Annotated in this window: 67 protein-coding genes and 1 pseudogene (2 of these 68 cut by a window edge); 27 read left to right on the top strand and 41 right to left on the bottom strand. The window is 33.7% G+C overall.

Translation table 11 applies throughout. The features are described 5' to 3' along the window. The 9 genes from ES676_RS04265 to pckA all read right to left on the bottom strand — a co-directional run. Positions 1-35, bottom strand: partial view of a sensor histidine kinase gene (locus tag ES676_RS04265; RefSeq protein ID WP_148368802.1) — the start only. It extends 1,339 nt beyond the left edge of the window; only the first 35 of its 1,374 coding nucleotides appear in the window; its start codon is at positions 33-35; its stop codon lies off the left edge, out of view. Next, entirely contained in the window at positions 32-700 is a 669-nt protein-coding gene (locus ES676_RS04260) for a response regulator transcription factor (RefSeq protein WP_148368801.1), read from the bottom strand. The genes ES676_RS04265 and ES676_RS04260 overlap by 4 nt, the downstream gene beginning before the upstream one ends. A 603-nt stretch (positions 701-1,303) precedes the next feature. Continuing rightward, positions 1,304-2,011 (bottom strand): VIT1/CCC1 transporter family protein, encoded by a 708-nt coding sequence (locus tag ES676_RS04255; RefSeq protein ID WP_148368800.1) that lies wholly within the window; start codon positions 2,009-2,011, stop codon positions 1,304-1,306. A gap of 939 nt (positions 2,012-2,950) precedes the next feature. Then, positions 2,951-4,198: a beta-ketoacyl-ACP synthase II gene (fabF, locus tag ES676_RS04250; RefSeq protein ID WP_148368799.1), complete on the bottom strand. Its 1,248-nt coding sequence runs from the start codon at positions 4,196-4,198 to the stop codon at positions 2,951-2,953. Between the two features lie 24 nt (positions 4,199-4,222). Next, the gene (locus ES676_RS04245) at positions 4,223-5,464 is read right to left on the bottom strand and encodes an aminotransferase class I/II-fold pyridoxal phosphate-dependent enzyme (RefSeq protein WP_148368798.1); all 1,242 of its coding nucleotides are present in this window, start codon (positions 5,462-5,464) and stop codon (positions 4,223-4,225) included. Between the two features lie 40 nt (positions 5,465-5,504). Continuing rightward, on the bottom strand, positions 5,505-5,765 hold the full coding sequence (locus ES676_RS04240; RefSeq protein WP_148368797.1) for a hypothetical protein: 261 nt from the start codon (positions 5,763-5,765) through the stop codon (positions 5,505-5,507). Next, positions 5,747-6,343 (bottom strand): class I SAM-dependent methyltransferase, encoded by a 597-nt coding sequence (locus ES676_RS04235; protein WP_148368796.1) that lies wholly within the window; start codon positions 6,341-6,343, stop codon positions 5,747-5,749. The genes ES676_RS04240 and ES676_RS04235 overlap by 19 nt, the downstream gene beginning before the upstream one ends. Then, positions 6,340-6,714 (bottom strand): glycine cleavage system protein H, encoded by a 375-nt coding sequence (locus ES676_RS04230; protein WP_246124295.1) that lies wholly within the window; start codon positions 6,712-6,714, stop codon positions 6,340-6,342. Before ES676_RS04230 ends, ES676_RS04235 begins: the two co-directional genes overlap by 4 nt. 513 nt (positions 6,715-7,227) lie before the next feature. Further along, positions 7,228-8,832 (bottom strand): phosphoenolpyruvate carboxykinase (ATP), encoded by a 1,605-nt coding sequence (gene pckA / locus ES676_RS04225; RefSeq protein WP_148368794.1) that lies wholly within the window; start codon positions 8,830-8,832, stop codon positions 7,228-7,230. A 137-nt stretch (positions 8,833-8,969) separates the two neighbouring features. On the opposite strand from pckA, the gene ES676_RS04220 reads away from it, so the two are divergent. Together ES676_RS04220 and ES676_RS04215 are read left to right on the top strand one after the other, a co-directional pair. Beyond that, positions 8,970-9,650, top strand: coding sequence for a Crp/Fnr family transcriptional regulator (locus ES676_RS04220; protein WP_148368793.1), 681 nt, complete (start codon positions 8,970-8,972; stop codon positions 9,648-9,650). Positions 9,651-10,315: 665 nt separating this feature from the next. Next, positions 10,316-10,744: an FKBP-type peptidyl-prolyl cis-trans isomerase gene (locus ES676_RS04215; protein WP_148368792.1), complete on the top strand. Its 429-nt coding sequence runs from the start codon at positions 10,316-10,318 to the stop codon at positions 10,742-10,744. A 69-nt stretch (positions 10,745-10,813) separates the two neighbouring features. Here the strand turns inward: ES676_RS04215 and ES676_RS14660 are convergent, their stop codons facing one another. Together ES676_RS14660 and ES676_RS04210 are read right to left on the bottom strand one after the other, a co-directional pair. After that, complete coding sequence (locus ES676_RS14660; RefSeq protein ID WP_170234422.1) at positions 10,814-10,966, bottom strand: hypothetical protein; 153 nt, start codon at positions 10,964-10,966, stop codon at positions 10,814-10,816. A gap of 20 nt (positions 10,967-10,986) precedes the next feature. Next, positions 10,987-12,351: an NAD-dependent succinate-semialdehyde dehydrogenase gene (locus ES676_RS04210; protein ID WP_148368791.1), complete on the bottom strand. Its 1,365-nt coding sequence runs from the start codon at positions 12,349-12,351 to the stop codon at positions 10,987-10,989. Between the two features lie 200 nt (positions 12,352-12,551). Between ES676_RS04210 and ES676_RS04205 the strand changes: the two genes are divergently transcribed. The 3 genes from ES676_RS04205 to ES676_RS04195 are packed head-to-tail and all read left to right on the top strand — an operon-like array spanning position 12,552 to position 13,440. Next, positions 12,552-12,884 carry a YtxH domain-containing protein gene (locus ES676_RS04205; protein ID WP_148368790.1) on the top strand — a complete coding sequence of 111 codons (333 nt, stop codon included), beginning with the start codon at positions 12,552-12,554 and terminating at the stop codon, positions 12,882-12,884. Positions 12,885-12,887: 3 nt separating this feature from the next. Beyond that, complete coding sequence (locus tag ES676_RS04200) at positions 12,888-13,235, top strand: phage holin family protein (protein WP_148368789.1); 348 nt, start codon at positions 12,888-12,890, stop codon at positions 13,233-13,235. A 1-nt stretch (position 13,236) separates the two neighbouring features. Continuing rightward, entirely contained in the window at positions 13,237-13,440 is a 204-nt protein-coding gene (locus ES676_RS04195) for a hypothetical protein (RefSeq protein ID WP_148368788.1), read from the top strand. Positions 13,441-13,516: 76 nt separating this feature from the next. Here the strand turns inward: ES676_RS04195 and ES676_RS04190 are convergent, their stop codons facing one another. Beyond that, entirely contained in the window at positions 13,517-13,933 is a 417-nt protein-coding gene (locus ES676_RS04190) for an arsenate reductase family protein (RefSeq protein ID WP_148368787.1), read from the bottom strand. Positions 13,934-14,126: 193 nt separating this feature from the next. On the opposite strand from ES676_RS04190, the gene trxB reads away from it, so the two are divergent. Continuing rightward, positions 14,127-15,107, top strand: coding sequence for a thioredoxin-disulfide reductase (gene trxB / locus ES676_RS04185; RefSeq protein WP_148368786.1), 981 nt, complete (start codon positions 14,127-14,129; stop codon positions 15,105-15,107). A gap of 84 nt (positions 15,108-15,191) precedes the next feature. Here trxB and ES676_RS04180 read toward each other — a convergent pair whose 3' ends face one another. The 4 genes from ES676_RS04180 to ES676_RS04165 all read right to left on the bottom strand — a co-directional run bounded on the left by ES676_RS04180 (position 15,192) and on the right by ES676_RS04165 (position 18,863). Continuing rightward, positions 15,192-16,022, bottom strand: coding sequence for a GIN domain-containing protein (locus tag ES676_RS04180; protein ID WP_148368785.1), 831 nt, complete (start codon positions 16,020-16,022; stop codon positions 15,192-15,194). A gap of 200 nt (positions 16,023-16,222) precedes the next feature. Then, positions 16,223-18,004: a PspC domain-containing protein gene (locus ES676_RS04175; protein WP_148368784.1), complete on the bottom strand. Its 1,782-nt coding sequence runs from the start codon at positions 18,002-18,004 to the stop codon at positions 16,223-16,225. After that, on the bottom strand, positions 17,997-18,341 hold the full coding sequence (locus ES676_RS04170; protein ID WP_148368783.1) for a PadR family transcriptional regulator: 345 nt from the start codon (positions 18,339-18,341) through the stop codon (positions 17,997-17,999). The genes ES676_RS04175 and ES676_RS04170 overlap by 8 nt, the downstream gene beginning before the upstream one ends. Positions 18,342-18,404: 63 nt before the next feature. Beyond that, a complete protein-coding gene (locus ES676_RS04165; protein ID WP_246130296.1) occupies positions 18,405-18,863 on the bottom strand; it encodes a DUF4870 domain-containing protein in 459 nt (152 codons plus the stop codon). A gap of 132 nt (positions 18,864-18,995) precedes the next feature. Here ES676_RS04165 and ES676_RS04160 point away from each other — a divergent pair, with 132 nt between their 5' ends. The 7 genes and pseudogenes from ES676_RS04160 (at position 18,996) to ES676_RS14925 (ending at position 22,511) form a co-directional block, all read left to right on the top strand. Continuing rightward, complete coding sequence (locus tag ES676_RS04160) at positions 18,996-19,451, top strand: DUF4442 domain-containing protein (RefSeq protein ID WP_148368782.1); 456 nt, start codon at positions 18,996-18,998, stop codon at positions 19,449-19,451. Between the two features lie 67 nt (positions 19,452-19,518). After that, positions 19,519-20,315, top strand: a pseudogene (locus ES676_RS04155) (TIGR00266 family protein). A 141-nt stretch (positions 20,316-20,456) separates the two neighbouring features. Continuing rightward, the gene (locus ES676_RS04150) at positions 20,457-20,654 is read left to right on the top strand and encodes a hypothetical protein (RefSeq protein ID WP_148368781.1); all 198 of its coding nucleotides are present in this window, start codon (positions 20,457-20,459) and stop codon (positions 20,652-20,654) included. 140 nt (positions 20,655-20,794) lie between these two features. Beyond that, complete coding sequence (locus ES676_RS04145) at positions 20,795-21,052, top strand: hypothetical protein (RefSeq protein ID WP_148368780.1); 258 nt, start codon at positions 20,795-20,797, stop codon at positions 21,050-21,052. Between the two features lie 448 nt (positions 21,053-21,500). After that, positions 21,501-21,734, top strand: a complete 234-nt coding sequence (locus tag ES676_RS14935) for a hypothetical protein (RefSeq protein ID WP_215731636.1) — start codon at positions 21,501-21,503, stop codon at positions 21,732-21,734. 28 nt (positions 21,735-21,762) lie between these two features. Further along, entirely contained in the window at positions 21,763-21,996 is a 234-nt protein-coding gene (locus ES676_RS14930) for a hypothetical protein (RefSeq protein WP_215731635.1), read from the top strand. Positions 21,997-22,034: 38 nt separating this feature from the next. Next, complete coding sequence (locus tag ES676_RS14925) at positions 22,035-22,511, top strand: hypothetical protein (RefSeq protein WP_215731634.1); 477 nt, start codon at positions 22,035-22,037, stop codon at positions 22,509-22,511. Positions 22,512-22,562: 51 nt separating this feature from the next. Here ES676_RS14925 and ES676_RS04135 read toward each other — a convergent pair whose 3' ends face one another. After that, on the bottom strand, positions 22,563-23,501 hold the full coding sequence (locus ES676_RS04135) for a LysR family transcriptional regulator (RefSeq protein ID WP_148368779.1): 939 nt from the start codon (positions 23,499-23,501) through the stop codon (positions 22,563-22,565). A 117-nt stretch (positions 23,502-23,618) separates the two neighbouring features. On the opposite strand from ES676_RS04135, the gene ES676_RS04130 reads away from it, so the two are divergent. Continuing rightward, positions 23,619-24,098: a Dps family protein gene (locus ES676_RS04130; RefSeq protein WP_148368778.1), complete on the top strand. Its 480-nt coding sequence runs from the start codon at positions 23,619-23,621 to the stop codon at positions 24,096-24,098. Between the two features lie 55 nt (positions 24,099-24,153). Here ES676_RS04130 and ES676_RS04125 read toward each other — a convergent pair whose 3' ends face one another. The 8 genes from ES676_RS04125 to ES676_RS04090 all read right to left on the bottom strand — a co-directional run bounded on the left by ES676_RS04125 (position 24,154) and on the right by ES676_RS04090 (position 32,295). After that, entirely contained in the window at positions 24,154-24,567 is a 414-nt protein-coding gene (locus ES676_RS04125; protein WP_148368777.1) for a DUF2141 domain-containing protein, read from the bottom strand. A 103-nt stretch (positions 24,568-24,670) separates the two neighbouring features. Next, on the bottom strand, positions 24,671-26,005 hold the full coding sequence (locus ES676_RS04120) for an OmpA family protein (protein WP_148368776.1): 1,335 nt from the start codon (positions 26,003-26,005) through the stop codon (positions 24,671-24,673). Positions 26,006-26,123: 118 nt separating this feature from the next. Further along, the gene (locus ES676_RS04115) at positions 26,124-27,455 is read right to left on the bottom strand and encodes a DUF58 domain-containing protein (RefSeq protein WP_148368775.1); all 1,332 of its coding nucleotides are present in this window, start codon (positions 27,453-27,455) and stop codon (positions 26,124-26,126) included. A 32-nt stretch (positions 27,456-27,487) separates the two neighbouring features. Further along, positions 27,488-28,471, bottom strand: a complete 984-nt coding sequence (locus ES676_RS04110; RefSeq protein WP_148368774.1) for an AAA family ATPase — start codon at positions 28,469-28,471, stop codon at positions 27,488-27,490. Continuing rightward, positions 28,453-29,685, bottom strand: a complete 1,233-nt coding sequence (locus ES676_RS04105) for a DUF4350 domain-containing protein (RefSeq protein ID WP_148368773.1) — start codon at positions 29,683-29,685, stop codon at positions 28,453-28,455. The genes ES676_RS04110 and ES676_RS04105 overlap by 19 nt, the downstream gene beginning before the upstream one ends. Continuing rightward, positions 29,678-30,418 (bottom strand): DUF4129 domain-containing protein, encoded by a 741-nt coding sequence (locus ES676_RS04100; protein ID WP_246130294.1) that lies wholly within the window; start codon positions 30,416-30,418, stop codon positions 29,678-29,680. Before ES676_RS04100 ends, ES676_RS04105 begins: the two co-directional genes overlap by 8 nt. Before the next feature lie 3 nt (positions 30,419-30,421). Further along, the gene (locus ES676_RS04095) at positions 30,422-31,303 is read right to left on the bottom strand and encodes a hypothetical protein (protein WP_148368772.1); all 882 of its coding nucleotides are present in this window, start codon (positions 31,301-31,303) and stop codon (positions 30,422-30,424) included. A gap of 2 nt (positions 31,304-31,305) precedes the next feature. After that, on the bottom strand, positions 31,306-32,295 hold the full coding sequence (locus tag ES676_RS04090) for a stage II sporulation protein M (RefSeq protein WP_148368771.1): 990 nt from the start codon (positions 32,293-32,295) through the stop codon (positions 31,306-31,308). A gap of 34 nt (positions 32,296-32,329) precedes the next feature. Between ES676_RS04090 and ES676_RS04085 the strand changes: the two genes are divergently transcribed. Next, on the top strand, positions 32,330-33,046 hold the full coding sequence (locus ES676_RS04085) for an RDD family protein (RefSeq protein ID WP_148368770.1): 717 nt from the start codon (positions 32,330-32,332) through the stop codon (positions 33,044-33,046). Continuing rightward, entirely contained in the window at positions 33,046-33,651 is a 606-nt protein-coding gene (locus ES676_RS04080; RefSeq protein ID WP_148368769.1) for a trimeric intracellular cation channel family protein, read from the top strand. The genes ES676_RS04085 and ES676_RS04080 overlap by 1 nt, the downstream gene beginning before the upstream one ends. A 164-nt stretch (positions 33,652-33,815) precedes the next feature. Here ES676_RS04080 and ES676_RS04075 read toward each other — a convergent pair whose 3' ends face one another. Continuing rightward, positions 33,816-35,978, bottom strand: a complete 2,163-nt coding sequence (locus ES676_RS04075; RefSeq protein ID WP_148368768.1) for a M3 family metallopeptidase — start codon at positions 35,976-35,978, stop codon at positions 33,816-33,818. Positions 35,979-36,034: 56 nt separating this feature from the next. Continuing rightward, positions 36,035-36,745: a peptidylprolyl isomerase gene (locus tag ES676_RS04070; protein ID WP_148368767.1), complete on the bottom strand. Its 711-nt coding sequence runs from the start codon at positions 36,743-36,745 to the stop codon at positions 36,035-36,037. A 47-nt stretch (positions 36,746-36,792) separates the two neighbouring features. Between ES676_RS04070 and ES676_RS04065 the strand changes: the two genes are divergently transcribed. Further along, a complete protein-coding gene (locus ES676_RS04065; protein ID WP_148368766.1) occupies positions 36,793-37,434 on the top strand; it encodes an NUDIX hydrolase in 642 nt (213 codons plus the stop codon). A gap of 46 nt (positions 37,435-37,480) precedes the next feature. Next, positions 37,481-38,287, top strand: coding sequence for a lysophospholipid acyltransferase family protein (locus tag ES676_RS04060; RefSeq protein ID WP_148368765.1), 807 nt, complete (start codon positions 37,481-37,483; stop codon positions 38,285-38,287). Between the two features lie 121 nt (positions 38,288-38,408). On the opposite strand, the gene ES676_RS04055 is transcribed toward ES676_RS04060, so the two are convergent. Both ES676_RS04055 and ES676_RS04050 read right to left on the bottom strand, forming a co-directional pair. Beyond that, positions 38,409-39,041 carry a hypothetical protein gene (locus ES676_RS04055; RefSeq protein WP_148368764.1) on the bottom strand — a complete coding sequence of 211 codons (633 nt, stop codon included), beginning with the start codon at positions 39,039-39,041 and terminating at the stop codon, positions 38,409-38,411. 3 nt (positions 39,042-39,044) lie between these two features. Next, entirely contained in the window at positions 39,045-39,539 is a 495-nt protein-coding gene (locus ES676_RS04050; RefSeq protein WP_148368763.1) for an RNA polymerase sigma factor, read from the bottom strand. 131 nt (positions 39,540-39,670) lie between these two features. Here ES676_RS04050 and ES676_RS04045 point away from each other — a divergent pair, with 131 nt between their 5' ends. After that, positions 39,671-40,945, top strand: coding sequence for an NAD(P)/FAD-dependent oxidoreductase (locus tag ES676_RS04045; protein WP_148368762.1), 1,275 nt, complete (start codon positions 39,671-39,673; stop codon positions 40,943-40,945). Between the two features lie 5 nt (positions 40,946-40,950). On the opposite strand, the gene ES676_RS04040 is transcribed toward ES676_RS04045, so the two are convergent. From ES676_RS04040 to ES676_RS04010, 8 genes are all read right to left on the bottom strand, one after another. Continuing rightward, positions 40,951-41,619 carry a lysoplasmalogenase gene (locus tag ES676_RS04040; RefSeq protein ID WP_148368761.1) on the bottom strand — a complete coding sequence of 223 codons (669 nt, stop codon included), beginning with the start codon at positions 41,617-41,619 and terminating at the stop codon, positions 40,951-40,953. A gap of 36 nt (positions 41,620-41,655) precedes the next feature. After that, positions 41,656-41,904 carry a MarC family protein gene (locus tag ES676_RS15210; protein ID WP_317130820.1) on the bottom strand — a complete coding sequence of 83 codons (249 nt, stop codon included), beginning with the start codon at positions 41,902-41,904 and terminating at the stop codon, positions 41,656-41,658. A gap of 62 nt (positions 41,905-41,966) precedes the next feature. Beyond that, positions 41,967-42,077 carry a MarC family protein gene (locus ES676_RS15205; protein WP_317130819.1) on the bottom strand — a complete coding sequence of 37 codons (111 nt, stop codon included), beginning with the start codon at positions 42,075-42,077 and terminating at the stop codon, positions 41,967-41,969. A gap of 355 nt (positions 42,078-42,432) precedes the next feature. Continuing rightward, positions 42,433-42,909, bottom strand: coding sequence for a hypothetical protein (locus ES676_RS04030; RefSeq protein WP_148368760.1), 477 nt, complete (start codon positions 42,907-42,909; stop codon positions 42,433-42,435). 106 nt (positions 42,910-43,015) lie between these two features. Continuing rightward, positions 43,016-43,393: a hypothetical protein gene (locus tag ES676_RS04025; RefSeq protein WP_148368759.1), complete on the bottom strand. Its 378-nt coding sequence runs from the start codon at positions 43,391-43,393 to the stop codon at positions 43,016-43,018. A gap of 186 nt (positions 43,394-43,579) precedes the next feature. Next, positions 43,580-44,086 (bottom strand): DUF3124 domain-containing protein, encoded by a 507-nt coding sequence (locus tag ES676_RS04020; protein ID WP_148368758.1) that lies wholly within the window; start codon positions 44,084-44,086, stop codon positions 43,580-43,582. Between the two features lie 202 nt (positions 44,087-44,288). After that, positions 44,289-44,720: a hypothetical protein gene (locus tag ES676_RS04015; protein WP_148368757.1), complete on the bottom strand. Its 432-nt coding sequence runs from the start codon at positions 44,718-44,720 to the stop codon at positions 44,289-44,291. Between the two features lie 11 nt (positions 44,721-44,731). Continuing rightward, complete coding sequence (locus tag ES676_RS04010) at positions 44,732-45,169, bottom strand: hypothetical protein (RefSeq protein ID WP_148368756.1); 438 nt, start codon at positions 45,167-45,169, stop codon at positions 44,732-44,734. Between the two features lie 119 nt (positions 45,170-45,288). Here ES676_RS04010 and ES676_RS14655 point away from each other — a divergent pair, with 119 nt between their 5' ends. From ES676_RS14655 to ES676_RS03995, 4 genes are all read left to right on the top strand, one after another. Continuing rightward, positions 45,289-45,453, top strand: coding sequence for a hypothetical protein (locus ES676_RS14655; RefSeq protein ID WP_170234421.1), 165 nt, complete (start codon positions 45,289-45,291; stop codon positions 45,451-45,453). Positions 45,454-45,549: 96 nt separating this feature from the next. Then, a complete protein-coding gene (locus tag ES676_RS04005) occupies positions 45,550-46,887 on the top strand; it encodes a 2TM domain-containing protein (RefSeq protein ID WP_148368755.1) in 1,338 nt (445 codons plus the stop codon). A gap of 1 nt (position 46,888) precedes the next feature. Further along, positions 46,889-47,203 carry a 2TM domain-containing protein gene (locus ES676_RS04000; RefSeq protein ID WP_148368754.1) on the top strand — a complete coding sequence of 105 codons (315 nt, stop codon included), beginning with the start codon at positions 46,889-46,891 and terminating at the stop codon, positions 47,201-47,203. Between the two features lie 18 nt (positions 47,204-47,221). Then, complete coding sequence (locus tag ES676_RS03995) at positions 47,222-47,977, top strand: LytR/AlgR family response regulator transcription factor (RefSeq protein WP_148368753.1); 756 nt, start codon at positions 47,222-47,224, stop codon at positions 47,975-47,977. A gap of 6 nt (positions 47,978-47,983) precedes the next feature. Here the strand turns inward: ES676_RS03995 and ES676_RS03990 are convergent, their stop codons facing one another. Next, the gene (locus ES676_RS03990; RefSeq protein ID WP_148368752.1) at positions 47,984-49,210 is read right to left on the bottom strand and encodes an LETM1-related biofilm-associated protein; all 1,227 of its coding nucleotides are present in this window, start codon (positions 49,208-49,210) and stop codon (positions 47,984-47,986) included. Positions 49,211-49,355: 145 nt separating this feature from the next. Between ES676_RS03990 and ES676_RS15165 the strand changes: the two genes are divergently transcribed. The 4 genes from ES676_RS15165 (at position 49,356) to ES676_RS03970 (ending at position 54,223) form a co-directional block, all read left to right on the top strand. Continuing rightward, positions 49,356-50,006, top strand: coding sequence for a DUF4331 family protein (locus ES676_RS15165; protein ID WP_148368751.1), 651 nt, complete (start codon positions 49,356-49,358; stop codon positions 50,004-50,006). Positions 50,007-50,029: 23 nt separating this feature from the next. Then, positions 50,030-50,599 (top strand): DUF4331 family protein, encoded by a 570-nt coding sequence (locus ES676_RS15160; protein WP_148368750.1) that lies wholly within the window; start codon positions 50,030-50,032, stop codon positions 50,597-50,599. Positions 50,600-50,689: 90 nt separating this feature from the next. After that, entirely contained in the window at positions 50,690-51,979 is a 1,290-nt protein-coding gene (locus tag ES676_RS03975) for a tetratricopeptide repeat protein (RefSeq protein WP_148368749.1), read from the top strand. Positions 51,980-51,985: 6 nt separating this feature from the next. Continuing rightward, the gene (locus ES676_RS03970) at positions 51,986-54,223 is read left to right on the top strand and encodes a TonB-dependent receptor (RefSeq protein ID WP_148368748.1); all 2,238 of its coding nucleotides are present in this window, start codon (positions 51,986-51,988) and stop codon (positions 54,221-54,223) included. A gap of 546 nt (positions 54,224-54,769) precedes the next feature. Here the strand turns inward: ES676_RS03970 and ES676_RS03965 are convergent. From ES676_RS03965 to ES676_RS03955, 3 genes are all read right to left on the bottom strand, one after another. Then, positions 54,770-55,579, bottom strand: a complete 810-nt coding sequence (locus ES676_RS03965; protein WP_148368747.1) for an anti-sigma factor — start codon at positions 55,577-55,579, stop codon at positions 54,770-54,772. Continuing rightward, positions 55,580-56,110: an RNA polymerase sigma factor gene (locus ES676_RS03960; protein ID WP_148368746.1), complete on the bottom strand. Its 531-nt coding sequence runs from the start codon at positions 56,108-56,110 to the stop codon at positions 55,580-55,582. Between the two features lie 71 nt (positions 56,111-56,181). Further along, positions 56,182-56,501, bottom strand: partial view of a superoxide dismutase family protein gene (locus ES676_RS03955; protein ID WP_148368745.1) — the 3' portion only. Its footprint extends 262 nt past the window's final position; 320 of the gene's 582 nt are visible here — the last part of the coding sequence; the start codon falls outside the window, past its right edge; its stop codon occupies positions 56,182-56,184.

Raw genomic sequence — 56,501 nt, 5'->3', positions numbered from 1 at the left:
TGTAATGCAATTCTATTTCTAAAAGTTAAACTCATATTTCTTTGGCGATATAGCCTATTCCGCGAACGGTTTGTATATAGTTTTCATTTTCTCCTAATTTTAATTTTTTACGAAGCGCATTAATATATACATCAATAACCCCTGTGTTATATTCAAAGTGAATGTCCCAAACGCTTTCTATGATTCGGGTTCTTCGGCAAACGATACCCTTGTTACGTATTAGGTATTCTAACAGTGCAAATTCTTTTTGCGTGAGGCTAATTTCTTCTTCCGATTTAAAAACTTGATGTGTTGCGGTATTTAGTATTATGTCTCCAAGCTTAAAAACGGAATGTTCTCCAGATTTTGGTCGTAATTGCACTTTAATGCGTTCTAACAGTTCTTCAAAATTAAAAGGTTTTTTAATATAATCGTTTGCGCCAGATTGAAGTCCGAATACGGTTTCATCAACGGTGTCTTTTGCGGTTAAAAAAATGATAGGGGTGTCTTTAAACTCTTTTCTAAACTGACGACATATTTCGATACCGCTCATACCGGGTAACATCCAATCCAAAAGCAATAAATCGTAATCGCCAGAAAGTGCTAATTGAAGTCCTTTTTTACCATCTTCGGCAATATCCACCGCATAAGACTCTTCCTCCAGACCTTGTTTAAGGAAGTTAAATATACCGGGTTCATCTTCTACTATTAAGATCCTCATTGTGCAAATATTACAATTTTTAATTAAGTTAAGATTTGTGTTTTCTTAAGATTGGCTTAAAATTAGTACAACCTTGCCTCAGTGTGTTTTCGCCATAAAGTGATTCATTCTTTATGTTTCATTTTTCAATTATACCCTGAGAAATCAGTCTTTCGTTCTAAGAAAGTGTAATTCTTTAAAATAATGATTAACTATAAATTTTGTCAAAGTAAAAACGTCTACCATATAGCCAATAAAAAGGCGTTTTATGCCGTTAACAAGTAAAACAATTGGGATGATTCTAAGTTTAATAAGATAAGTTAAAACTATTATATTAGTTCAGTATTCTATAAGTTTAAATGTCTATACTTATTTCCATCCACTCACTATTCTAGAAATGACTTCTTTTGGATTTGTTAATTCTGCGGTCCATACAACAACGTCTTAGAGTACAATAAATGCAATTAAATTACAGCAGAAATGAAACCGCTATTGTGTAATGAATCATTCGATATATTTACAATACTTTTTTTCCATACTAGTCACTTTTAGCGTGTTTGTTTTATACGAGCCTATTGAGTTCGCTAATAAAGCACCTTCTTTAACACTCTAAATGGTGGTCTTCTAGTTTAAACTAACGCCAAATGCATAGCCGGCCAATGCTGTTAATCCCATTGCCACAGTTCCCCAGAAAGTGATTCTAATAACTGCTTTTAAAATATTAGAGCCTCCTGTTTTAGCAGCTAAGCTCCCTAAAATAATTAAGAATAAAAGGGCAGAACTGTAGAGGTAATATTCCATAGTATCCAATGGTAAAAACAGGGTTACCAATAGTGGTAGCAGCCCTCCAACGGTAAAGGCTGCCCCAGAAGCAAACGCGGCTTGAATTGGCTTGGCTTGACTCATTTCGTTAATTCCTAACTCATCTCTAATGTGCGCCGCTAAAGCATCTTTTTCTGTTAATTCTTTAGCAACTGTTAATGCTGTTTCTTTTTTTAGGCCTCTCTTTTCATAGATTTCCGCCAACCGTAGTAATTCAATTTCGGGCATTTCTTCTAGTTCCTTCTTTTCTCTCTCGATGTCTGCTTGTTCTATATCTGTTTGAGAACTCACAGAAACATATTCTCCTGCTGCCATTGATAAAGCTCCCGCAACCAATCCTGCTACCGTAGCCAATATTACAGGCGCTCTAAAATCGCTTGCGGCGGCAACACCAATAGCCAAACTAGCTGTTGATAGAATGCCGTCATTTGCTCCAAGTACCGCCGCTCTTAACCAATTACTTCTGTGTATATAGTGATTGTCTAAATAATTATTTTCAAATTCTGACATTTTTTAATTCCTTGTTTCTTATCGCTAATATACGATAGATGTTAGTGTTAAAATGTGACTAATGTCACATATAGTAGCTCGGACTATTAATTTTCTGTGGTCAAGGCCAAATTCTTAACAAAAAACTTACAGCATCAATTCTCTTATAGTATCGCATATGTTAAAACCCTAAATTATCGAATACTAGTTAAAAAATTGGCTTTAGCTATACAACTTACTTAAAAGTCTTTAAAGGCTTAAGAAAATTTTGATAATGCTAATTTTTAACTAAATTTATCTGTTGAAAAAAGATGGATGTGGAGCAAAATATTATAATAAGGTTCTTGACAGGTTATCACTAAAAGCTTTAACTTTAGCCTTGAAAAATTCTGCCTATACACGTGCGCTGAATCAATCCTTAATATGTAGATAAACCACCTTTTATTGTTAATATATAAACAAAATTTGTTGTACTAGACCGCTTTATAGGCTCTTGTTAAGTCTGTAATTAAGTATTTAACATAATACAACGAAAATGGAAATTTCACGAGTCTAAGTTTTATGAAACAATAACGTGATCTAAAAAAGAAGGTGTTTTAGATAAAAAAAAGTAAATTAATATTTAAATAGATACTATTATGGCAAAAAGTAAAGACTCAAGGAAAAACGTAAAAAAAGAATCTGCTAAAACTCCAAAAGAAAAAAAGGCAGAAAAAAAAGAAAAAAAATCTAAGAGAGATTAAAGCATTCGCAACTAAAATCGTGCGCTCTAATTGCAGCAGCATAAAAAATTGGAACCGGTAGCGTATTAACATACCATTAAAAAGCGACACATTACAACACAAAAAAGAGGTGTAAATATGGCGAGAATTAATTGTATCCGTAGTTGTATTCTTGGTCTAAAAGAAAGAAATTAAAAAAGGAGGAGGGCTATGAAATCTAAAGCCTTCCTCCATTTAATTATCCCTTATATTTTTTGAATAATACAGCGGCACAATGGCCTCCAAACCCAAAAGTATTACTTAGTGCGTAATCAACAGTTTTAGATGTTTTTTTACCGAGTGTTATATCCAAATCTGAAGAAATTGCTTTATCAATTACTGTCGTGTTAATTGTTGGTGGAATCCAATTTGTGTGTACCGATAGACAGGTCGCTATCGCTTCAATCGCTCCAGTACCACCCAAAAGATGTCCGGTCATAGATTTTGTACCACTAATACTAATGTTTTTTAAATTGTCATTAAATAGTCTTTTAATGGCTTTGGATTCTGACACATCTCCAGGGCCCGTAGAGGTCGCATGTGCATTAATATAATTAACTTGGTTTGGCATAATGATACCTTCCCTTAAGGCTTCTTTCATGGCGAGATAAGCCCCTTTTCCTTCAGGGTGAGTATTAGTAATATGGTAGGCATCGGCCGTTTCACCACCACCACTAATTTCGGCATATATTTTAGCATTCCGTTTTAGTGCGCTTTCCAAGCTCTCCACTACTAAGGCACCAGCACCTTCACCAAGCACAAAACCGTCTCGGGAATTATCAAAGGGTTTGGATGCCGTTTTATAATTCTCATTGTTAGTCGATAGGGCTTTCATAGCGTTGAATCCACCCACTGATGACTGATTAATTGGCGCTTCAGAACCACCAGAAATAATGATATCTGCTTTTCCCCATTTAATATAATTAAACGCTTGAATTAAACCTGTTGTAGAAGAGGAGCAGGCAGTAACAGGGCAGGTGTTTACCCCTCGTAAGCCGTGTTTAATAGATAAATAACCGGCCACATTATTAGCAATTATCTTGGTAATAAAAAAGGGATTGAACCTTGGGTTATTTTGATTCTTACTAAATTCGATGATGTCCTTTTCCATAGTTTCAAAACCGCCTATACCGCTTGAAAATATAACCCCGATTCTGTCTGTATCTAAGGTGTCAAAATTTAAATTGGCGTCTTTAATCGCTTCATCGCCAGCGATAAGACCATATTGAGTAAATCTGTCCAGTTTCCGACTTTCCTTTCTGTCAAAATAATTTAAGGCATCATAATTTTTTATCTCGCAGGCAAAGTTTGTTTTAAATTGTGTAGTATCAAAGCGCGAAATTTTATCAGCTCCCGATACGCCGTCAAGCAAATTATTCCAATAGTCTTTTGTGTTATTTCCTATAGGAGTTATAGCACCTAACCCTGTTATTACTACTCTTCTCATCTTCCTTCTATTTTAATAATTTATTTAAACTGTTGTCTCAACTTCTTCTTTATAATGGCCATCTATAAGTTTTAGTTGTATTTCACTAAAAACGGTAATTGTTCTATCCACATCTTCCAAGGTGTGATCTGCCGTTGGAATTAATCTTAAAATAATCATTCCTTTGGGTACCACAGGATACACAACCATAGAACAAAAAATATGATGATTTTCTCGCAAATCACGGACCAATGCTGTTGCTTCGTCGATGGTTCCATTTAAATAGACCGGAGTAACAGGTGAGTTTGTATCGCCTATATCGAACCCTGCATTAATTAATCCATTTTGTAAGGCGTCTGTGATTTGCCATAATTTCTCTCTTAATTCTGGTTGTGTTTGCATTAACTCAAGTCGCTTTAAAGCTCCAAAAACCATTGGCATAGGTAGTGATTTAGCGAATATTTGAGACCGCATATTGTATTTGAAAAACATAATAGCTTCTTTGGTACTTGCAATGAATGCGCCTATCCCAGCAAATGCTTTTGCAAAGGTGCCAAAGTAAAAATCAATGCCATCTTGAATTCCTTGCTCTTCTCCTGTACCGGCACCTGTTTTGCCCATACAGCCTATACCGTGCGCATCATCTACCAATAACGAAAAACTATAATTTTCTTTTAAAGCAACAATTTCTTTAAGCTTGCCTTGGTCGCCTCGCATTCCAAACACTCCTTCGGTAATTAATAAGATTGCACCTTTTGTTTTTTTGGTTATTTTTTGGGCACGTTGTAATTGTTTTTCGCAATCTTCGATATCGTTATGTTTAAAAACGAAACGCTGTCCCATATGTAATCGTGCCCCATCGAGAATACACGCGTGCGACTCCGCATCGTATACAATAATATCATTTCTGTCCACCAAGCAATCAATTATGGAGACCATACCTTGATAACCATAGTTTAATAGAAACGCATCTTCTTTACCAACATAATCGGCAATTTCGGATTCAAATTTTTCGTGAAGTTTGGTATTACCGCTCATCATTCGGGCGCCCATAGGATAGGCCAAGCCATAACGTCTTGTTCCTTCATTATCAGCTTCTCTAACTTCAGGATGGTTTGCCAATCCGAGGTAGTTATTTATACTCCAGACTAATTTTTCTTTTCCATTAAAAGTCATTTTATTGCTAATTTCTCCTTCAAGTCTTGGGTAAGCGTAATATCCATGAGCATAGTGTGCGTGCTCACCTAATGGGCCTAGGCGTGTTTGTAGTTTATCGAGTATATTCATAGATTATCTTTAAAAATTAATTATAATGGTGTTAACTTTTTTAAATTTCAAGTCGTTTGGTAATCAGTGTTTTTAGTTCTTTTATTGCAATAATTTCATCTTCGTTTTTAGAATTAGATATCTTATTTAGAAAACTTAAAAAATATAAAAGATAAATTTCATCGGTCAAAATAGTAGGTATAGTAACATTGGTAAAACCAATAATTTTGAGTTTTTCAACACCTCGTAATACGAGTGATTCTTTTTGTGTTTTAATAACTTCTAAATTTTTATTCATAGCCATTAAAATTTCTTTTCCCAAAAATTTAGTTTTCCATTATAGCCTGTAAATTCTAAATCAAAACCCAGTGGAATTTCTTCCCAAGTACTCCAATACGTAACTAAGCGAGTGCCTATTGGTGTTTTTTTTAATTGATTTTGTACATAGTCTGAATATTTGATATATAATTTTTTGCTCGTAGCGATTTTACTATCTATTAAATGAGAATTATCTATGTTTTCATAAAATGGATTATAAAAATAGAAGGCATCGTAATCAGAAAAGGAAATCTGAGTAATATTAGAGTGAATGAATGCTGTAGTATTAATCTTATTTTTTTCTGCTATTCTTCGGGATAACTTTACAAGCCCCTCTCGTTGCTCAACGCCATAAAAAAGACCTTTTGTTGAAGCAGCTCCTATTAAACAAAACTTTCCTGCCCCAGAACCAATATCTAGAACTTTGCAGTTTGGTTTATCGACTAAATATTCGGCAGCCAATTTGGCGACTTCAACAGAGGTCCAATGGCGGTCGGAGAGCTTTTTAACTCGCAAAGGATACAGTGTGTTAAAAAGAGGGTCATCGACGTCAATATGTAATTTTAGATTTTTAAAAATCATTGAGTTAATTGAGTATAATCCTGAAACGTCAATAAGGAAACAGTATCTGTTTTAGTCGTTAAAATTGCAAACCAATATTTGTAGGGTCCTGTATTTACATAGGATGTATGCTTATGAATGTCTCTGTTTTTCTCTGTAATTTTGCAATCAAATGGCGCAATTAAATTTAAAGTGTCATTGGTTCCATAAACGATGCCCCAAACGGATCCTTTTTTTAGTTGGCTTCCTTTATTAGTGCTTAGTTCAATCAAATCAATTTCACCAATTTCTTTTTGTCCAAAATCGGTTATTCCAACATAAAAATCATACAGACCTATTTGTTGCAACCATAAATGCTGTTTTGTGTAATAGATGTTTTTTGGAATCTGCATAATATGGTTTGTTTTTATTTGAATAGTTGTTTAAGAACCAATTAATAGTGCATAAGTAACCGTTTATTAAAAATCTAATAAATCTGTAGTGGTTTCTATTTTTAATTTAATTATCCAGCTTTCACTGTAAGGTGCTTATTTAACTAATTCCAGACTAGGTTTTAATTTTATCTCTCATTCTTGAACATCGGCGTATTTACAGTCTTAACGGTCGTCACGATATTGTTTGCAATTCCCTTTTTTACCGGTGATTTTAATGGTGACCTAAATAAGGTCTCTTAATTCGCTTTACGGAAAATTAAAATAGGACTGTTTTTTGTATATAAAATCTCTATAGTTAAAATATGTACAACCACAACCACAACCACAACCACAACGACTATTGGTACGTCTAAAAAAGTAGTCTAAAAAATCGAGCACCATTATTGTGCTTACCTACCTGTGGTTTTTTTTGTGATTAAAACCACAAATAGGGGAGCTCATTATAGCACTGATATTAATTGCTATTAAGCACTATGCTTTTTCAAGTTTTGGATTGGTTTTAGGGCCGCCAGAGCGGATTTCATCATTTGCAAAAGAGTGATAGATTTTAAAGTTTTCATTAAATTGTGCCGCAAGTTTGTCAGCAGTTTTATCATACTTTTGTGCGTTGTCCCATGTGTTTTTTGGATTTAATATATGGGAAGGAACACCTTCACATTCTGAAGGCATTTGCAAGCCAAAAACAGCGTGTTTTAAATAGTCTACTTTGTCTAATTTCCCATCGAGAGCAGCAGTAATCATCGCTCTAGTATAGCGTAATTTAATACGTTCTCCAACACCATAGGCACCACCAGACCATCCTGTATTTATAAGCCAAACATTTATAGTGTCTCCTTTTAATTTTTGTCCTAATAATTCGGCATATTTTGTAGGGTGTAGCGGTAAAAAAGGTTCCCCAAAGCAGGCAGAAAAAGTGGTTTGAGGCTCTGTAATTCCTGCTTCAGTTCCCGCCACTTTTGCCGTATACCCAGAAATGAAATGATACATAGCTTGTCCAACAGTTAATTTTGAAATAGGAGGCAATACCCCAAAGGCATCGCAGGTTAAAAAGAATATATTTTTTGGCGCACCACCTATTGATGGGGTTATGGCGTTATCTATGAAATGAGTAGGATAAGCAGCTCTAGTGTTTTCTGTGAGGTCTACATTGTCATAATCAACGATATCAGAACCTTCAAAGAAACGCACATTTTCCAATAGTGTGCCAAAACGTACTGCTGAAAATATTTGGGGTTCTTTTTCGTAGCTTAAATTAACACATTTTGCATAACAGCCTCCTTCAAAATTAAACACGTTTTCCGAATCCCAACCATGTTCGTCATCACCTATAAGTGCTCTTGACGGATCGGCAGACAACGTCGTTTTTCCTGTTCCAGATAATCCAAAAAAGACAGCTGTATTTCCGTCTTCACCAATGTTAGCGGAACAATGCATTGATAATACATTTTTGTCGTGGGGTAAAATGTAATTTAGAATGGTAAAAATTCCTTTTTTAATTTCGCCCGTGTAGGCGCTACCTCCAATAAGGATTACCTTTTTCTTGAAATTAATAATTGTAAAATTCTGTTGTCTGGTGTTATCTATTTCTGGGTCTGCCTTAAACTCAGGAGCGGCCAGTATAAGCCATTCGTGTTCAAAAGTTTCTAGTTCTTTTTCTGAAGGTCTTAAAAAAAGGTTATTTGCAAACAAACTTTGCCAAGGCGTTTCTGTAATAACACGAACATTTAATTGATACTCTTTTTTACTACCGGCCTGTACGTCTTTAATATAAATTTCTCTTTGAGATAGAAATGTGGTAACGCGCTTATATAACCTATCAAAATCCTCAGATGAAAACGGATGATTTACATCCCCCCACCAAACGGAGTTTTCAGTAATGTTATCTTTTACAATATATTTATCCTTTGGCGATCGTCCTGTAAATTCGCCAGTGTTGCAAGCTAAAGCACCTGTGCTTGTTAATACACCTTGCTTCTTTTGGAGTGTCTGTGCTACTAGTTTAGAAACTGGTAAATTCCAGAAATACTCCTTAGTAGGATAAATTCCTAGTGCATTTAATTGTTCAATTTTTTTCATAGAAATGATAGTTGAATTGTTGCTGCAAATCTACAATGCCAAAAGACAATAGCAATTGATTGGAATATTGATAAAACTTGATTTAAATCAAATTTTAGATTAAAAATTAAATAAAGTGTAGCTTTGTAATCGCAATTATGATAAAGAAATTCACATTCAATAGCCAAAATATATTAAACGAATTGCCGTCGTGTGATAGGGAATTTCTTGAAAATATTATGGTTGATAAAAAGTATCGTAAAAACCAACCTATATTTACGGAAAGCACCTTGCCTTCTGGTATATTTTATATGCAAAGTGGCAAAGTGAAAAAGTATAAAATGGATAATGATGGGAGAGAACAAATAATATATATCTATAATGCAGGAGAGTTTTTTGGTTATTCATCGGTTTTAAGTGAAAGCAGCTATGGAGACACAACAGTCGCGATAGAAAACTCTGTAATCTCATTTATAACCATAAAGGATTTTAATGAGATACTTAAAGCTTCTTCATCCTTTTCGCGGTTGCTTTTAAAAAGTTTAAGCCACGAATTTAGTGTTTTGGCAAATCTTATGGCAGTATTGTCTCAACGTACGGTAAGGGAGCGGGTAGCGCTGAATTTATTAATTTTACATAATAAGTATAAAGTTGATAATAAGCCAAATACTTATATTATGCTTTCTCGCTCTGATTTGGCAAATATGGCAGGTACAGTAGTTGAAACTTTGGCGCGGGTACTTCATGATTTTAAACACGATAAACTTATTTCTACAGATGGTCGCAAAATTGAATTACTTAAGATTGAACGTCTCATTCAAGTAGCGAATTTTTATTAATAAAAATGATTTAATTTCTGAACTCTTTAATAATATCCAGTGAAAAAGGGAGTATTTAATTCTATGTAAACCAAAATCCACCTATTCTAGGCTTATTCCTTTTTTGTGAGTCGTAGGGATACGTTGTGTAACGCTATTGCAGTAAATGGTATGAGCGGGCTAATAGGGTTATCGTATAATTGAAACTGAATTATTTTAGTCAGTTATACTGACAAAAGCCGTTTCCCATTGTGTATCGTATGCGTCAGTTACATCTCAGGTTAATTATAGAAGTAGAAATTAAGGAATGCGTAATCAATCTTTATCATAAAAGAGCACCGTGGCTTATTTTTACAAGCATATTAAAGGCACTATTTTTAATAGTTAAATAAAAATGTAGTACACGTTTTAGTGCGTCCCATTTTAAAGTATAACTTAGTTTAAAGGGATGATAAATGGTTTCTGATTAAAGTAGAGAGCATAAATAGGGGTGAAACTAGAACCCAATCTGTATCGATAAAGGAGGTTTTAACTGATTATTAGCGAATTCCATTCCATATTTTAACTTAATATTTTAAATAAAGTTAAGTTTTTCTTAATTTACAACGAAAAGTCGCATATTATACTGATGTTCAATATATAAATAATAGATTTGTACTCTATTTATTAAATTTTAAAAACATTTTATGAGTCAAGTAAAAGAAAAAGATACGGTAAAAATACATTACACAGGGAAATTAAATGACGGTCAAGTTTTCGACAGTTCTTTAGAACGCGAACCTTTAGAGTTTACTTTAGGGGAAGGTATGTTAATTCCTGGTTTTGAAAATGCTGTTATCGATATGAAAGTGAACGATAAAAAAACAGTAGAAATTCCAGTAAATGAAGCTTACGGAGATGTTCAAGAAGAATTATTTCACAAAGTTGAAAAAGCACAATTACCACAAGATATGGAACCACAAGTTGGTTTAGGATTAGTATCTAAAAGTGAAGATGGTAAAGAGCACCAATTTAGAATTGCTGAGGTTAATGAAGATCACATCGTAGTAGATGGAAATCACCCATTAGCAGGTCAAGATTTAGTGTTCGATTTAGAATTAGTAGAGATTAAATAATTCTGAATTATATCGCATAAAAAAAGCCGTTTATTTCAAAATAAACGGCTTTTTTATGGGGTTACGTTTCTAAAACCATTTAAAAACGAATCCTGAAATTACTACGGCAACGATTAATAAAATTAGCACAATAAATATAAAAGCTACGGTCGCTTTCGTCTTATTATCTTTTTTTAGAATATAATTTCTTCTTTTATTATTTCCTTTTTTGATTAGGCTCATAGTTTAGGTTTTTAGTTTTTTTACTTATTAATGTAAACAGTTTTAGTATTTATAAATTCGCGAATTCCTTCTTGCGAAAGTTCCCTGCCATATCCAGAAGTTTTTGTACCTCCAAATGGTAATCGCGGATCCGATTTTACTAACTCGTTTATAAAAAACGCACCGTCGTTGATATCTATAACTTTTTTACTCGCGGTTTCAATATCTTCACTAAACAGCATTGTTCCCAATCCAAATTTAGAATTTCCTGCAAGTTCTAAAGCTTCATCCAAATTTCTAACTTTAAAAATGGGCGCTACTGGACCAAAAGTTTCTTCCTTAAAAACCGCCATTTCTTGATTAGCATTGGTTAACAAGGTTGCTTCAAAATACGATTTATTTCTGGTATTTCCAATTATCACTTCAGCTCCTTTACTAATGGCATCGTCTACTTGCCTTTGTAAATCGTCTGCTAAATCCTCTCGAGCTAGTGTAGCAATGGTGGTGGCTTCATTTATTGGGTTGTCATAGTGCAATGCTTCAATTTTAGATTTAAAGCGCTTAACGAAGTCGTTATGTATACCTTCGGTGACAATGAATCGCTTTGCGGCAATGCAACTTTGCCCCGAGTTTTGCATTCTCGCATTTACAATGGTATCCATATATTTGTCTAAGTCGGCGTCGTCTAGAATTATGCACGCATTATTGCCTCCTAATTCTAAAACACATTTTTTTAGGTATTTTCCGGCTGTTTGCGCAATACTTTTTCCTGCCTTTTCACTTCCTGTTAAAGACACGGCTTTTACACTTTCATGCGCAATAACCGATTCAATAGTCTCGTGGTTTACTAAAAGCGTCTGAAAACAGCCTTTCGGGTAACCTGCTTTTTCAAATAATTCTTGTATGGCTATGGCGCAGCCTGTAACATTAGAGGCGTGTTTTAAAAGCGCTGTGTTACCTGCTGTTAGTGTGGGGATTGCAAAACGCAACACCTGCCAAAATGGATAGTTCCAGGGCATCACTGCTAAAATTGTTCCTAAAGGATCGTAGCTTATAAAGCTTTCTTCGGCTTCCGTTTCTATCATTTCGTCTGCTAAAAACTCTTCGGCATTAGCCTCATAAAAATCGCATAGGGAAATACATTTTTCAATTTCGGCTCTACTTTGAGTAATTGGTTTCCCTATTTCTAAGGTCATTAAACGGCTATATTTTTCTTTGTTTTCGTTTAATATATCTCCTAACGTGTTTAATAATAAGGTACGTTTGGAAATAGCGGTGTGTTTCCAGGTATTAAAACAGTTAGTCGCTATTTCCAAGCAATTCGCAACTTCTTTTTCAGAATGCAAATTATATTCTTCTAAAACTTTATTATTATAGGGGTTTGTAGTTTGTATCTTGTTTTTCATAAATTATTATTTAATTCTATATAAATCTTGTAAAATTTAATGAATTAATGTGTTTTAATAGTTGATTTAACAAATGTTTAGTAATTCATTTAAGTTAATTTTAAGAGACTTTTACCTTATAAACTGTACCTTTGATTAGAACGTAATTACGATTATAAGTTATTACAAAAACCAAGTTTAACAATAAAAACCAACACATTATGAATAATAACGGAAGTACTGCATTAGGTCTAATTTTAGGCGCTGCTATAGGCGCAACTTTAGGTGTTTTATATGCACCGGATAAAGGAATTAAAACTAGAGAACGTTTAGCTGATGAAGCATTAAGCGCTAAAGAAAGATTAGCACACAGTGCTATGGATATTAAAAATCAAGTAGCGAGCACTTTACAAACGTCAAAAGTAGATTTAGAAAGTCAATTAGAATACGTTGTAAAAAATGCTAGCTATAAGGCAGACGATGTCATTACTACTTTAGAAGCGAAATTACAGGAATTGAAAGCGCAAAATAAGAAATTACAGAAAACTTCGTAATTTATGTCTGTGTTTGATTCCATAAATGAAACATCAAATAACGCTATAGGTGCTGGTGAGAAGTACTTAAAGTCTTCTCACGAGTATTATAAACTAAAGATTTTCCAACAGCTTTCAATATCTATAAGTTTAGTATTTAAAGCTGTAATTATAGCGGGCTTATGTATTGTAGGCTTAACGTTCTTGGCTATAGCCCTTGCTTTTTTTATAGGTGCGATGTTAGAAGATTACGCGTTAGGGTTTGTAATAGTAGGGTTGCTATTTTTTATAGGAGCATTAATTTGTTACTTATATAGAAAACATATTAGTAATCTAGTTGTTCGCAACTTGTCAGATAAATTCTTTGAGTAATATGAAAACATACAAAACATTAGATGATATAGAATTTGATTTAAAGAGACTTACGCTTGAACGCAACATTGCACTAGAGGAAATTAAAGTGTCAAAAGGCGAATTTGTAGAAAGTTTGCAACCAGCAGAATGGATGCGCACTGGATTTAAATTAATAGGTAAAGTGGGCGTAATGATGTTTGTAAAAAAGATTTTCAGAAGATAACAAGTTTTAAAATTATTTAAATGGGCTGATATTTAAAAGTGTCAGCCCATTTTTTATGCTATTTTTTAAAAATAAATTAAAGTGCTTCAGGATTTTGGCCATCGATACCAGCACTATCAGATTCAATATGTTTTAAAAAATCTGATGGTGACTTCAATAAAGAATAAGTTTTGTCCACTATAATTATAGGGCATTTTAAGGTGTCAGGATTATTATTTAATACTTTTATCCAATCCTCACTGTCAAAACTCGAAGTTTTGTCGTAGTTTTTTGTGAAATCAGGGTGATCATTATTAATTAAGTCACCAATAGATAGATTTAGATTATCTGCAATAGTCGCCCATTGTGTGCCCGTAACTTTAGTCTTAGAAATATCTATAGCGTGTACTTTTTTGTCTGCCGCGGTTACATACGGTAAGGTTTGTTTACCTAAAGCTGTTTGAGAATTGTAAAATAAAGTAATCATATTTTTATTGGTTGAAATTGTTCCCATAGGATAATTAAATTTGTTTAACCTTTTCTTAAATGAATTTTAGAATTTAAGACGTTAATTTGCCTTGTTTTTAAAGATTTGTAAATATACAGATAAATAATAAACCTTTATATAAATATAGTTACTGTTGATAACTAAGAAGCTAATTTTCTACTAAAAAAGCCTACTTTTGTGCTTTATAAAATATGATAATATGTCTGATACAATTGAAAAAGTAAAATGTCTAATTATAGGATCTGGACCTGCGGGGTATACCGCAGCCATCTACGCAGCCAGAGCAAATATGGCTCCAGTTTTATACCAAGGAACACAGCCTGGAGGGCAATTAACAACAACTAACGAAGTTGAAAATTTCCCAGGATATCCTGACGGTATTACAGGGCCAGCTATGATGATTGAGTTACAGAAACAAGCAGAGCGTTTTGAGACTGATGTTAGAGATGGTTGGATTACTAAAGTCGATTTTTCTGAAAAACCACATAAAGTTTGGGTAAACGGCACTAAAGAAATTCATTGCGATACTGTAATTATTTCTACAGGAGCCACAGCTAAATATTTAGGATTAGAGTCTGAACAAAAATATTTAAAGTTAGGTGGCGGTGTTTCAGCTTGTGCTGTTTGTGATGGGTTTTTCTACAGAAATCACGAAGTAGTTATTGTTGGCGCAGGAGATAGTGCCTGTGAAGAAGCACATTACCTTTCTAAATTGTGCAAAAAAGTAACTATGCTAGTAAGAAAAGACGAATTTAGAGCGTCTAAAATTATGGCACAGCGTGTTAAAAACACAGAAAATATAGAGATCTTATTTAATACAGAAACCGAAGAGGTTTTAGGTGACGGGCAAGTAGTTACGGGCGTAAGAGTGATTAATAATAAAACATACGAAAAAACAGAAATTCCGGTAACGGGATTTTTTGTAGCTATTGGTCATAAGCCAAATACAGATATTTTTAAAGGCTTTTTAAAGTTAGATGAAACAGGTTATATCATTAACGAACCAGGAACGGCAAAAACAAATATAGAAGGCGTGTTTGTAAGTGGTGATGCAGCCGATCACGTATACCGTCAAGCAGTTACTGCAGCAGGTACAGGTTGTATGGCAGCTTTAGACGCAGAGCGTTGGTTAGCAGCTCAAGATTCTACTTTCGAAGTTAGTACGTCTAACTACAACTAGTAAGAAGTATCTTTTAACATAAAAAAAAGCCGAAGTATCAATGATACTTCGGCTTTTTTATTCGTTATGAATTTGAGCTCACTTTTACTTTTTTAATAGAGCCGCTCGGTCTTCAAATTTTATAATTTCTATTTTCGGACTTCCAAAAAGATATGTTTCACTATCCCCAGACGCTTCAATAGATAAGGTGCTTTTAGTCTCTATAGACACTTTAGCTCTTCCTTCGGTAATTAAGGTTGTGTTTTTGGCCGTTAGTTTTTCTCCTTTAAAAGTTGTCGAATTGTCGGCTCTTACCAATAATTTATCAGTATCTCCATCAATTCTTGCCGTTGCTCTTTGGTATAAATCCACGTTGATTTCCGAAGCGTTTATAAGTGCTTCAATGTCACTATTATCATTAAGTTCTAAACTTGCTTTATTGGCCGTGACATTTAATTCAATGTCACTTTTATTACTGTTTACCAATCTAAATAAATCTGCTTTTAACGTAAGGTAAGCTTTAGACGATTCTTTGGTGACTAAAGTAATGTTGTTTAAGTGTAAAGGAGCCATCGACGATAATTCGGCCTCTCCTTTAAGTTCGATAGAGTTTAGAGAGTCCTTGAAAATAACCGTAATATCCAGTTGTTTGTGAGATCTGATTCTTTTTGTCGTATCGAATTTTAAACTTCCACCTTGAACCTCAAATTCTATAACTTGATGTAAATTATCGTCGGCGTCAATTTGTACTGCATTATTAGGGCCTTGCATTAATTTTATTTTAAAATCGTCGCCAATAACCAAACGTTCAAAAGGATCAATTTCGGTAATAATAGAAGTGACATTACGGCTCCCTCTTATTTTTTCTTTTTTCTGGGAATAGCTCGTAAATACTGTGAATAGAGCAAGTAGTGTAACAGGAATATAAGGATTCATTTTTTATGTTTAAATTAAGTTATAAAGATAATCAAAAACCATCCCAAACTTTTAGTAAAGTAAGAAATGGTTTCTATCTTGACGTCAATTTTAGCTGATTTATGTAAATATTACTAAAATAATGACGACTACTAATTTGCCTAATACTATCATATTAATGATATTTTGATTGATATACAACCGTTAAACACTCTTAAATATTATTGATTAGAACTCTCTGAATTGATGTTTATACCACTTTCATCGATAGTAACATTGACGGTTTCGCTTTTTGCTTTTATACCGTCGTCATTTATTTCAAGTGCAGCATTCTGATTTTTAGCTTCTAAACTTTTATCGTTAATTTTAAGTTTCCCATCTTTAGTGTTAATATCTATGTTTACTTCAAAATCGTCGTCTGTACCGTCATTGTCGGCTGGGCAATTTAAACATCGTAAGGTGTTGTTCTCAACTTTTAAATAATAATTTTCCATACCGTTATCTAAAATATCGTTATGTCTACTATCATTTTTGTGGTAGCGGTACGTGTTTTCGTTTGCCAATAGGGTGCTTCCTAGTGGTAAATAGACGGTGATCTCAACCCTCTGATCTCTTTTTTGATGGTCGTTGGGAATAAGCAAATGGTTGTCTAAAACTAATTCGCTATTAGTTATAGTGTAATTATAACTAATGGATTTTGCGCGTTCTTTTGCCACCTGGTAAGTTGCGCCGCGTGCCGTTTTTAAAACTTTAATTTTCGCAACGCTATCTCGTGTAGATTTAATAATTAGTCTAACATCTTGGGAGTACGTCACTTCATCACCATTTTTATTATAACCATAATTAAACGACGTACTTCTATAAAAATTATCGGCAAAATGGTCATTCGCTTTCATAGAAATTACGAGGGTGTCTTTTGCGGTTACGGTTTCTAATTTTTTAATAATTACAACTGGCGCTTTCTCACTATACGATAAACCTTGTCTTGCTCCAATTACAGATAACCCGATAAGAGATAAAATCCATAATCCTAAAAGAGTAAACTTTGCGACATTACCAATAGATTTTAGATTATTCACTAAAATTTTTAAGCCTAAATAAAAGAGCATGAAAAAGGGGATGGCGAATGCGAAAAATAGAAATACTGCAAGTAACCAAAATGGTGCACCGCTGGCATTAGATAAATCCATAATAGTGCTATTAAAAAACTTAGAATGGTCTAAAACACTTACAGAAATTAAACCTACAATTAAAGCAATCACGGCGGCAGCACCTGCAAATAGTAATATTACACCAATAAATTTGGCAAATAACTTCAAGAAAAACATAATGACTTCTGCAATCGTATCGAAAAATGATTTTGAACTTGATTTGATACGGCTGCCGTGTTTTTGTAAATCGACATTTTTTACGCTTTCTGATACATTTTCAAACCCGTCACGAATTTTTTTTTCAATGTTACTAATGGTGACGCGTTCTCCAGTCATTATAATTTTATCTGACGTTGTTTTAGCTTCAGGAATTAAAATCCATAATATAATGTATAAGAAAATTCCTGTACCAAAACCAAACACTAAAAGAATCCAAGCCAAACGAATCCAAATGGCGTTAAGGCCAAAATAATGACCTAATCCGGCAGAAACACCACTAATATAAGAGTTGTCTGTGTCTCTAAAGAGTTTTTTGGAATCTGTTTTTTGATGGCGACTCTGTTTAGGTTCGTCTTCAAAAATTTCATCATCGACCAGATAATCTTCAGGTTGACCCATAATAGAAATAATGGCGTCTACTTCTTTAATTCCAATAACGTGTTTGTCGTGCTTAACGCGCTCTGTAAACAGTTCGGCAATACGCGCTTCAATGTCTGCGATAATTTCAGAACGGCCTTGCGAATCGGTGAATGCCCGTTTTATAGCCTCAAGATAGCGCTGCAATTTTAAATACGCATCTTCATCTATATGATAAAAAATACCTGCTAAATTTATATTGACTGTTTTATTCATTTTTAGTGTTTTTTGAGCTTGTTACTATATTTACAGCGTTTTGCAATTCGTTCCAAGTGGTGGTTAATTCAGTAAGAAATAGTTTTCCGGTTTCTGTTAAACCGTAATATTTTCTGGGTGGGCCAGAGGTCGATTCTTCCCAACGGTAATTAAGAAGTCCTGCGTTTTTTAAGCGCGTAAGTAGCGGATAAATGGTACCTTCTACAACAAGTAGTTTGGCGTCTTTTAAAGTCTTTAAAATCTCTGCCACGTACGCGTCGTCGTCCTTAAGTACCGATAGTATGCAGTACTCTAAAACGCCCTTACGCATTTGTGCTTTTGTATTCTCTATCTTCATTCTCTAAAGCATTTTGTTAAAATTAAACTGTTCATTTTTTGATTTGATTGTATTGATGAAATATTATTTTAAAAAATTAATGGTTAAAGGATAATGGTATATGTTGCCGTCTCTGGCTTTTAAACTCGCTGTAATAATAAATAAGAGTTCTAATAAAAAGCCAATAAAAGCGAGTATACCTATAGAGCCCCCTATGTATAATAATGACGACGGCTTAGTGATGTTAAATTGAATCGTGTCGAATAGGTTAAAATCTAAGAAGTGTAAATTTTCTAATAAACTAAAAGCAAAAAACGGTATAGTAACCATACCAATAATAATAGCGTATAATAGAATGCTTATCTGAAAATTAATAGCTTGCTTACCGTGCGCATCTATAAATTCCGATTTGTCTTTATTGGCTGCCCAAAGAATAATTGGACCTATAAAGTTACCGAAAGGAATAAAAAATCTAGAAAATGTAGATAAATGTATAAATGTGGCTATTGTATTGTGGTTATTCTGTTCCATATCGAAAAGCATATAATAGTTGCTTATGCAAATATATGTCTTTAAGAAGGTATTATGCAATACAAAGTACTGTAAATTAACAAAAGATTAACATAGTGATGGTGTCGCTTTTTTTTGATAGTTTTGATCTCAAACTTTTAAGTAATGAAATTAACACCATTAAAAATAAACCTGTTTAACCTCGTTAAGCTTCCTGCGGTATTCTTTACAGGGGTTAGGGTTAAAGAGATTTCAGAGCGTCATTGTAAAGTTTCTGTGCGACACAGATGGATTAACCAAAACCCGTTTAAATCAATGTTTTGGGCGGTGCAAGGTATGGCTGCCGAGCTAACTACTGGAGCCTTAGTTTTGATGAAAATTAATAAAAGTGGTCGTAAAATATCTATGTTAGTTTCTAATAATAAGGCCACTTTTACAAAAAAGGCTACTGGAAAAATTACTTTTGTTTGTAATGAGGGTGATAAAATTGAAACCGCTCTTAAAGAAACAATAAAGACTGGTTTAGGACACACCTTTTGGATGACTTCTATAGGTACCAATAGCGACGGTGTCGTTGTCTCTACCTTTGATTTTGAGTGGTCTGTAAAAGTGAAGAATTAATTAAACTTTCTATAGACTGTAACAAAAATGTGAATACGATAACCTATAACCATTAAACTATATTATTATGACATCACACGAAATCGATTACAAAATTTTTGGAGAAGAAATGCAATATGTTGAAATAGAACTGGATCCGGAAGAAGGTGTTATTGCCGAATCGGGAAGTTTTATGATGATGGATGATGGTATTGCAATGGAAACTATTTTTGGAGACGGTTCTAAAAACGATTCTGGATTTTTAGGAAAAATTTTAGGGGCAGGAAAACGTATTCTTACTGGCGAAAGTTTATTTATGACAGCTTTTTATAATACAGTTGTTGGTAAAAAGAAAGTGTCCTTCGCCGCTCCTTACCCAGGAAAAATAATACCAATAGACTTAACCGAGTATAAGGGCAAGTTCATCTGTCAAAAAGATGCTTTTCTCTGCGCAGCCAAAGGGGTTAGTGTAGGTATTGAGTTCAGCAAAAAACTAGGCCGAGGCTTATTCGGCGGTGAAGGTTTTATTATGCAAAAACTGGAAGGAGATGGTATGGCTTTCGTACACGCTGGAGGCACAATGTCTAGAAAAGTACTTCAGCCTGGAGAGGTTTTAAGAGTGGATACCGGGTGTATTATTGGTTTTACACAAACCATAGATTACGATATTGAGTTTATTGGAGGGATTAAAAATTCTGTTTTTGGAGGAGAGGGCTTATTCTTTGCGAAATTAAAAGGTCCTGGAGTTGTTTATATACAATCTTTGCCATTTAGCCGCTTGGCTAATCGTGTTCTTGCGAGTTTGCCAAAAGGAGGAAGCAGTAAAGGTGAAGGTAGTATTTTAGGTGGTCTAGGAATTTAATAGATGGAGATAATAGATTTTAAAAGCAAATTTTAAGTTTTTCTTAACTGTTAAAGTTTAATGGTACTGTTTTTATGATGCCTTTTTTCACTACATTTAAACGGACTAATAAACCATTTGCCTATATTACAAATCTACTTTTTAAACTAAAATATTTATAAATTATGTCTAGAGCAATGTTTGAGTACACTAAAATTGTACTTAATAAAGTGAGCTTTGATGCAAACCTATTTTGCAAAGAAGTACAAAAGGCCCTTCAGAGGTTATTACCTTACGAAGTTGAAGAATTAAAGATTTTTATTAGATCTATCATCTCTCAAAACCCAGACTTAAATGCGTGTTTAATATATTTAAAAGCATAAAAAAAGAGCGACTTAAATAAGTCGCTCTTTTTTTATGCTTTGAAAGTGGTGAATGTACTACTTAAGAGTATCTTTCCAAAAAGAAATAAATAAGATTCTGAAAAAAAATATTTTGCATATTACTTTTTTTAGCTTTCGCTTTGAGGCCCATATATCATATTGGTTATGTGGTTTATTTTGAGTGGAATATAGACTATATCATAGAAACCTATTGTGCAAATAAAACACAACTAGAACTAGAGTGTAATTGTAAATGTCATTTGGCAAAACATTTAACTTCTGCTAGCGACACCGAAATAGGCGACGATGGAATTATAACCCTCGCAGAATCTTTCTTTCCTGTGTATTACAGTATGTATCCTGCAATAGAATTTAAAATGCCTAACTATTTTTTATAAAAAAGAATTAGTTTTATCACAGACACAAAATTCTAACTATAACGTTGTGTACACTCACTCTAAACCTCCAATAGTATAAGCTTCACTTCCGCTTAAATAGTTTAAATCTTAAAGTATTGTAAAAGAAAAGTGTCTAATTATCATTCGTACTCACGTGGTGATCATAATAGGTATGGTCTTCGTTCTCGAAGAGTAGTTATTTGGTATACCTCTTAAAAAAATAGGCACGATAACTAACGTATTTGTATACGTTATAAGTTTAGCCTTACAGTCAATTCGCATTAAATAACATTAGATAATAATGCGGTTTTACAACAACTTTTCTATTCGTTTAAACGATTTAAATTCAACCTTAAAAAACTTCAATATCGTAACGTATATTGAAGCACACCTTAATACTTCAGAAAAATAAAATTAGAATGAAAATTATATTATAGTCGTTTTTTTTATGGCTACTAGCTTATTAAGCGCTCAAAAAAACACGTTAGAAACAAGCACCGGAAAATGGAAAGGCAGCAGACCTGATGGACACGCTACAATTTCTATTATGGCCGACCATACGCACAGTAAGGGAGAAATGATGTTCTCTTATAGATTTGGCGATGGCAATGGCAATGGAAGATATAAACAGCGGGCGGCATACAAGTTCGCCTTCACGTTTATTGATGTCAAATGGTGGTAATTATATGGTAGCGCCCGTAAAAATGCCAATGAATATGCATATGTTAGGAGCAATGTATGCCCCTACTAATCGTATTACTTTATCTGTAATGGCAAATTATATGGCTATGGAAATGGATCATATAACGGCTACAGGAGAAACGTTTACTACAGAATCGGCTGACTTTGGTGATACCAAATTAGCAGCGTTGTACAAGTTGTTTAATGCGAATAAAAAGCAATTACACGGTAAAGTTGGGTTTCTTTACCGACAGGAACGATAGATAATAAAGATGTTACTCCGGCGTCGGGAGGTCAGGAAATGGTATTGCCTTATGCTATGCAAATGGGTAGTGGTACGTTTGATGCTGAATTAGGCCTAACATTTTTAATTCAAAACGATATGGTATCGTTTGGTTCTCAGCTTAACACGGTAATTAGAATGGCAGATAATAGCAATAACTACACCCCAGGAAATAGTTATAGCCTTAATAATTGGTTTGCTGTGAATGCGACAAATTGGTTAAGTTTTTCAGCAAGAGTGGAAGGTATGTTGGTTGAGCAAATTAAAGGCTCAAATTCAGATTTAAACCCAATGATGATTATTACTGCCGATACTTATAACTCTGGGGGTACTTTTATCAATTCAGGTTTAGGCTTTAATTTATTAGTGCCTTCAGGAACGTTTAAAGATTTTCGTTTAGGTTTTGAATATGCTATTCCAGTCCTTCAAAATGTAAATGGTATACAATTACAAACTAATGAAACTATTACTTTAGGTTTGCAGTATGCGCTTTAGGATATTCTAGTTTTTAATATGAAAAAAGCGACTCTAGGGTCGCTTTTTAATTTATTTAGGTAACGGACTAATTATTTTTACATTCTGAAAGGCTATTGCTCCCCTAATAATGCCGGAAATAACCTCCTGTAAAGCGTCAATAATTTGCATTTTTAATTCACTTTTATGATAAATTAAGCTCACTTCTCTGGCTGGTGAAGGATCGTTAAATAGGTGTAAGTTTTGTTTGCCTACTTCACTTAAATCTAAAGTGTGTAAATAGGGTAGTAGGGTCATTCCTAAACCTTCATCAGAAAGTTTAATTAATGTTTCTATACTTCCGCTTTCTAGTTGAAAGCTAGAGTCGTTCTGTGTTTTTAGCGCTTTACACAAGTTAATAACACCATCTCTAAAACAATGTCCATCTTCTAATAAAAGCATATCGTCTATATCTAAATCTAAAGTGTCAATCTTTTTCTTTATACTTAAACGATGGTTATTTGGTATGTAGGCTATAAAAGGTTCATAATATAAAACGCGCTCTTTTATAGTATCATTTTCTAAAGGAGTTGCAGCAATAGCTGCATCTAAATGCCCTTCGTTAATACGTGTTATAATATCTTCGGTTGTGAGTTCTTCAATTATTAATTTTACTTTTGAATGCTTTTTTAAAAACGTTTTTAAAAACATTGGAAGCAATGTAGGCATCACTGTTGGAATGATACCTAATCGAAATTCTCCACCGATAAAACCCTTCTGTTGATCTACAATATCTTGTATTCTAAAAGATTCATTAACAATATTTCTAGCTTGATGTACAATCTTTTTTCCAACCTCAGTTAATTCAATAGGTTTTTTTCCTCTATCAAAAATTAAAATATCTAGCTCGTCTTCTAGTTTTTGAATTTGCATACTTAAAGTAGGCTGGGTGACGTAACATTTTTTTGCTGCTTTAGTGAAATTTTGTTCTTCTGCAACAGCCAAGACGTAAGAGAGTTGAGTGATTGTCATTATTAGTATAGTTTTATTCTATAAAAATATAAAAACTATCGATAAATCTTATTATAATTAACAGTTATTTAATCACTAAGTTTACAATAGTAATAATAATCATAAAAATAAAACATAATGGCATTAAACAGTTTAGGATTAGACAGCAAGAAAACGAAAGATTTAGCTGAAGATTTGAATAAATTATTAGCGAATTTCCAATTATATTATCAAAATTTAAGAGGTATTCACTGGAATATTAAAGGGAAAAACTTCTTTGATTTACACGTTAAATTTGAAGAGTTATATACTGATGCCAATCTTAAAGTAGACGAAATAGCAGAACGTATTTTAACTTTAGGAGAAACACCCTTACATACATTTGATGATTATACAAAAGCGGCAAAGGTTCCAGTAGGAAAAAATATATCTAAAGATGATAAAGCGGTCGAATTAATTGTAAATTCTTTGACTGAATTATTGAAAATAGAACGTTCAATTTTAGAGAAATCTGACGATGCGAACGATGAGGGAACAAACTCTATGATGAGTGACTTTATTACAGAACAAGAAAAAACACTTTGGATGATGAATGCTTGGTTAAACCATAGTAGTTAAGTCTAATTAAATACACAATGAAAGAGCGATTATAAAAGAATCGCTCTTTTATTGTTTACAACAAGATATTGAGAGTAATATCTTCAGTCGTTACTTCAAATTTTGCGTCGCTAAATTGTGGCGGCCCAAAATTCATTGCATTGTTCGAAAGGCCATAGTCTTCCTTAGGCATTCCGTTAGGGGTGAAATCCATTTTTCCGTTATTATTTTCATCGTGTAAAACTAGAATGGCATATTCTCCCGCGGTTACATTATTAAAAGTAACCTTAATTTTCCCCTCTATAATTTCAATAGCGCTCTTTTGAAGCGCTTCAGTTTTCATAAAGGTGTTTTCTGTATGTAAGCCTAAAAGTATTTTACCAGTATCGTTTTTAATGTTGTTAATGGTAATCGTAATAGTATTGTCACTTTGCGCCCAACAACTTATTGAAAGACTTAGACAGATAATAAAGAGTAGAATTGATTTCATGATTTTTGATTTTAATTAATAGTTCAATCAAAGATTAGAAATAACAAGCTGTTCACACAATTAATAATACTGAACTGTGGCTTTTTATTACTGAACAGTACCGCTAATTAATAACAAATATCTCTACACGTCTGTTTTGTAAACGCCCCTCGGCTGTAGTGTTGTCGGCCACAGGGTTCTCTTGACCATAACCTTGAGAAGTAATTCTACTATCCTCAATACCTTTAAATAATAAGTAATCTCTTACTGACTGTGCACGTTGATTTGACACTGAAAGGTTTGTTTCTTTATTACCGGTATTGTCTGTATGTCCTGCAATGTGAAATCGCATAAATTTCTGAATCGCCATTATTTTTACTACTTCATCTAAGGCTACAGTAGCATTCGTGGTTAACGTAACCTTTGCATTATCGAAAGAAATTAGTTTTGCTAATTTATTTAATTCTGAAGTTACGGCTTGCTTAATATCATTATCTCTAGATTGTTGTTGCTGTAATTTTGTCGCGGCTTGTTCTCGAGCTTCCTGTTCTAGATCTGGGCACCCACCATTCTCTCTAAGGCCAGGGACTTCTGGACATTTATCAAATCTATCGTCTATGCCATCATTATCGCTGTCACGTCGAGGACAACCATCGTCATCAATAGCACCTTGTTCGTCGGGGCATAAATCGTATTTATCTGGCGTACCGTCGCCATCTCTATCTGGACAACCACTTAAATGAGGAGGTCCAAAATCGTTAGGACATAAGTCTTCAGAGTCTATTACCCCATCACCATCTTGATCTGGACACCCCGCAGTTTCAATCCTTCCAAATAATTTTGGACACTTATCTTTATCGTCGTTTATGCCATCGTTGTCAGTGTCTTTTAAACCAAATCGATAACTTATGCCCGCCGAATGCTGGAAATGTTTTAAACCATATTCTTCAAAGGCGTGTTTATATTGCGTTTGTAGTGTAAACCCGAAACTTGACGTTAACCAAATATTTAGGCCGACACCTCCATTTACAGTTGGGGAGCCTACGGTGTTTAAACTGAGGTTATTAGTGTCTAACCACGTGTATCCACCTCCAATAGTAACATAAGGATCTAAAGTATATAGACCGCGGGTTAGGTGGTATTTAAACATACCATCTATAGAAGCATAAGGGTACTCTTCTTCTAAGTTTTTATAATTTTCTGATATTGAATTTATAGACGCGACACCTTCAAAATAAAATCTATTTGTTATGAGGCGTCCTACCGATAAACGAAATCCGCCTGCGTTCCAGTTCCACGTTTTAAACCGGCCTTCTTCGCCAGTTATATCGCGAACAGGATTGTTTATAATATTGGTCCCAAAACTAGCTGTCCAAGGATTGTTTTGTGTTTGAGCATTGACATTATGAGCACCGAAAGTGCATAATATGGCGATAAGTAGATAACCAAAAGGCTTCATTTTGTTGTGGGTTAAATTAATAGCCTTAACAAGATATGCTAAAAAAAAGAATATCTAAAAATAAAAGAGTGATTTGTGGTTTAACTGCTAATAATGAGGGTAAACGTTCAATTATCGCTTATAATAAGCCTCTTGCTTTAATTTCTAAATACTTATTAATAGTATTTATAGTTAATTTTTCGGGTGCAGTTAAAACGCTTTGTATGCCGTATTTTTTTAGCTCTTTAACCATTAATTTTTTTTCGTAAGAAAATTTTTCGGCTATCGTTTTATGGTAAATTGCCTGAAGATCTTCTGCGTGTTCAGAAATAATAGTGTCGAGTTCTGTGTTTTCAAACAAAACAACAACTAAGAGATGCTTTTTAGAGATGGCTTGTAAATAAGGAAGCTGACGTTTTAAGGCACTAATATGTTCGAAATTTGTATATAAAATAACTAAACTTCTATGCGTCACTTTACGTTTTAATTGCGCATATAATAATCCGTAATCGCTATCATAATACTGTGTATTTATATTGTATAAGCGCTGTAAAATAACATTTAAATACGTTGGTTTTTGAGAGGCTGGCAAAAACGATTCTATGGTTTTCGAAAAAGTAAGCATCCCTACTTTATCGTGCTTTTTTAAGGCCACATTACTAAATGCAAGAGTTGAATTAATAGCGTAATCTAAAAGCTTTAGTCCGTTAAATGGCATTTTCATAACCCGACCGGTATCGATAATAGAGTAAATAGGTTGCGATTTTTCGTCTTGGTATTGATTCACCATTAATTGTCCGCGTTTTGCTGTCGCTTTCCAATTTACCGTTCTAAAATCATCGCCCTTAACGTAATCTTTAATTTGCTCAAATTCTGAAGTATTACCAATACGGCGTATTTTTTTTAGTCCAAATTCGGTAAGCTGATTGCTAATTGCTAAAAAATCGTATTTCTGCATTTGTACAAATGAGGGGTATACCGCAACCATCTGTTCATTTTGAAACTGATATTTGCGCTTTACTATTTTTAAACGTGAAGATACATACACGTTTAAATGGCCAAAATAGTATTCGCCACGTTCTACCGGGCGCACATCGTAATTAAAGTCTAAAGTCTGATTGGAATAAACCGATGCTTTATATGAGAAGTCTCTTTTTTGAAACTGTACAGGCAATTCGTCGATAACATCCAATTCTGTAGTAAACGGGTAACTGCTTGTTATTGTAATAGGGACTAAATTGATGTCGCTATTAGAAAACTTATCGGGTAACAATCGCGCTGCTTTTATGGCGTTGGTATAGCGGTAAAGAATAAACAAATCAACAGTAAATAAAATAGAGATAGTTAATACCAAAATCCAAGCAATAGGGTATAGAAAAGGAATCCAAAATGATAATAAAAAGCCTGCCGAAGCACTTGCCATATAGACAAAAAAGGCTTTGTGCAAGTATAATGATTTTATAAATTTCATTCGTTTTGTGGCTTCAGCTTTACAGCGCTTTATTATCTTGGGACTTCAACAGATTGCTCTATCATATCAATTACATTTTCTGTAATCATTCCTTCCATTTCGCGCTCTGGAGTTAAAATAATTCGGTGATTAAGTACTGGTTTTAGTGCTTTTTTTACATCTTCAGGAATTACAAAATCTCTTCCGTTAATGGCCGCAAATGCTTTTGCTGTATTTAAAATCGCCAGCGATGCTCGTGGTGAACCACCCAAATATAAATGCGGATGATTTCTCGTTTTATACACTAATTGAGCAATGTATTTTATAATTTTTTCTTCAACTAAAACAGCTTGAGTTTTCTGTTTGTATTCTTTTAAATGTGTTGTATCTAAAATAGCATTTATAAGCGTTTGTGGTTTTGTACCTTTGCGATCGTGATGCGTTTGTATAATTATAATTTCATCTTCTAACGACGGATAGTCCACTTTTATTTTAAACAAAAAACGGTCTAACTGAGCTTCAGGTAAAGCGTATGTTCCTTCTTGCTCGATTGGATTCTGAGTGGCTAATACCATAAAGGGTTCTTCAAAAAGATAAGTGGTGCCGTCGACAGTTGCTTGGCGTTCTTCCATCGTTTCAAATAAGGCTGCTTGCGTTTTTGCTGGTGCACGATTTATTTCATCTATTAAAACAATATTCGAGAAAATAGGGCCCTTTTTGAATTCGAATTCTGATGATTTCATATTTAAAATCGAAGTTCCTAAAACATCACTCGGCATTAAATCTGGCGTAAATTGTATCCTACTAAAATCTGTTTTTAAAACTTTAGCAAATAGCTTAGCGGTTACCGTTTTAGCAATTCCGGGTACGCCTTCAATTAGCACGTGGCCATCGGCAAGTAGGGCTACAATTAATAATTCTACAAAGGTATCTTGACCTACAATTACCTTTCTTAACTCGTCTTTTATATCGTCTACAGCACTTTTTAGTGTGTCTAATTGAAGTCTATCATTAAACTCTAAGTCTTGATTTTCCATTCGTTGTTGGATTTAAATAGTTCTATTGAAGTGTTTAATTTTTGTAACAGTTCAACGCTTGTTTTTTCTTGGTTGGCAATTGTTTCAATAGTATTAAAAAGCGCTTGCGTATCTTGTATTGTATTGTTACTTCTTGCTGCCAAGTTAGTAATAAAAGTCTCGTTTATTGTGTTGGTGTCTAAATGTAAATGGGTACGAATGTACTCTAATAAGTGCTGGATTTTGTGCGTTGCAATATCATGGTTTTTACCATTTTCGTAATACATATTTGCAATGGTTCGCGTAAAATCTACAGTCTGATTACGTAACGGTTCTACCACAGGAATAGCACGTTGTTTACGTTTTCCTTCGAAAATAACATAAAATAGAACACCAATAAGCATAAGGTAATACGCCCATTTTAAGTGGTCGTTATTTAAGAATACATGCATGGGCGAGGTATTTACTTTTTTACCAGATTTATAATAATTGTCGTAATACAAAGGTTCTGTTGTATCCAAATAAGACATAATACCCGCGGTAAAATATTGATTAGGAGACTTTAAAATGAAATAATTTGTAAAGGCCTGCGGAAACAAACTTAATATAATTGTACCCTCTCCAAAGGACTGTTTAATGGTATTTGGATACTTTGGGTTATTAATAGTAGGGTTATCATTTGCATTATTTACAGAGGCAATAACTTGGGTTTGTAGGCAGTCAATTTTACTGAAATAATGTATAAAATTTGCTTTATCAAATATAAAGGCATCTGTGTTTTTATACAATTTTTTATTGTTGAGGTGCAACTGAAATGTATTCTCTATATTTTTAAAATTACTAATTACGTTTTGGTCTAAACCTAAGGTGTCTAAAATGTTTTCTCCAAATTGAGAAGACGCCACTACCAAGGTGTTTCCTTTCGCCGTCCATTCTAAAAGACTATGTAATTCGGCTTCATCAAAATTAATGGCACTGTTAGAAAAGAAGTAGGTGCCTTTAATTGTGTTGTTTTTAAGATATTCGTAAGGAGGGCGATCGACTTCTTTAAGGTTTTCGTTACCAATTATGCGCTCCAATTGATCGTGAAAGACATAGGTGCCAAACGGTATTTTATGATGCTTTGTATACGAAGGGAACCAATTTATTTCTTCCGGTTTTGAATACTCTGCACCCACTAGTAAAATAATAACTAGCGCTGTTAACCCAACATATATTTTGCCTTTTTTATCCAATGTGATGAATTGTTAGTTTACTTAATTGGCTAAAAGGTAATTTTAGACTTTCAAATTTTAAAGCATCAATAGTAAACGAGCCATACCACACATAATCGTAAATTTTAGTAATATGCTTAAAGTTTAGTTGGATCGTTTCATCTTCAATTTCATCGATATAATCGGCATTGGTTTTATCTTGCTCCCAAATAATAATCTTATGTTCAGAGAGTTCTTTTAGTGCTAAGAGGTAATTGTATCGAATCGCTAAGCGATAGTTTTTTTGATTGATAGCGTCGTTTATTAGCGCGTTGATATCTTCGTTTTTTATGATGTGCTCTTCATCTGCAAACGCAAATTCTGGCGCTTTTTGTTTTCCTTGAATAATTGATGTCGCATTTACCTTTAAGAAAAACTTTATGAGAAGAAATATAAGAATACCAAGAATAACATACGGAACAACATTAAATATAAATTTAAAAATCCCAGAAGCCGCCGTGTTACCAAAAAGGGCATCCATAATTTGAAAAAGAGCGTTTCTTAACCATCGTTTTAATTTAACAAACCAATTATCGGCAGCTTCAAGTTCTGTATAATTGAAACTTTTATTCCCTTTATAGTCTTCAAGATCGGTTTCTGTAATCTGCTGTTTTTGAAAATAGGGCGTCTCTTTGTCGTAGACAGGATTATCTTGTCTTGCCAAAACGACCAAACTAAAAAGCAGGAATAGAAAAAGAAACTTTAAATGGGGCATTGGTTATTCAGTTTTTCCTAAGGAATCTATACGATCGAACGTTCCTGAAAAGTTTTTCTTTTCATTAATATTAAAGTAAATAAAAACTCCTGCAATAATTGAGATAAAATTCAGAAAGTATTTAAGCGCATACGATAATACGTTTAATATAATGTATACCGGATCTTGGAACATTGTTATTTGCGCTGCAGGGTCGCTCTCACCAGAGAATATTCCCATTTTTAATAAACTGTAAATTGCTGCCGGTACGCTAAAAATTGAACCGATAACACCAACGATAATCGCCACAACAACAATAGTTAAAAAGGAGATCCACCATTCGTTTTTAATAAAACTAAAACTGTTACTAAACGCATCAGTTACACTTTGGCTTTTAAATACCATTAATGAAAATGATAAACTTAAAGGGACCAGCATATAAACGCCTGGAATAACACAGAGAGCAAACCCAAAGCCGAGAACTATCCCGACTAAAACCCCTAATCCTACGAAATTCCAGAAACTGTTTTTTACGTCGTCTTTTACCTGACTAGTATTTACTACACCGCCATTTTCTACATACGATTTAATGTAGTATAACGCAGTAGAATGTGCTAAAACATAAGCAATAACACCTGTAATTATTAAAATAAGAACGGTGGAAAACATAGCGATTAAGGTTGGTGTTTCACCTGAAAAAAGCGTATCGTTAGTTATTAAATTTGACAAATCACCTACGGTGTAAAAGTAAAAGGCTAAAGCCGCAAACATTACCAATAAGTAAGGTAAAACTACTTGAAGAATTAATCCAAAGAAAGGCTTAAACTCGTTTCTAATAAAATTAAAAGTATCAGTTATTATTTGTCCTAAATCGCGTTGAGCTTTAAATTCAATGTATGGTTTCATAATTAAATAGGGGTGTGGTTAGTTTGGTTTAATTGTAGTGTTTCTTTTTTATATAATTGAATAGGGTAAATAACGTAGTAAAAAATAATAAGACCTAACGATGCGCTAATTATTAATAGCGCGAGCCAATCGGGCATTTCGGTATGTCGGGTAACAAAACCTTCTAAAAAGCCTGCAATAATAAAAAAGGGTATCGTACTCATTAATATTTTTAGTCCGTTTTTAATACCGCGTTTAAACGATTCTAAGCGGGTGTACGTTCCGGGAAAAAGCATTCCGTTTCCAACGACCAGCCCAGAGCATCCGGCCACAATAACAACCGATATCTCTATCGTACCATGAATCCATATTGTGCGTGCCGACTCCCAAAGCAACCCTTGCTCGAAAAAAAAGTATTGGAAACTACCCAGCATAATACCGTTTTGCATCATAATATACAGCGATCCAATACCTAAAAGAATACCGTAAGCAAAGGCAAAAAGGGCTACTTTTATATTGTTAAGCGTAATACCTAAAAACATATTAAATTCTCCTTGTTCTTTGTAAACGCCCATAGGGTCGCCTTTTTCTATGTTGTCTAACGTCATATTTACATAACCATCACCCAGAAAAGCACGTACAAAATCACCTTCGTTAGCCGCCGAAAAGGCACCAACAATTACAAATAAAGAAAACACTAAAAAAGCAATAAGCAGTTCGCGATGGTGTTGCTTAAAGAGTTGAGGACATTCTCTAGTGAAAAAAGTAATCAGTCTGTTTTTTGGTTCTTTTTTGGTTTTATAAATTTTTTGATGCGCTTTCGAAGCCAAATCATTTAGGTATAAAACAGTATTGCTATTGGGGTAAAATGTTTTAGCATAACTAAGATGGTCGGTAACTTCGATATACAAATTAGAAAGATGGTCTGGTTGAATAGTGATATTATTTGAAAGAACACTTTCAAATGTTAACCATTTATCCTTATTTTGCTTTACGAAAGCTGCTTCGCGCATTAATTGAAGTATTAGCTAACAAAGAAAAGAAAATATGAAGGAATTTCAAATAGAAACCGCTCAAAATGTAGCCATTCATCAAAATGCAGCCCCCCTGCTCGATCGTATGCTCGGTTATATCATAGATAGCTGCGTCATATTTTTTTACGGTTTTTCTGCAATACTACTTTTAAGGGCACTAGATTTCGATTTTAGAGATGCTTGGGCTATTTATTTATTAGTCACTTTACCTGCGTTTTTATATTATGTCCTGCTTGAAACGTTTTGGGATGGACTTACCATAGGTAAATTTGTAGTAAAAACGCGAGTGGTTAAATTAGACGGGTCGAAAGCGGGTTTCGGGAATTATTTTGTACGATGGATTTTAAGATTTGTAGATATCGTTTTAACTAGTGGCGCTTTGGCGGTAGTTACGATTTTAGTAAAAGGTAACGGACAACGATTGGGTGATATTGCTGCGGGAACGACGGTTGTTTCTGAAAAACGAAAAGTAAGCATTAACGATACTGTTTTAAAAGATATTGCACCCGATTATAGACCTAAATATGCGCAAGTGACGTTGTTTTCAGATTCAGAAATGCAAACCATTAAAAATTTGTACGAGCAAGCGATTAGGCAAAGGCAGCACAACGTTATTAATAAATTGTACGACCGGATTGTTACAGTGATGCAAATTGTACCTAGCGAAACACCAATAAATTTTATAAATACAGTAATTAAAGATTATAATTACTACACTCAAAACATGTAATGTTCTACATCATCGATATTTTAGGTACTATAGCTTTTTCAATCTCTGGAGTTTTAGTTGCATTAAACAAAAAAATGGATCCGTTCGGGATTTTCATTATTGCTTTCGTTACTGCCGTTGGTGGTGGTACTTTAAGAGATATTCTTTTAAATGAAACGCCTGTATTCTGGATGAAAGATATGACGTTTATTTATGTTGTAGCTTTTACGGCAAGTATAACGATTATCATTAAAAATAAAATTGATTATCTACGTACCTCATTATTTCTCTTCGATACTATTGGTATTGGATTGTACACCGTTGTAGGGGTAGAAAAAGGAATTAACGCCGGTTTACACCCTGTTATCTGTATTGCTTTAGGTACTATGTCGGCGTGTTTTGGAGGTGTTATTCGTGATATTTTGTGTAATGAAATCCCTATTATTTTTAGAAAAGAAATTTATGCTACGGCTTGTATTTTAGGAGGTATAGCTTACTTTTTATTATCTGAGTTGCCTATTAATGGCGATTTTGTCTTTGTTATTGCCGGTTGTGTTGTTATTTTTGTACGGCTTTTAGCGGTGAAATTTAAAATTAGTTTACCTAATATATACGGTGAGAAATAGTGAAGCGAGTTCTTTTCTGCGGAAGGCCTATAGGTATATTACATAGAATAGTAAACTATGTTACTTAATTTTAAATTGTTGCAGTATTAATTTTTGATATAAAAAAGACTTGCACTATCATCGATAATGCAAGTCTTTTTAGTTTATAATAAAAGAGATTGTTATTACTCTTCCTTTGAAACAGGGAAACCGCGATCTCTCATTAGTGCTTCAATTTTAGCATCTCTTCCTCTAAATTTTCTATACGCTTCAGCAGGATCCATTGCATTTCTAGGCGCAAATAAATACTTCACTAATTTATCAGAAAGTGCTTTGTCGTAAAAACCACCCGGCGCATTTTTAAACGCTTCTGCAGCATCGCTTGTTAGCACATCAGCCCACATATAACCGTAATAAGCAGTGGCATAGCCTTCACCAGAGAATACGTGTCCAAAATGCGGTGTTCTGTGACGCATTGGTAATTGCTTTGGCATATTTAATTCGGCTAAGGTTTGGCGTTCAAAATTATCAATATCAATAGTTTCAGGATCTGCTAAGTGTAATTTCATATCCATTAAAGCGGATGCTAAATACTCAGTAGTATCAAAACCTTGATTAAAGGTAGAGGCTTTCTTTATTTTTTCAACTAACGCTTCAGGAATAGATTCTCCTGTTTCATTGTGAACTAAGAAGGTGTTTATTACTTCGTCTGTAGATAACCAACGTTCTAATAATTGCGATTGAAATTCTGTATAATCTCTAACGCCACCATTTAATGTTGGATAGGCTACATTAGAAGAGAAAAAGTGTAGCGCATGACCAAATTCGTGGAAAAACGTTTCGGCATCGTCCCAAGAAACAAGAACAGCTTCTCCCGGAGCAGGCTTTACAAAGTTAGAGTTGTTAGACGCGAGCACCGTTTCTTGTCCGTCGAAAGTAGTATGACTTCTATAAGTGGTCGCCCAAGCACCAGAGCGCTTTCCTTGTCTTGCAAACGAGTCTAAATACCAAAGGCCGACGTGTTTTCCTGTCGTTTTATCGGTAACTTCCCAGACATTTACGTCTTCGTGAAATACAGGAACGGTGCCTTCTTCAACCGGCTTAAAATCGTAATTAAATAAACGACCAGCAACATAAAATAAAGCGTCAGTAAGTTTATTTAGTTGTAAGTATTGTTTTACTTCCTCACTATCTAAATTATATTTTTCTTGACGCACTTTTTCAGCATAATAACGATAATCCCAAGGTTCTATAATAACAGCATCATTATTTTTCTTAGCAATCGCTTGCATATCGATAACCTCCTCGGCAACACGCGCAATAGCAGAAGGCCAAACGGCCATCATTAATTCCATAGCATTTTCAGGGTTTTTAGCCATACGGTCTTGTAAGCGCCATTGTGCGTAATTGTCGTAACCTAATAATTCAACACGCTCTCTTCGCAGTCTTAAAATCTGAGCAATCATCGTATTATTATCGAAAGCATCACCATTATCTCCACGAGAATAATAATTATCCCACACTTTTTCTCTTAAGTTTCTTTCGGTAGAGTAGGTAAGAAAAGGATCGACAGAGGATCGCGTATTGGTAATGGCATATTTTTCAGCCTTACCATTATCTTTAGCTATTTTCGCGGCAGATTTAACAAAGCCCTCAGACAAACCACCTAACTGATCTTTTTCTAAATAGGTAATATAATTTTCTTCATCGTTCAATACGTTGTTTGAAAAATCGGTGTAGAGTGTCGATAATTCTTTATTAATATCAGCATAACGTTTCTTTTTAGCGTCGTTTAATTCTGCACCATCCATTTCAAAACGTTTGTATATTAAATCTAATACACGTTGTTTTTCAGATTCTAAAGGTGTTTTTTCAGCCGCTTTATAAACTGTTTTTATACGTTGAAATAAAGCGTTGTTTTGATTGATTTTAGAGGTGTACTCAGATAATTTAGGAGCTAGCTCACCTTGAACCTCTCTAAATTCTGGAGAACTCATATTACTACTAAAAATACCGTAATAAGAAAAGACGCGATCTAATTCTTTGCCTGCGCGTTCTAAAGCTGCAATCGTGTTTTCGAAGGTAGGTGCTTCAGGATTATTTGCAATCGTCTCAATGTCTTTTAAACCCAAAGCCATTCCAGTTTCCATAGCTTCTTTAACATCGCTTACTTTCATTTTATCGAATGCAGGGACACCATCGTAGGGGCCGGTCCATTCTTGTAATAATATGTTGTTACTCATTGCGTCACTTTTTATAACTAGTTTTTCAATATTTTCGGAGTCTTTCTTACAACTCGTTGCCGAGACTAAAAGACTAAGAACTACGGCTTTTACGTATGGTTTCATAGTGTGTTTTATAAGTTTTATTTTGGGGATAATATAAGAATTCTGCACTTTGAAACCTATTTTAAAATCACTACTTTTTTAATGTAAACATTGCGTATTGGCCAATCTCCACCATCGGTTTCTACAGCTGCAATTTTATCTACAACATCCATTCCGTCGGTTACTTTTCCAAATACGGTGTATTTTCCGTCCAAATGATGTTGGTTGCTTTGTGTAATAAAAAACTCGTAAGGTGAAGCTAATTTGTAAGCATTTTCAATTTCGCTACTAGGAATCGAAATCACGCCACGATAGTGTTTGTGGCCGTATCGCGTGTCTGGGGGTAACAAATAGCGACCAATACGGCCTCTTTTTTTTAGTACCTCTCTACTATCTGAGCTTCCGCCTTGAATGACAAAATCTTTTACAACACGATGAAATTGAGTACCGTCGAACACTTTGTTTTTTGTTAGAAAGATAAAATTAGCCCGATGGTATTGCGTGTTTTCGAATAACTGAATATCAATTGTTCCAAAATCGGTAACTATTCTTACTTTATTTTCTGGGTTTTCTATTTCGTATTCCGCAAAAAAGGCCATTGCATTATCGTCATTTAATGGCAAGAATGTTTCTTCTAAAGTTAACACGCTGTCTTGTTTTACTTTAGGCGTTTTAGTTATAACACTATCGTTTTTTGTTATGGAGTTGCTAATTTTTTTTCGTTTAGTTTTTTTATCTTCACAATTAAAGAAGACTAAAAAAGAAACGAGAAGCAATAAATATCTCATAGGTTGAGGTTTTTTTGTAATTAATTGCCAAAAAAGGCTTGTGTGTTATGGATTTTAATGAGTTTTTAAAACTAAGTGCAAAAATAGAAAATTTACCAGTTCCAGCCGAACCATCGCAGTTTAAAATGTCTCCGCCGTATCGCGGGCATTTAGTGAAAACGCAAAAAGAGCTTATTAAAAATGCTAGAAAGTCGGCAGTAATGGCACTTTTTTATCCTAATGCTAATAATGAAACAGAATTTGTTTTAATCTTACGGAAAACGTATAAAGGGGTGCATTCGGCGCAAATAGGTTTCCCTGGTGGTAAACTAGAAGCCAATGAAACCGATGCGCAAGCCGCTTTACGAGAAACAGAAGAAGAAATTGGAGTAGCGCAACACCATATTGAAATCGTAAAAGAAATGACGTCATTATATATACCTCCTAGTAACTTTTTTGTACAACCGTTTATAGGGCTATTAAAAACAACGCCCAATTTTATAAAAGAAGATCGTGAAGTAGAGGCTATTTTGAAGGTTAAATTAATAGATTTTTTTAATGAAGATAATGTAGTAACTAAAAACGTGTCAACTGCTTACGATGCCATAGTGGCTGTTCCGGCTTATAAATTAAACAACTTTTTTGTTTGGGGCGCTACAGCAATGATGCTAAGTGAGGTAAAAGACTTGTTAAAGACTGCTATTAAATAGCCGTGATTTTTTATCTTTGTCTCTTATATAACAACTAAAAATAACTATGGGTTTATTAGATAAAAATCCTTTTGGCCACAACTTATTCGTTAAAAAATGGTTGATTAGAATTCTTGGAGTGCTTTCTCATAGGCGCTTTAGAGGGTATAACGAATTACAGATTGAAGGCTCTGAAATTATAAAAAACTTACCAGAAACTAACGTGTTATTTATATCAAATCACCAAACGTATTTTGCAGATGTGGTTTCTATGTTTCACGTGTTTAATGCGAGTTTAAGTGGTAGAGACGATTCTATAAAAAATGTAGGCTACCTATGGGAGCCTAAATTGAATATGTATTACGTCGCTGCCAAAGAAACGATGAGTTCTGGATTATTGCCTAAAATTATGGCGTACGTAGGATCGATTAGTATTGAGCGTACGTGGAGAAGTGAAGGTAAAAATATTAACAGACAGGTTAAAATGAGTGATATTTCGGCGATAAGAAAAGCGCTTGACGATGGCTGGGTAATAACATTTCCGCAAGGAACCACCACTCCTTTTAAACCGATAAGAAAAGGAACGGCACACATTATAAAACGCTACAAACCCATTGTTGTGCCAATTGTAATTGATGGTTTTAGACGCTCGTTTGATAAAAAAGGACTGCGTATTAAGAAGAAAAACGTTTATCAAACTTTCGAAATTAAAAAACCTTTGGATATTGATTATGAAAATGAAAGTATTGATTCCATCGTTGAAAAAATAGAATATGCCATAGAGCAGCATCCTTCATTTTTAAAGGTTATTCCCCAAAAGGAGTTATTAGCCCAAGAAGAGCTTAATAAACAACGTGAATGGTTGGATACTTAAGTGTGTAATTTTTAAATAACTGACTATCATTTAGATATAAAAAAATCCTGATTTCAATATGATGACATCAGGAGTTTTTTATTTTAAGTCGTTTAAAGGTGGTGAAAAATAAATTATATAGTTACATCTCTAATTTCTTAAGTTCTAAGTAATTTTTATTTAATCTTTTAAGTAAGATACCATAAATGAGTTTATAGAATAACCAGAAAATGAGAACGCATATTCCCGTTAATACAAACGTGATGAGGTAAAATACAATAGTTTGAGACGTGGTAAAATGAATAATTTTATCATGGAGTTCAGAATCGTTTTGAGACGTAAAATACAAACTTATTGGTACGCTTAAAAATATCATGGAGAGGTTGTAAATTACATAGTACTTAACAATTTTTCGAGTCTTTAAAATGCTCGCCATTAATTGTTTCGTATTGTCTGTAATAGATATATTTTTATAAGCTTTATATAGTAAGTAAACAAAAACAATAACTACACTAAAAGTGACTACAGAAAGCAAAACTATAGCCAAGTTATTGCCATAAATTTGATCTAATTCTTTTAAGTAGCTTGAAGAAAGCATTGGTAGGAAATTAATTAAGATCCAAAACACAAGCTCTGCAATACTGATATAAAAAAGTGTTTTCACTATAGAAGACGACTTTTTTAATAACATCGGATATAACTGCTTCGCCGATAATTTCTGATCGCTATCGGTAGTTGTTTTCCAGTGTTTTTTTAATAATTCTAGCTCATCCATACGTTACGGATTTAAAATAGTTTTTAATTTGGTTTTTACTCGGTTCATTTTCACTCTGGCATTCACCTCGCTAATTCCTAAAGTGTCACTTATTTCTTTATAATTCTTATCTTCTAAATATAAAAACACTAGCGCCTTATTAATGTCATCAAGCTGGTATACGGCTTCGTAGAGTAATTTTAATTGTTGTTCTTCGGTATTGTCGTAATCCTCTGCTTTAATTTTAAATTGTACGGCATCAAATTCTTGCGTTTTTACGCGGCGTTTAGATTTCCGGTATAACGTAATTGCTGTATTTAAACCCACGCGATACATCCAAGTACTAAATTTGGAATCCCCACGAAATTTGGGGTATGCTTTCCAAAGTTGTATGGTGATTTCCTGGAATAAATCGTTATGGGCATCGTAATTATTCGTGTACAAGCGGCAAACTTTATGCACAATATTCTGATGCTCCTCCAGCAATTCTATAAAACTATGTTCAAGTTCTTTATTCAATGTGTTTCGTTAGGTATTGTATAAGTAGTGTAAAGGTATGAATTGTTACAAAACATAAATTAATATTAAATAAAAAGTATAAACAATTGCGCTTCTGTATCTTTGCGCAAAAATAGAAGTCAATATATATTATGAATATTCCAGAAACAAGCTTACCTAGAATTGTTATTGTTGGTGGAGGTTTTGCCGGTATTAGTATCGCAAAATCACTGGCAAATAAAAATGTTCAAGTTGTTATGTTCGACAAGAATAACTACCATACATTTCAGCCACTGCTATATCAAGTGTCTTCGGCAAGTTTGGAGCCTGACGCTATTGCCTATCCGCTTCGGAAAATCATAAAAAAAAATGACAAAGCTTTTTTTAGGTTAGCCGATGTAGCACAAATTCATCCTGAAAAAAAAGAGATTGAAACGAGCATAGGTAATTTAAAATACGATTATTTAATTTTGGCGACAGGAACACGCACTAACTATTTTGGGAATAAAGAGGTTGAAAAACACAGTATGCCAATGAAGCAGGTGCCACAAGCTTTAAACATAAGGAGTTTAATTCTTCAGAATTTTGAAAAAGCGGCCATTACCACATCTAAACAAGAGCGTTTGGCACTTTTAAATTTTGTAATTGTTGGTGGTGGACCAACGGGTGTGGAACTAGCAGGAGCTATTGCAGAATTAAAAAATCATATTTTACCTCGCGATTATAAGGATCTAGATGCTAGTGCAATGGAAATTCACCTGCTGGAAGGCGCAGACCGCGTATTGCCACCTATGAGTGAGCACGCGTCTGAAAAAGCTGAATACTTCTTAAAAAAATTAGGGGTAAATGTGCATTGTAATACAATTGTTAGTAATTATGACGGTAAAACCGTAACAACCAATTCAGATCTGTTTTTAGAATCGGAAACCTTAATTTGGGCAGCGGGAGTTACCGGTAAACCCGTAAAAGGTCTTAGAGTCGATGCTTTAATAGAGCGCGCTAACCGTTATAAAGTAGACGAATACAATCAAGTTATTGGTTACGATTCTATTTTTGCTTTAGGTGATATTGCGTCTATGGTAACAGAAGCTTTTCCTAAAGGACACCCGCAATTAGCACAACCTGCTATGCAGCAAGGGAAATTGCTGGGTGAAAATATTATAAAATTAATTGACGGTAAACCCTTAAAGAAATTTGTTTATAAAGACAGAGGTTCGATGGCAACAGTGGGTAGAAATAAAGCGGTTGTAGATTTGAAACATTATAAGTTTGCCGGATTTTTCGCCTGGTTTGTATGGATGTTTGTGCACTTAATGTCTTTAGTAGGTTTTAGAAATAAAGTGATAGTGTTTTTTAATTGGACCTATAATTATATTAATTTCGATAAAGCTTCGCGACTTATTATTCGTCCATATACTAAAAAATAAAATGCTTAAAATCGCTTTTTTAAGCCCAAAACAATTAGTAATTGAGCTAAAGCGTAAGTAAACATGATACTAAAATTGGAATAAGGGACGGGCAAATAAAATTTGTTAATTGCCAAAATACTATCTGAAATTATAAAAAATAGTGCGCCTAAAAACACGAGTTTAAAGCTAGTGTTGGGCGCATTTCCTTTTCTTAAATACGCGGTAATGCCCATTAATAGAATCACCGACATATAAACAAGTACAGGAATTAGTAGCTCTCCCAATCCTGGTTTTAAGAGAACAAACAATCCAATAGCATACACAACAAATAGAGCTATAAAACGATAAGGCTTTAATGCCTTATTACGATGTTTTAAAAATACGATACAGTACAAAGTGTGTGTTATTAAAAAAGCGAGCAAACCGCCCATAAAGAAAAACTCCGACTTAAATACAAAGAGTAATAAAACATCGCCTAATAAAGAAAAAGCTAAGGCTAATAGCGTTAATCGTCTCCACGCAACCTTTTGCTGTTTTGTTGTATTTAAGAAGTACAGAATAAGTACACTTACAATAAGTGGTTTCGATATAAAATGCAAAGTACTAAGACCATCACTGTTTGCTATTAGTGTTTCAAAAATTACAAGACTCGCAAAAACAAATAGAAAAGAGGCTGTTTTTATAGGCTTCATAAATTATACTATATATAATTACTTTAAAGATACGTCTTAATGCAAAACCACAACGAAATCTTTTATTCCCACAAGAATGCTTTGTATAGCGTAAGCCGAAAGAATTAAACCCATAACTTTACTAATAACGGTAATTCCGTATTCACCAATTTTTTGTGGAACGCTATTCGCGGCTAATAATAAAAATAGTGTTATAACAATTACAACGGGTACTAATACAGCAGTTGTAGCTTGTTGCTGCACAGAGTATAAATGATTGTCGGTTAAAAGCAATATGACTATTATTGCTGTTGGCGACGCTATTGATGGTATGGCAACGGAGAAAATAGTAATCTGTTTATAATCGTTTAATATTTGTTTTTAGCGCCTAGTTTTCCATCCTCAAATATCATTGTTAAGGCAAATAGAAATAAAATGACACCACCAGAAATTTGAAAAGCATCTAGCGACACTTCCATCCCCTACAAAATTAGTTGTCCGATAATGATAAAAAAGAGCAAGATAAAGAAAGCTACAATAGAGACCCTAATAGCTGTTTTAGTTTTGTGTTTTTAATCGAATTGCGTGTTAGCTTCCAAACATACAGTTACCGAGCTCAACGGATCTATAACAGCAATTAAAAAAGAGATAGTAGTATGTATGTATGTATGTATGTATGTATGTATGTATGTATGTATGTATGTATGTATGTATGTATGTATGTATGTATGTATGTATGTATGTATGTATGTATGTATGTATGTATGTCCTTGGTTAATAGAATAAATTAAGCCCTAATACAAAATATTAGGGCTTAAAAGGTGGGGGAAATAATTATTTTATGGATAAAGAAATTAAATCTTTCCATTTTTTAGTTAAATCAACTTCTCCGTTTAATTGATAGTTTTCTTTAGAGTTATAGATTTTTAACGTCTCTACCGTTCCATTTTTATCTATTGGATGCAGTACTAAGTTTAAGTTTTCTATGTCGCCTTGTTTGTTTCTAGTGTTATTTTGTCTTACCTCTAAAACTTCGCAATCTAAAAACTGACTTAAATTAACGTGTTTCGATATGTTTTCTAAAACCGTGTTTTTATAATAAAATAAGGTTTTAGTTGCTTGGTCTAAACCAATGGCAAAATCACTAGTTACGTCGTATTTTGTAAGTTTGCAATTTTGCTGATTAGATAAAGTTTTTAAAGACTTTAAAAGCAATTGCTCTTTGTTTCTCTTTTTTAATTGCATTAAAGTTAAGGGTACTATAATTAATAATAATAGTGTAGCAGATATAATAGTCATTCCTAATTCCATAATAAATTTTTTAATTATTTTGATAGCGTTATGCGCACTTTGTGAGTATTACAAAGTCCGTTTAAAAGTTTTGCCACTACAGGGCGCCGAAATAATTAAAAGGGGTTTACCAGAAGGAATGAAACGGGTAAATAATATCAATAGTTAAAAAATTAAGGTTTAAATTTTTTAAAAACTGAATGTATTTAGAATACGCTATTACAAATAAATGCTTGCTACTAGCGGCAATCGCCTTTCCAGTGTCAAGATGTTTTATAAATATTACAGGTGTATTGGTGGTAAGTTGTTCTACAATAATGCGATCAAATTCTTTGGTATGTACAGAAAAAGAAGCGGTAGTGATAGCACCTTTGTCAGATGCCGATTTTAAAGTTTTTGAAACCTCTTCGTTGTGTAAAGACACTATAGTTGCGCTCGCATTAACTGTTGGTAAACAGAATGCCAATAAAAATAAGAGGCTTAATATTTTGAATGTTATTTTCACATTTCAAAGTTAAAGCATTAATAGTATAGAATGGTAAATAATTAACATTTCGAAAACAAAAAATAATGTTAATTATTTTAATAGAAAAGAACGTTTATGGTTTACGTTGAAGCGAAAGAATTTTTAGAAATTATAATTTTTTAGAGACCGAAGTACAAATGAAGCACCAAAAGTAAACTGAAGTTTTTAAATTTTAAGGCCTTGTGTGGTAAATGAAATTCCTTGTTGACTAGAGGTTGAAATCATAACGGCTTCAAAAAACGGATCGTGTATTCCTTCAGAAATACTCCAATCGAAAACAAAATTAGCGCCCGAACCCCCTTCTTTATCGCGTTCGTCTATAATAATCTCTATAGTTTCTAAAGGTTTTATAAACACTGTTTTGCTAAAATAGGTTCTAATCAGTTCCCCGTGTGTGTTAAAGTATTCAGCTTTATTGATATAGATTGTGTCGTTAGGATTTATGTTTCTTATGCTTACGGTTGCAGTTAAACCCTGTGTGCGGTGCTCGGTTAAACCATAAATTTCAGAATAGACAGATAAATACGTTTTACCGGTAACCAGAGCATTGCTTTTTGGAAGTAAAATGGTTCTTTTATTCCAGTTAATAGGATTAATAGAACTGACTTCTGCTTTGCCATTACAAGCAACAAGTACAAAGCAAACACTTAATAACAGTAGAAAATTCTTCATTTTATTTTTTTTGTAAAATACAAAATTACGAGGTACTAAGAATAAGAAACTATCTTTAAAAGTACTCAATTGTTTTAAGAGCTCTTAAAGGGCTTCAATAGTGGGTTATATTTATAAAATGATTCAACTAACGACGTTCTATTGTATAGTAAGTTACAGCCACAATCAACCGGGCGCTAATTCGGCTTAAAAAGAGAAAAAATTAAACTGCTTTTCCTTCTTGTCTCCAAAACAGTAAGCCCACAACACTACCCAACGCCATAGAAATGGCATAGCGGTAAATGCCGTAATAGTGGTCTTCCATAAAATCTGTAACTAATTCGCCAATATTAAATACGATAATAATAAGTGCAAATGCCACCAAAATAATGGTACCAACGGTGGGGCTCACTAATTTTAATCGGCGAGTGGTAAAAAAAAGATTTGCAGCTATGGCGCCCCAAAAATAAGTAAGGACAAAAAAACCGTTATCGGTATTGTTTTTAATAATACTGCTTATGGTGTTATTGTCTATAGAATCGACAGCCAAATAAACATCTAAAGCAATTAAAAGAACAAACATTGCTATTAATACGTACTGTATTCGCTTAATAAGATGTGTGTTGTTTAAAAATTGTTTTAGGTGCTGTATCATAAATTCAGGTATTAAAACCAAGGTAAATCTACGTTTGGTAAGTGGCGTTGCGACCAAATAAAATGACCGTAAAGGATACCCGTAAGGAGTAAAATGAGTTGATAACGACGTTTTAAAATGTACTTAGGATTTAATCGTTTTCCTATTATAATCATAATAATAACGATTACAACGAGTAGTACAACGGGGAGCCACCAGTTATCTCCAAATAGTGGCAAGCGTGAACCTAGAAAGAAATGCCCTCCCAAAACACCCCAAAAAAAAGTGGTAAAAAAATACTTATTGTATGCCCAGTTTTTAAGAATAACATTTACAGTATCGTTTTTTGTGCGATTAAAATTTAAAACAATATTGAGTACGATTAAACAACCTATTATTCCTATTACAATATGTTCTACGGTTTTAACGGTGATCATGAAAATAGCGTTTACACGGTATAAGTTACTCATTTTTTTAAAATAGAATGTAAAAATGCAGTTGAGAAGTGAAAAATTACAGTTCGGTAAACCCTTTTTTAAAAATCGCGTAAGCTGAGTGATATTTGCTTCAACCTTTAACACCACATACTATGTTTAAAATCGGAGTACTCATCTCAATTTTTGCCGTGACCCAAGTGTCTACAGACAAAAATAAACCAATAGAAGTAAAAAAAGTAGAAATTAATAAAAAAGAAGCGCCTAAAATAGCACTTTTGTATTCGGTTAAAAATACGACTTTCTGTTTTGGAAAGTAACACGAAAATGATTAACAAATAAGTTAACTAATCTACCAAATTAGCTTTTGCTAACTTTAGAATTGAATGATGCTAAACAAATTAAAAAGAAAACCAATGAATAGCCACTTTAAAAATATAATAATCACATTCGCTATTGGCTGTTTAGTATTTATACTCGGTAACTTGTTTTTTGGCGATTTTAATTATAAAAGTTCAGACGCGTTTTTAATCAGTTTTGGGTTTTATCAACTGTACGCTTTTATTTTAGCCTTCTCGAATATGTTTTATTTCGCCTATTTAGAGCGGTTAGAGTGGCAGAAGAAAAACGGTGTAAAGCGCATTATAATTGGCACGTTAGGTTCTACGCTATTAACCTTAATAGGTTTGTTTTTATTGCGTTTCTTCACGTCGGTTATTTATGTAGGCAATAGTTTTTCTTATTTTATTAGTCACGAATCGATTATGGATTACCAATTTGGATTATGGATTACAATGAGTATTGTTATTGTCTTTCATTTCGTGTATTTCTACAACCGTAAGCAAAAGCAAAAAATTAAAGAACAAAAAGTAATTGCAGGTACGGCGAGTGCTAAGTTTAATGCTTTAAAAAATCAATTAGATCCGCATTTTCTGTTTAATAGCTTAAATGTTTTAGCAAGTTTAATCGATGAAAACCCTGAAAACGCACAGAAATTTACGACTAGTTTATCTAAAATATACAGGTATGTGCTCGAGCAGAAAAACAAAGATTTAGTGTTGGTAGACCAAGAGCTCAAGTTTGCAAAAACGTATATGTCGCTGTTAAAAATGCGATTTGAAGACAGTTTAGTGTTTTCTATGCCAGAGCACGCTAAGAATCCAGAAAGTAAGGTGGTGCCTTTATCGTTACAATTATTATTAGAAAATGCGGTGAAACACAACATTGTAACTAGTAACAAACCGTTGCATATTACTATTTACGAAGACAACGGTTTGTTGGTGGTCCAAAACAATTTGCAAATAAAACGAGTGGTAAAAAGTAACAGTAGCCGTGTTGGTTTAAGTAATATAAAACAACGTTACGCTTTATTAACAAACAAAAAAATAAGCATTACGGAAAGTGAAAACACGTTTAAAGTGGCCTTACCAATGCTTACAAAACAACTCTCTATTATGAAAACAAACTATAAAATAAACGAGCAAGACGCTTATTACCAAGCAAAAAAGCATGTTGACGAAATAAAAGGGTTTTACGGCAATCTTATAGCTTATTGTATTATTATTCCGGTAATCATTTTTATTAATTACAAAACCTCTTGGGAGCAGCACAAATGGTTTTTCTACCCAATGTTGGGTTGGGGAATGGGACTTATTTTTCACGGATTTGGGGTGTTTGGTTTTGGGAAAAATTGGGAAGAGAAAAAAATAAAAGAAATTTTGGACAAAGAACAACACACTAAACACTGGAATTAAAATGGAAAATCGAAACTTAGAACAGGAGCGCTACCAAAGAGCAGCAAAACGCGTTAAACAAATAAAAGGGTTTTACACACACGCGTTAGTTTATACCGTAATTAATTTAATGATTGTGGTGATCAATATTCAGAATTTAGACGTCGGAGAAAGCTATTTCCAGTGGCATAATTTCACCACTTTATTTTTCTGGGGATTAGGATTACTAGCACATGGATTAAGTGTTTTTGTACCCACCTTTGTTATGGGGAAAGACTGGGAAGAACGCAAAATACGCGAGTATATGGAGAAAACTAAAAGTAATCGTTGGGATTAATTTTAAAATATAATTAAAATGAAAGTACTTATTATTGAAGATGAAAAACCGTCGGCAAGACGTTTACAACGGATGCTAAAAAAAATTAATATTGAAGCCGATACGTTATTACATTCGGTAGAAGAGTCTATTGAGTGGTGTGAGCATAACGCACATCCCGATCTTATATTTTTAGATATACAGTTAAGCGACGGCTTATCCTTCGAAATTTTTGAAGCGGTTTCTATTACATCGGCAATAATTTTTACAACAGCTTACGACGAGTATGCTCTAAAAGCATTTAAATTGAACAGTATAGATTATTTATTGAAACCTATAGATGAAGAGGAACTGGAAGCTGCCGTAAGAAAATATAAATCTAGACTAGAGTCGCAGCAACACGTAACATTAGATTTTAATGATATTAAGCAACTTTTGGTAAACCCGATAGAGCGCGAGTATAAAAAGCGGTTTTCGGTAAAAGTAGGACAGCATTTAAAACTAATACAAAGCGACGAAATAGAATGTGTGTACAGTGAAAATAAAGGCACATATTTGTACACTAGTCAAGGTCGCAATTACTTAATAGACGCCACTTTAGACGAATTGGAAACAGAGTTAGAGCCCCATATGTTTTTTAGAATTAATCGTAAGTTTTACGTTAATATTAATGCCATAAAAGATATGGTAAGCTATACTAATTCGCGAATAGAAATAAAATTGAATACCTATAAAGATTATGAAATTATAGTAGCCAGAGAGCGTGTAAAGGAGTTTAAGAATTGGTTAGAGTAAATCCTATTAATTTTTTAATTCTTTAGGTTTTTTTTCCTCTTTTACTTTTTCGACTTTGTTATCGTTAAAAGTAGACGGTAACATATTTGGAATTAATTTCACTACAATAGGTAATAGAATAGCGCCACCAGGTAAAATAAAAATAGCCAGACTTGGTATGGTTTTAAAAATATCTATCAATTGAGATTGTACTTTTTTCTGCTCCTCTTTTGTTAAATCTCGAGTTGTAGCCTGTGTAAGCAATACCATTAAATCTTTACTTTGAACGAGCTCTTTAAAAATACGCTTACTATTCCTTTTTATAAGTTTCATAACCAACTTCGACGAATTATCGTAAAAATTAGCAATTGGTGTAGAGGTTTTAAATACAGAAAACTCTTCTTTATGGCGTTTATTAAACGCTACAATATGGTTTAGCGCGTCGTTTATCTCTTCTACCGAAAGATTCATATCTACACCTACAGATTTTACAAAATTGTACGCTTTATCATCTTCAAAAACGTCTTCCCAAATGGCCAAACAAGCAATGTCTAAGAAATATTTTTTCTCGTAATAATTAAAATCTGTTTCTAATGCTCTTCTATAATTTAAGTTAAAATTTTTACTATCGTCCTTTACATAAGAAATCGATTCACGCAAACTTTTTAGAAAATCGAGATCTTTTTTATTGTTATCTACTTTATAATTTAAGGCGTCGTAAGTAATATTGACAAGGATGGTCTCTAAACGAGCGGCGTAAGTGTTTACGTTTATTCCTGTTTTTAAATGTTGTCTAAAGGTCAGGATATCAATAAAAACTAGCGAATTGGTAACCGTTTTATTAAAATTTCGGGTCAATAAGTTATTATCTAATTGCACACGATCGTTAATTAGGCGTTCTAAAACGGAAGCGTCTGAACTCCGAATAAATAATTTGTCCCACAGCGATAAATCTGAAACTTCTAAATCTTTATAAAACTGCACCACATTTGTTAAAAACGTATTAAAATTCGTGTCTCCCGTGGTAAATACATAAGTATGGTACAAGCCGGTGAGTAGATTTACTTTTCCAATTTCATCTTTAGAATAGGTATGCTCGAATTCAAATTGCGGTGGTGCAAAAATATTTAGACCGTATAAAAAGCCGCTTTGCCTTAGTTTAGAGTACAGCGCGTTAAAGTCGCTGCAAAACAAACCACTTTGTCTAACGATCGATTCGAATTTCTTTATCCAACCTGAAGTTGAAGGATTCATAACTTTTTATTTGAGTATAAAGGTACTTCTAAAAGTTTAAAATCCCATTTATTTTTATAAATGAAACAATTTATAAAACCCTATCTACTTTTTTTGCGTAGGTATTCTCGAGAACAAATTATTAATTAACAAAAAATCTCATATTATGAAAAAAATGAAAATTTTACTAGGAGCTTCAGCATTAGCTATTGCTGGCTTCTTTATGGTAGCAGCCGATCACATTGATGCACCAGATGTTACAGGCACAAGTAGTGACATCACCGACTTTTATGCGTTTCAGGGGCAAAACACAGATAATATTGCTTTTGTAGCCAATGTTCAAGGTTTATTAAGTCCGATGGCTTCGACTTCGGCAACTTTCGATGAAAATGTATTAGTGGAGATTAACATTGATACTAATAACGATAACGTTGAGGATTTAGTTATTCAAGCGATTCCTAGAAATGGAAAAATGTACTTTTTCGGACCAACCACTCCAGCAGCTGTAGGTTTAAATAGTACCATTATGAAGGATGCGACACAGACCGTGGTAGATATTACAGCTTACGGTGAAACAGCAAAAGTAACGAACAATCCAAACGGTATTAAAGCGTTTGCAGGGCCAAGAGACGATCCCTTCTTTTTTGACTTTGCTCAATATTCCGCAATTATTGCTGGAGATGCAACGAGTTTTAATACGCCAGGAGACGACACCTTTGCAGGAACTAACGTAATGTCTATTGTCGTTGAGGTGCCAAAATCTATGATTGGTGGTTCAGGGACCATTAATACGTGGATAGAATCTAAAAGAAAATAATAACAATTTAAAACTTAAAACTTATGAAAACTATAAAAATACTAATGACAGCATTATTAGTCTCGGCAGTTTCTTTTAACTGCTCTAACGACGATGATAGCTTTACGCCAACACCAACACCGGCACCAACAACTCTAGATTTTACTGGAACCTATAGTCAAGAAGACCAAATGGGACGCCCAGCTGTAAATACAGTGTTTGTGTCTTCAGGCTCTAAAGACGCTTTTAATACAACGGTTCCTACAGATCAAAACGCCGCGTATCAGGCCATGTTTCAAGCCAATTTAATGGGTTTAAGTCCTGCATTTGCTAACCCAGGAGATATGAATGCATTGGGGCAAGATGCTGCTGCATTTACAGGTCTATTAGCTACCGATGTTTTAAATGTATCGCTTGATGGAACAACAACGTTTTATGACGGAACAAATGTCTTAACAGGACGTAACCTTGCAGACGATGTAATAACTGTAGAGTTATTATTAATTTTTGGAGGAGAAGATTTTTCTGAAAACCCAGGTTTATCCAACGATAATGTTAATGAAAATGACAAACCTTTTTTAGCCTCATTTCCATATTTAGCTTCTGCTTGGTAGAAGCACTTTAAACTAAAGCGCTATCCTTACTAGCGCTTTAGTTTTTTATATGAATAAAATTAAAAAACAAACAAACAAACAAACAATATTATGAAATCGATACTTTATTCTTTGGTCCTATTACTTACAATAGCGAGTTGCAGCAAGATTTCTAACTCAAAAGATATTACAGCTGCTCAGGATTACAATTCTTTTTTAAATACTGAAAACAAAACAGTAGACCTTATAAAAAAGGAGTACGCTTTTTGGTCTCAAAAATTAGAGAAAACGCCGAATCAATTTCCTTATTTAGGAAAAATGGCTGGGTTAAACGGAAGCAAGTTTGAAACCACTGGAGACATCTCTAAGCTTATTGAAGCTGAAAAAAACTACCTTATTTTAAACAAAAAAACCAATTACGATAATGCTAGCTATTTAAGAGGCTTAGCTCGTAATTATATTTCGCAACATAAATTTAGAAACGCGTTAGAATTATTATTAAAAGCTGAAGAAAATGGCGAAAAATTAACTGATACTCAGAAAATGCTATTCGATGTATATTTAGAGCTTGGAGACGATGAAAAAGCTAAGTTTTACTTAGAAAAGTTAATAAATCTTAATAGCTTTGATTTTCTAATTCGAACTGCTAAATGGAATGATCACAAAGGTAATTTAGACGCCGCAATTAAGTATATGGAGCAGGCTGTTGTTAAGGCTGAAACTTCAAAAAATGAAGGCTTAATGCAATGGTCTTATACAAATCTTGCCGATTTTTATGGACATAATGGAGAGATTCAAAAATCTTATAATTATTACTTAAAAGCACTTCAATTAGATCCAAATGACGCGTATTCTAAAAAAGGAATTGCTTGGATTGTTTACTCTTACGAGCGCAATCCAGAGGAAGCTATGCGTATATTAAATACGGTAACTAAAAATTACAATACACCAGATTTTTACTTGTTAAAAGCAGAAATCTCTGAGTATATGAAAAATGATGTCGCTAAAGATAATTATTTAGAAGCGTACAATCAGGTGGTGAAAAATGAAAATTATGGCGATATGTATAATGCATATAACGTACAATTATGGGCAGATAATAATACGAATTTAGATGCTGCATTAGCAGTTTCAAAACGGGAAATTGCAAATAGACCAACACCTTTATCTTACGATTTACTAGCGTGGTCTGAGTTTAGAAAAGGAAATTTTGATAAAGCATTAGACATTGTAGAAGCTTATGTTGTAAACAAAACCTTCGAGCCTAATGCACTGTATCATATTGCAGAAATATACAAGGCTAACCAAAGGTTAGATAAAGTAAAATCTCTTAAAAAGGAATTAAAAGATAGCGCTTACGAACTTGGGCCTTTAATGGAAATTAAAATAAACCAATTATAATTATATATGAATCAATTTAAATTAATTTTTGTTACTTTTTTTCTTTTTAGTTTTACGTGCTCACAAGCACAACAGCTTAAAGGTTTTGTTTTTGACAGTTATAAGCAACCTCTCAATGGTGCTTATGTGTACAATACAACAAGCAAATCTCACGCACATACTTCAGAAAATGGGTATTTTATTATAGAAGAAAGCGCGGTAGGGGATGTTTTAGAAATCGGATTATTCGGATTTGAAAAGTCGACAATATTACTAACCGAAAGTTTAGTTTCGGGTTCACTATCTGTGGTTTTAGATAACAAAATTTTTAATTTAGAAGAGTTAGTGTTAACAGAGCAAATAAACCCGTTAAACACTTTAGTGAAAATGGATTTAGAAACAAATCCTATTAACTCTTCACAAGAGATTTTAAGAAAAGTACCAGGATTAATGATTGGGCAACACGCTGGTGGAGGTAAAGCCGAACAACTATTTTTAAGAGGTTTCGATATCGATCACGGAACAGATATTTCTATAAATGTAGACGGAATACCCGTAAATAACGTGTCGCACGCTCACGGTCAAGGGTATAGCGATTTACACTTTGTAATACCTGAAACTATTAGTAATATTCATTTTGGAAAAGGCCCTTATTACGCTGAGGCTAGAGATTTCACAACTGCTGGCTATGTCGATTTTAAAACGAAGAGCAGTTTAAAAAATAATACGATTAAATTATCTTATGGTCAATTTAATACGATTAGAACTTTAGGGTTATTCAACGTATTAGAAAAATCTAATCGGGATAATGCTTACGTAGGTATCGAATATATTGAAACTGACGGTGCTTTTAAGACCTCTCAGAATTTTAATAGAGTAAATCTTATTGGTAAATACACAACATACGTTAACAACACCGATAAATTAGCGTTTACTATAACACATTTAGATAGTCGTTGGGATGCTTCAGGGCAAATTCCGCAACGGGCAGTGGACAGTGGGTTAATTGGTCGTTTTGGAGCCATAGACGATACTGAAGGAGGGAACACAAGTCGTACTAATGCTAATGTTGAATTTAGATCGGTGATTGATGATAATACCATATTAACTTCAAACGCTTTCTATTCTCATTACGATTTCGAACTGTATTCTAATTTCACTTTCTTTTTAGAAGATCCTATCAATGGCGATCAAATTAAACAAAAAGAAGACAGAAACATTTTTGGTTTCAATGCTCAAATCGAAAAGTCAAGTCTTTTAAGTTTTGCCGATTTAACAACCACAGCCGGCGTAGGTTTAAGACACGATAGAGTTAGTGAAATCGAATTATCACACACGCTAAACAGAACAACGACGTTAGAGAATATACAATTAGGGGATATAAACCAAACCAATATGTTTGCGTTTTATAAGGCTGAATTTGATTTAGGAAAATTCAAAATTACGCCAGGTCTGCGTTTAGAGTATTTTAAATTTATGTATAACGATGCTTTAGTTGAAGACTACAGTACACAAGCAGAAAATAAAGCAGGATTATTTCCAAAACTGAATGTCGTATTCGAACAAAACGATAACTTACAATGGTTTTTTAAATCTGGTATTGGTTTTCACTCTAACGATACACGTGTTGTGGTGGCTCAAGAAGGTAAAGATGTTTTACCAAAAGCGTATGGTGTAGATGTGGGGTCGATCTGGAAACCTATTCCTAAATTAGCCTTAAACGCGGCAGCTTGGTATTTATTTTTAGAGCAAGAATTTGTATATGTTGGAGATGCTGGAGTTGTAGAGCCTAGTGGAGAAACAGAACGTTACGGTGTAGATTTTGGTTTGCGTTACCAATTAACCGATCATTTATATTTTAATACCGATGCGACGTTAACAAAAGCTAGAAGTGTTGAAGATCCTGAGGGAGAAAACTACATTCCCTTAGCGCCTAAATTAACGTTTGTAGGTGGTTTATCATTAAATGAGTATAATGGATTTGCAGGGGGTATACATTACAGATATTTGGGAGACAGACCAGCCAACGAGAATAACTCGGTCGTAGCTGAAGGTTATTTTGTAACCGATTTTAATCTGAATTATAAAATTAATAAAAATATAACCCTTGGTGTTGTCATTGAAAATATTTTCGATACCGAGTGGAACGAAACACAATTCTTAACTGAAACACGTTTGCAAAACGAGGTGAATGCTGTAGAAGAAATTCATTTTACGCCAGGAACGCCGTTCAGTGCTAAAGGATCAATAACGTATAATTTTTAAGTGTAATTTAATTAAGTATCAACCAACATTTTTTTACTTTGATTGTTTTGTTGAGTAAGATTTTTTGTTTGTTTTTTGTTGGTTGATTACAAAGCCCTTTTTAAACGCAGTTTAAAAAGGGTTTTGTTTTTTGGTTTATTTTAAACTGTTAGCACTCATCACAGAAAAAATGTGAAACAACACCTTAATTAGCCTAAAGAAATCGACTTAAAAAGCATCACTTCACCTTAAATCATAGTATGATTGAGCATTCGGAATGCACAGAGTGGAGTTAAGCCAATACCTATTGAGTCGCTGAGATCATTTAATTAAACCGCTATTTTAAAGCTTAAACTCTAATTTTTAAGCTTTCATTTTAAATTGCGCTACAGATTTCCTTTTATTAAGTGCTGCTTTTAGAGTTTTTATTATGTTTTTAACTTTTTAAAATCTCAGAACTTATAGGACTAAAACACCATTAGTAACTTTACGATTCATTTAAATCCATAAAAAAAAGCTTAAACTGAATTTCAGTTTAAGCTTTTTTTAGTAGTTAAGAACGTACTACTAGGTATCACTTACCACACCTAAGGTGTAGAGTTGTTCCATTGTAGGGGTTTTACTTCCGCCAGCCGGTTCTAAGGTAATACCGAACGCTTGAGAGGCATTGTTATTTTGTAATTCGAAAATTTTATTAGTATTGTCATTAAAATCGTCTATTGTTCCTAAACTCGTAGGCGACAACGGATTTAAAGTTAGCGACCAGATTTGGTAAACTTTACCTTTTGGAGGTTTTGGTAAGCCTTCTAAATCTAAATATACTGTTGCTTCAGATTTATCCCAATACACTTTCGCGTATGCTTCAGGGTAGACCGCTTGACCATCTAAGGTTATATTTATTAAATTTTCATCTCTAACAACATTTAGTAATTTTTTAGTGTCTGCCAAATCGGAATGGACATCTTCAATTTGAATTTCTAAAAATTCTTTATCTGTCGTTATAGTCGATACTTTGGTATTTAGAGACGCATTTTTGTTTAGAGTCCATAATAAACCAACGGCTAAAAATACTGCCGCTGCCCAACCCGTATAACTTAACCAATTGGTGTTTTTAGAAGGGGTGTTTAAAGACATAACTTTAGTGTCTTCATCAGTAAGACCGAGTGCTTTTTTAATGCTTGCATAAATTTGTTTAGAAGTTGAAGGAGAAACTTGGGCTGTCAATTTAACAACGGCAGCTTCTATATTTAAAACTTCGTGTAGTATTTCAGGATGCTTAAGCATAGCATTGTACACTTCTCTATTTTCTAAATCAGAGAGTGCGCCTGCAACATACAGTTCTAAAATTCCAGATTCTATGTAGGTTTTAATATCCATTTAGTTTAAAACGATTTGTCTTAATTCATTAATACAATTTCTGTTTCTTGTTTTAACCGTCCCGATGGGTATTTCTAAAGTTTCTGCAGCTTCTTTTTGCGTATAGCCTTTAAAGTATAATAACTCTAACACTTCAATACACTTTTGTTTGAGTAAGCTTACAAATTTAGCAACACCAATAGCGTCAGTGCTATCGTTTAGGTCATCTTGAGATGGTAGAATATCTACGAAATATTCAGCATCAAGGTTTTTCGAATTGTTTTTAAAATGTTTAGATCTGGTTTTATCTATAGCTGCATTTCTAGAAATATTAAGAATCCAAGTAAAAAAGCGACCTTTAGTGGCGTCGTAAGATTCCGATTTATGCCAAGCTTTTATAAAAACATCTTGCATCACTTCTTCAGCAATATTACGATCTCTCACAATATTATAAATTACGCCATGCATACTTTCGCTATACATATTGTAAAGCGCTTCAAAAGCTTTTTCGTCTTTTTGCTGGAATTTCGAAATTAATAATTCTAACTGCATATCATATATTTGGTTTAAAGATAAAAAAAAGCAGCTTTAGTAAGCTGCTTTTTATTGAAATTAGAATGTGTTTATTTTATGATTCCTCCACAGCTAACTCTAAATCCAGCGTTTCCGCTAGGCTGGGAAGTGAAATCGTCGGCACCTTGATGTATTATAATCGATTTACCTAAAATATCTTTCGTATCATCACCACAACCAATACACCATTCGTCGGTAGTCATATTTACTGTAGCGTATCCTTTATCGTCGGCTTCAAAGTTTCCAATGTCTCCTTTATGATATCCTGCGCTATCACCCCATTTCCCGTGAGGTTGTCCTGTTGGGTTCCAGTGTCCGCCAGCCGATGAACCATCTGCCGCAGAGCAATCTGCTTTATCGTGTAAGTGTA

It is taken from the genome of Bizionia saleffrena, from assembly GCF_008086175.1.
Lineage (GTDB): Bacteria > Bacteroidota > Bacteroidia > Flavobacteriales > Flavobacteriaceae > Bizionia > Bizionia saleffrena.
The sequence above is the reverse complement of the archived record's forward strand: the minus strand, read 5'-3'. Positions and strand labels throughout refer to the sequence as shown.

Bases quoted from the DNA above. Each gene is read 5' to 3' on its own strand.
- ES676_RS04260 (WP_148368801.1), bottom strand. From the start codon at position 700: ATGAGGATCTTAATAGTAGAAGATGAACCCGGTATATTTAACTTCCTT.
- ES676_RS04255 (WP_148368800.1), bottom strand. From the start codon at position 2,011: ATGTCAGAATTTGAAAATAATTATTTAGACAATCACTATATACACAGA.
- fabF (WP_148368799.1), bottom strand. From the start codon at position 4,198: ATGAGAAGAGTAGTAATAACAGGGTTAGGTGCTATAACTCCTATAGGA.
- ES676_RS04245 (WP_148368798.1), bottom strand. From the start codon at position 5,464: ATGAATATACTCGATAAACTACAAACACGCCTAGGCCCATTAGGTGAG.
- ES676_RS04235 (WP_148368796.1), bottom strand. From the start codon at position 6,343: ATGATTTTTAAAAATCTAAAATTACATATTGACGTCGATGACCCTCTT.
- ES676_RS04230 (WP_246124295.1), bottom strand. From the start codon at position 6,714: ATGCAGATTCCAAAAAACATCTATTACACAAAACAGCATTTATGGTTG.
- pckA (WP_148368794.1), bottom strand. From the start codon at position 8,832: ATGAAAAAAATTGAACAATTAAATGCACTAGGAATTTATCCTACTAAG.
- ES676_RS04220 (WP_148368793.1), top strand. From the start codon at position 8,970: ATGATAAAGAAATTCACATTCAATAGCCAAAATATATTAAACGAATTG.
- ES676_RS04215 (WP_148368792.1), top strand. From the start codon at position 10,316: ATGAGTCAAGTAAAAGAAAAAGATACGGTAAAAATACATTACACAGGG.
- ES676_RS14660 (WP_170234422.1), bottom strand. From the start codon at position 10,966: ATGAGCCTAATCAAAAAAGGAAATAATAAAAGAAGAAATTATATTCTA.
- ES676_RS04210 (WP_148368791.1), bottom strand. From the start codon at position 12,351: ATGAAAAACAAGATACAAACTACAAACCCCTATAATAATAAAGTTTTA.
- ES676_RS04205 (WP_148368790.1), top strand. From the start codon at position 12,552: ATGAATAATAACGGAAGTACTGCATTAGGTCTAATTTTAGGCGCTGCT.
- ES676_RS04200 (WP_148368789.1), top strand. From the start codon at position 12,888: ATGTCTGTGTTTGATTCCATAAATGAAACATCAAATAACGCTATAGGT.
- ES676_RS04195 (WP_148368788.1), top strand. From the start codon at position 13,237: ATGAAAACATACAAAACATTAGATGATATAGAATTTGATTTAAAGAGA.
- ES676_RS04190 (WP_148368787.1), bottom strand. From the start codon at position 13,933: ATGGGAACAATTTCAACCAATAAAAATATGATTACTTTATTTTACAAT.
- trxB (WP_148368786.1), top strand. From the start codon at position 14,127: ATGTCTGATACAATTGAAAAAGTAAAATGTCTAATTATAGGATCTGGA.
- ES676_RS04180 (WP_148368785.1), bottom strand. From the start codon at position 16,022: ATGAATCCTTATATTCCTGTTACACTACTTGCTCTATTCACAGTATTT.
- ES676_RS04175 (WP_148368784.1), bottom strand. From the start codon at position 18,004: ATGAATAAAACAGTCAATATAAATTTAGCAGGTATTTTTTATCATATA.
- ES676_RS04170 (WP_148368783.1), bottom strand. From the start codon at position 18,341: ATGAAGATAGAGAATACAAAAGCACAAATGCGTAAGGGCGTTTTAGAG.
- ES676_RS04165 (WP_246130296.1), bottom strand. From the start codon at position 18,863: ATGCTTTTCGATATGGAACAGAATAACCACAATACAATAGCCACATTT.
- ES676_RS04160 (WP_148368782.1), top strand. From the start codon at position 18,996: ATGAAATTAACACCATTAAAAATAAACCTGTTTAACCTCGTTAAGCTT.
- ES676_RS04150 (WP_148368781.1), top strand. From the start codon at position 20,457: ATGTCTAGAGCAATGTTTGAGTACACTAAAATTGTACTTAATAAAGTG.
- ES676_RS14935 (WP_215731636.1), top strand. From the start codon at position 21,501: ATGGCTACTAGCTTATTAAGCGCTCAAAAAAACACGTTAGAAACAAGC.
- ES676_RS14930 (WP_215731635.1), top strand. From the start codon at position 21,763: ATGAATATGCATATGTTAGGAGCAATGTATGCCCCTACTAATCGTATT.
- ES676_RS14925 (WP_215731634.1), top strand. From the start codon at position 22,035: ATGGTATTGCCTTATGCTATGCAAATGGGTAGTGGTACGTTTGATGCT.
- ES676_RS04135 (WP_148368779.1), bottom strand. From the start codon at position 23,501: ATGACAATCACTCAACTCTCTTACGTCTTGGCTGTTGCAGAAGAACAA.
- ES676_RS04130 (WP_148368778.1), top strand. From the start codon at position 23,619: ATGGCATTAAACAGTTTAGGATTAGACAGCAAGAAAACGAAAGATTTA.
- ES676_RS04125 (WP_148368777.1), bottom strand. From the start codon at position 24,567: ATGAAATCAATTCTACTCTTTATTATCTGTCTAAGTCTTTCAATAAGT.
- ES676_RS04120 (WP_148368776.1), bottom strand. From the start codon at position 26,005: ATGAAGCCTTTTGGTTATCTACTTATCGCCATATTATGCACTTTCGGT.
- ES676_RS04115 (WP_148368775.1), bottom strand. From the start codon at position 27,455: ATGAAATTTATAAAATCATTATACTTGCACAAAGCCTTTTTTGTCTAT.
- ES676_RS04110 (WP_148368774.1), bottom strand. From the start codon at position 28,471: ATGGAAAATCAAGACTTAGAGTTTAATGATAGACTTCAATTAGACACA.
- ES676_RS04100 (WP_246130294.1), bottom strand. From the start codon at position 30,418: ATGCCCCATTTAAAGTTTCTTTTTCTATTCCTGCTTTTTAGTTTGGTC.
- ES676_RS04095 (WP_148368772.1), bottom strand. From the start codon at position 31,303: ATGAAACCATACATTGAATTTAAAGCTCAACGCGATTTAGGACAAATA.
- ES676_RS04090 (WP_148368771.1), bottom strand. From the start codon at position 32,295: ATGCGCGAAGCAGCTTTCGTAAAGCAAAATAAGGATAAATGGTTAACA.
- ES676_RS04085 (WP_148368770.1), top strand. From the start codon at position 32,330: ATGAAGGAATTTCAAATAGAAACCGCTCAAAATGTAGCCATTCATCAA.
- ES676_RS04080 (WP_148368769.1), top strand. From the start codon at position 33,046: ATGTTCTACATCATCGATATTTTAGGTACTATAGCTTTTTCAATCTCT.
- ES676_RS04075 (WP_148368768.1), bottom strand. From the start codon at position 35,978: ATGAAACCATACGTAAAAGCCGTAGTTCTTAGTCTTTTAGTCTCGGCA.
- ES676_RS04070 (WP_148368767.1), bottom strand. From the start codon at position 36,745: ATGAGATATTTATTGCTTCTCGTTTCTTTTTTAGTCTTCTTTAATTGT.
- ES676_RS04065 (WP_148368766.1), top strand. From the start codon at position 36,793: ATGGATTTTAATGAGTTTTTAAAACTAAGTGCAAAAATAGAAAATTTA.
- ES676_RS04060 (WP_148368765.1), top strand. From the start codon at position 37,481: ATGGGTTTATTAGATAAAAATCCTTTTGGCCACAACTTATTCGTTAAA.
- ES676_RS04055 (WP_148368764.1), bottom strand. From the start codon at position 39,041: ATGGATGAGCTAGAATTATTAAAAAAACACTGGAAAACAACTACCGAT.
- ES676_RS04045 (WP_148368762.1), top strand. From the start codon at position 39,671: ATGAATATTCCAGAAACAAGCTTACCTAGAATTGTTATTGTTGGTGGA.
- ES676_RS04040 (WP_148368761.1), bottom strand. From the start codon at position 41,619: ATGAAGCCTATAAAAACAGCCTCTTTTCTATTTGTTTTTGCGAGTCTT.
- ES676_RS15205 (WP_317130819.1), bottom strand. From the start codon at position 42,077: ATGGAAGTGTCGCTAGATGCTTTTCAAATTTCTGGTGGTGTCATTTTA.
- ES676_RS04030 (WP_148368760.1), bottom strand. From the start codon at position 42,909: ATGGAATTAGGAATGACTATTATATCTGCTACACTATTATTATTAATT.
- ES676_RS04020 (WP_148368758.1), bottom strand. From the start codon at position 44,086: ATGAAGAATTTTCTACTGTTATTAAGTGTTTGCTTTGTACTTGTTGCT.
- ES676_RS04015 (WP_148368757.1), bottom strand. From the start codon at position 44,720: ATGATACAGCACCTAAAACAATTTTTAAACAACACACATCTTATTAAG.
- ES676_RS04010 (WP_148368756.1), bottom strand. From the start codon at position 45,169: ATGAGTAACTTATACCGTGTAAACGCTATTTTCATGATCACCGTTAAA.
- ES676_RS14655 (WP_170234421.1), top strand. From the start codon at position 45,289: ATGTTTAAAATCGGAGTACTCATCTCAATTTTTGCCGTGACCCAAGTG.
- ES676_RS04005 (WP_148368755.1), top strand. From the start codon at position 45,550: ATGAATAGCCACTTTAAAAATATAATAATCACATTCGCTATTGGCTGT.
- ES676_RS04000 (WP_148368754.1), top strand. From the start codon at position 46,889: ATGGAAAATCGAAACTTAGAACAGGAGCGCTACCAAAGAGCAGCAAAA.
- ES676_RS03995 (WP_148368753.1), top strand. From the start codon at position 47,222: ATGAAAGTACTTATTATTGAAGATGAAAAACCGTCGGCAAGACGTTTA.
- ES676_RS03990 (WP_148368752.1), bottom strand. From the start codon at position 49,210: ATGAATCCTTCAACTTCAGGTTGGATAAAGAAATTCGAATCGATCGTT.
- ES676_RS15165 (WP_148368751.1), top strand. From the start codon at position 49,356: ATGAAAAAAATGAAAATTTTACTAGGAGCTTCAGCATTAGCTATTGCT.
- ES676_RS15160 (WP_148368750.1), top strand. From the start codon at position 50,030: ATGAAAACTATAAAAATACTAATGACAGCATTATTAGTCTCGGCAGTT.
- ES676_RS03975 (WP_148368749.1), top strand. From the start codon at position 50,690: ATGAAATCGATACTTTATTCTTTGGTCCTATTACTTACAATAGCGAGT.
- ES676_RS03970 (WP_148368748.1), top strand. From the start codon at position 51,986: ATGAATCAATTTAAATTAATTTTTGTTACTTTTTTTCTTTTTAGTTTT.
- ES676_RS03965 (WP_148368747.1), bottom strand. From the start codon at position 55,579: ATGGATATTAAAACCTACATAGAATCTGGAATTTTAGAACTGTATGTT.
- ES676_RS03960 (WP_148368746.1), bottom strand. From the start codon at position 56,110: ATGCAGTTAGAATTATTAATTTCGAAATTCCAGCAAAAAGACGAAAAA.